The organism is Kitasatospora sp. NPDC127121 (genome assembly GCF_042677305.1).
Taxonomy (GTDB): Bacteria; Actinomycetota; Actinomycetes; order Streptomycetales; family Streptomycetaceae; genus Kitasatospora.
The window spans coordinates 1-54800 of sequence record NZ_JBHXTQ010000046.1 but is presented as its reverse complement, the minus strand read 5'-3'; the positions used below and the strand labels follow the sequence as shown (position 1 = coordinate 54800).

The following is a 54800-nucleotide window of genomic DNA, read 5'->3' as shown; positions in this document are numbered from 1 at the left end:
ACAGACCGCCCAGAGGGCACGTACACGTGTGTTCACCGCAGTTACCGCCTTCGTACGCCGCTTGATCCTAGTTGCTTGAAGAGCGCTGGTTCTGAGCAGATTCGAAAGAGCGTGGCGTCGGGCAGTATTCACGAGGCGGACCGGCGGGGTCGAGGTGTCGCCCGGATGTCGTTATCGGACCGTTGCATGACAACTGGCGGTGCAGCAGAGAGCCCGGCCGGTTCTCCCCGGCCGGGCACCCCGTGTGAACAGGTCAGACGCGTGCGACCCGGACCCCGCAGGCGGCGATCGCCTTCTCCTGCGCGGCGGTGGCCTCGTCGTCGGTGACGAGGTCGTGCACCTCGGCGAGCGGGCAGATCTTGGCGAAGGTCACCCGGCCGATCTTGGTGCTGTCCGCCAGGACCACCGAGCGCGCGCTGGCGTGCAGGAACGCGCGGTCGGTCTGGGCCTCCATCTCGTCGTGCGTGGTGCAGCCCTCCTGCGCCGTCAGGCCGTCCACCCCGATGAACGCGAGGTCCAGGTGGTACTGGGCGAGCATCCGGTCGGCGGCCGGCCCCACCAGCTCGTAACTCGTGGTCCGGGCCAGGCCGCCGACCACCACCAGGCGGACGTCCGGCCGGACGATGAGGTCCGCCGCGATGTTGACCGCGTTGGTCACGATGGTGATCCCGCCGCGCTCGGCCAGCACCCGGGCCAGCTCGCTCGTCGTCGTGCCGCCCGTCAGGCCCACCACGGAGCCGTCCGGCACCAGCCGGTCGGCCGCCAGCGCTATCCGCCGCTTCTCGGCCTGCCGCGTCCCGTGCTTGTGGCGCAGCGGCAGTTCGAGGTTGACGGCACCGGTGACCGCCCCGCCACGGGTGCGGTGCAGCAGGCCCTGCTCGTGCAGTTCCTGGAGGTCCCGGCGGACGGTGGCCGGTGACACCTGGAGGAGACCGGCCAGCTCGTGCACATCGGCGCTGCCCGCCTCGGTGATGTGGGCGAGGATCCGGGCGGTACGGTCGGCTTTGAGCATGGCCGAAGTCTAGGGCGTGTCCGTTGGATCACGCCGGGCCCGTGGGGCGGCGGACTGTGCGCAGAACCGCGCAAGCCGGCCGGGCGGCCCGGAGCGGGGGCGTCACCGGGTGGCGAAGACCCAGCGGTCGGCGGCGAAGGCGTCGTGGGGTTCGGGCCGGGGGCCGCGGCCGTAGTGGCGGGTGAAGTCGAACGGGGTGTGGACGGTGGTGGACCAGCCGCGCGCGGTGAGATCGGCGGTGGTGTCGGGGCGCGGCCCGGCGTCGAACAGGGCGAGCAGGTCGACGCCGAGCCGCTCGCGGGCGGTCGTGTAGACGGGGCTGTCGCGGACCGCCGCGGACTCCGGTCCGAGCCTGGCCTCGTACGCCAAGGTGCTGCCGGCGGCGCCGAGTCGGTCGACGGCGGCCGCGAGCCGCTGTTCGGCGGCGGCGGGCAGATAGGGCAGCAGGCCCTCGGCGAGCCAGGCGGTCGGCTCGGCGGGCTGGAAGCCGGCCGCGGTGAGGGCGTCGGCCCAGTCGCCGCGCAGGTCGGCGGCCACCGGCACGCGGCGCGCCGCCGGCCGGGCGTCGAGCCGGTCGAGGACGCGCTGCTTGAACGCGAGGACCTCGGGCCGGTCGACCTCGAAGACGGCGAGGTCGGCGGGCCAGTCGAGTCGGAAGGCCCGGGTGTCCAGGCCGGCGCCGAGCAGGACCACCTGGCGGACGCCCAGGTGGGCGGACCACAGCAGCTGGTCGTCCAACGCCCTGGTCCGCAGGGCGAAGTAGCGGCCGAGCCGACCCCAGAGCGGATCGGCCTCGCCGTCCGGGACGTCCCGGGGGTGGACCGGCCAGTGCGCGGAGGACCGGGCGGCGCGGACGAAGTGCTCGGCGTGGGCGTCCCGGGCGAGGGCGTCGGGGCGGTGGGTCTCGATCGCGCGGGCGGCGGCGACCATCAGGGCGGTCGGTCCGACGCCCTCGTCGACGCCGGCACGGGGGCGGGCGGCGGTGGCCATGGTCCCTCCTGGTGTTCGGACTTCGGGAAGCCGCGACCAGGTCCTGTCCGGCAGGATCGGCCGGACAGGCTGGACGGCGGACCGGTCGTGGGTGGTGGCGCGGGCGCCGTGGGCCCGGTGCGTGAAGCGTGGGACGGCGCCGCCGGGCAGGCGCGGGGCGGCGCCGTCGTCGCTCAGCCGATCCGGGGCGGGCGCGCCCCGGGGAGATCAGGCGGCCGGTTGGCCCACCAGCAGGTCGCCGGGGATGCCGGCCTTGTCCGGGGCGTAGTAGTCGCGGATCCCGGCGGCCCAGACGGCCACCGTGATGCGGTCCTCGGGGGTGGGGCCGAAGGCGTCGAAGAGGGCGTGGATGTTGGCGTGCTCGAAGCCGATCGCGGTCATCAGCGCCACGAACAGCGGGCGCTCGATCAGGCCGTCGCCGTCCGGGTCGCCGAGCGCGGACAGGGCGTCGGCGAACTCGCCGGCGGCGGGGCCGAAGCGCTCGGGCGAGAGGACGAAGCCGCCGAACTCCTCGCGGCTGATCACGCCGTCGCCGTTGGTGTCCAACTCGTCGGCCAGGGTGGTCCAGTAGCGCCGGAAGGCGGCGCGGATCGCGGCCTTCGCGGCCTCGTCCGAATCGGCGGCGGCCGCGACCACGCGGGCCGTCATCAGGTTGAAGTCGTCGACCTCGACGACGCCGTTGCGGTTGGCGTCGAACAGGGAGAAGACGAGGTCGATCCGCCGGGTGGCCTCGGTGGGCATGTGTCGCTACCTCTTTCCGTGGGTTCACGCGTGTCCGTGGGTCCACGCGTTCCGGTGGGACCGGATGGTGTGCGTCCGATCGGTCTCCCCACTATCGGCCACCCGGGTCGGAGCGGATGAGTCATGATCGAGTTCTTCACCTGATGGAGTGAACTATCAGCGTTCGAACGCCAGTTGGCGCGCAAACGGCCCTGCTCAGGCCGCCGGGGCGGCCGGCCGCCAGTCGGCGGGGCCGGTGGGCGGGAGGTGCCGGGGCAGGCCGGGCGTCCAGCGCTTGGTCCCGTCGGGCAGGACGGCGAGGGCCTCGACGCCGGGCTGCCGGGCGGCCCAGGCGAGCGCGCGGTCGGGGCCCATCGCGAAGGCGGCGGTGGCCCAGGCGTCGGTGCGGGCGATCCCGGTGCCGGGGGCGCCGACCAGGGTCAGCGAGGCGAGGCCGGACGCCGGCCGGCCGGTGTGCGGATCGAGGATGTGCGCGCCGCGCTCGGCGGTGCCGGAGGTGGCCACCGCGAGGTCGTCGCCGCCCAGCACGGCGGCCAGCGCGCCCGGCCGCAGCGGGTGGGCGACCCCGATCCGCCACGGGCCGCCGGCGGTCTGCACGTCCCCGCCGCCGCTGACGCAGTACTGCCGGGCCCCGGCGGCGGCCAGCAGCCCGGCCGCCTCCTCGACCGCCCACCCCTTGACCCAGCCGCTCGGGTCGAGCCGGCCGCCGGGCCGCTCGGTGAAGAAGCCGTCGGTCTGCGCGGCGACCTCGCGGCAGGCCGCCAGGACGACGCGGACCTGTGGATCGCAGTCGGCGAGGGCGAGTTCGCCCCGGTCGAGGCGGCTGATGTCGCTGTCCGGCCGGTAGGGCGAGAACACCGCGTCGATCCGGTGCAGCCGGTCGGCGATCCGGCGGAGCGCGGCGGGCGTGTCCGGGCCGGGATCGCGGACGGCGATCGAGAAGACGGTGCCCATGACGGGTTCGGCGTGGCGGAGCACCGCGCCTCACCGCCCGGCGCGGTCGAGCGCGCTCTGCAGGGAGCGGACGTAGCCGTCGCTGGTGAAGGTCGCGCCGCTGACCACGTCGATCCCGGCGCTCTGTGCGGCGATCGCCTCCTGGTTGAGCAGGGGCAGCGCGGAGCTGTTGATCTCGCGGTCCCGGCGGTCCTCGGTGGGGTACTTGACGACGTCGACGGCGGTGATCCGGCTGCCGGCGAGGGTGACCTCGACCTGGACGGGGCCGTAGCGGGTGTTCACGGCGTCGCCGGTGACCTTCCGGGTGCCGCCGGCGCCGGCCGCGGCACCGGCGGCCGGTGCGCTGGGAGAGCCCGACGGCCCGGCGGTGGCGTCGGAGGCCCCGGCGGCGGTACCGGACGAGCCCGCGCCGCCGGACGAGCCTGCGGTACCGGACGAGCCCGTGCCGCCGGAGCTGATCACCGGCGCGGGCCCGGCGGCCCCGTGCGGTTTGAGGGAGAGCAGCAGGACGACTCCGGCCGCGGTGGCGGCACCGGTGACGACGGCTCGGCGCATGGGCGGGGCTCCTCGGGGGTGTGGCGGAGGTGGCGTTGTGACGGGTCTCGGCAGGTCCGGCAGGCTCGGCGAGCGGGCTCAGAAGTCGAAGGACTCCCGGTGGATGCGCCCCGCCCGCACCCCGGCGGCCCGCAGCGAACGGACGGCCTCCTCGGCCAGCGCGTCCGGCCCGCACAGGTAGACCTCGTGCTCGGCGAGGTCGGGGACGAGCCGGGCGAGCGCGCGGCCGAGGTCGCCGATCCGCGCCCGCGGGCCGACCAGTTCGTGCACCGCGGCGCCCCGCCGCCGGGCCACCTCCGCCAGCTCGGCCCGGAACAGCACGTCCTCCGGGCGCCCGGCCCGCTGGACCAGGGTCAGCTCGCCCGGCAGCGTCTCGAACAGCGCCCGCAGCGGGGTGATCCCCACCCCCGCCCCGAGCAGCAGCACCCGGCGCCGCCGTTGCAGCCGCCCGGTGAACGCCCCGTACGGGCCCTCGGCGCGCACCGGGGTGCCCGGGCGCAGCGCGGCCACCGCGGCGCTGTGCCCGCCGAGGTCCTTGACGGTGAAGCGCAGGAAGTCCGGGCGCGGCGGCGCGGACAGCGAGTACGGGTTGGCGGCCCACCGCAGGCCGGGCGCCTGGAACTGGAGACGGAAGAACTGGCCCGGCTCGGCCCGGAGTTCGTCCAGCCGCCGACCGGTCAGGAACAGCGACACCACGCCCGGCCCCTCCCGCCGCACCTCCGCCACCCGCAGCCGGTGCCGGCGGTCGAGCAGCCAGGGCCGGGCCAGCCGGTACCAGCCCAGCAGGGCGGCGGTGCCGAGGTAGAGCGCGTACCAGGCGGCGCGGGCCGGGCCGTCGCCGAGGTCGGCGCCGGTGGCCAGCTGGTGGCCGAAGGCGAGCGCCACCGCGAGGTAGGTGGCCAGGTGCAGGTAGTACCAGGCCTCGTACGGGAGGCGGCGCCGGGCGGCCCGGGCGGAGACGGCGCCGGTGCCCAGCATCAGCAGGGTGCCCAGCGCGGCCTTGAGCATCTCGGGGTAGTGGAAGACGATCTCCACGCCCTCGCCGAACAGGCCGCGCCCGTCCGTCAGCGCGTACCCCCAGACGACCGACAGCACGTGCACCGTCACCACGGCGACCAGCCAGCGCCCGCCGAACGCGTGCCAGCGGGCCAGCCGGTCGGCGCCTACCCCGCGCTCCACCGGCGGCAGCCGGGCCATCAGCAGGAGCAGCACCGGCGCCGCGTACCCGGCGAGCAGGCCGGTGATCCGGCCCGCCCCGGTCAGCCAGCCGGCCGCCCCGGCGACCGCCGGGGTGTCGGACCACCACAGCGCGAGGACGCCGAGCGCCCCGGCGGCGATCAGGCCCAGCACCGCGTCCGGCCGGGCGGCGGCCGGGCGGCGCGGGGCCGCCCGGCGGGTGCGGGCGGCGGGTCTCGGCGGGGCGGCGGTGGCCATCGGGGATCCTCCTTCGGGCCCGGCGGGCGAGCACCGCCGGGGCGCACCACGATCGCACCGGAACCTCTGAGCCGGCTCTGAACCGGTGCCGCCGCCCCCGTCGCCCCCGGCGGTGTCGCCGCAGGTCAGGGCGGGTGGAGCGGGTTCTGCGGGCGACTGCCGGTCTCAGGGCTTTCTCATCGCGGTGGGCCAGGATGACGGCGGCCGACCGCCTGCACCCAGGGAGCACCATGGACGACACCGCCGAGCGGGGCGCCGACCGGCAGGACTGGCGGGTCCTGGTCGTCGACGACGAACCGGACCTGGTGGAGGTGGTCTGCGGCGCGGTCCGCTACGAGGGCTGGCAGGCACGGGGCGAGACCACCGGTCTGGCCGCCGTCAGGGCGGCGGCGCACTGGCGCCCGGACGCCGTGGTGCTCGACATGATGCTCCCCGACCTCGACGGCATGGAGGTGCTGCGCCGCATCCACGCCGAGCGGCCCGAGGTGCGGGTGCTCTTCCTCACCGCCCGGGACGCCGTCGAGGACCGGATCGCGGGCATCGCGGCGGGCGGCGACGACTACGTGACCAAGCCGTTCAGCCTGGCCGAGGTGGTGGTCCGGCTGCGCGGGCTGCTGCGCCGGGCCGCCCCACCGGGGGCCGCGGGGCAGCCGCCCGCACACGCCCTGGTGCTCGGCGACCTCGTCCTCGACGAGCGGGCCCGCGAGGTCACCCGGGCCGGTGAGGTGGTCGACCTCAGCCCGACCGAGTACGCGCTGCTCGCCCACCTGATGCACCACCCGCGGCAGGTGCTCAGCAAGGCGCAGATCCTGGACGCCGTCTGGTCGTACGACTTCGGCGGGCAGGCGCACGTCGTCGAGCTGTACATCAGCTATCTGCGCAAGAAGCTGGACGCGGGCCGGACGCCGATGATCCACACGGTGCGCGGCGCCGGGTACCTGATCAAGGCGGCCCCGTGACCGGCCGACCCACGACGGACGGCCTGGTCACGGGCGCCGCCAGGGCGCGCCGCCGGGCCGCCCGGCTGGTGCCGCGGACGCTGCGGGCCCGGCTGATCGCCGGCCTGCTGGTGCTGCTGGTGGTGACCTGCGCCGCGGTCGGCCTCGCCACCACGGCGGCGCTGCGCCACTTCCTGGTGGACCGCCTGGACCAGCAGCTCGCCGACGCCGGCGGGCGCTACGCCGCCAGCCTGGAGCACGCCGGCCAGGGCGGCGGCACCGACACCCGGGCGCAGACCCCCGGCACCCTGGGCGCCCGGCTGCTGGACGGCCGGGTCACCGCGGCGGGCGTGGTCGACGGGGACGCCGACGACGCCAACGGCCCCAGCGCCGACGACCGGCTGGTGTTCTCGCCGGCCGAGCAGCGGGCCCTCGCCGCCCTGCCGGTCGGCGGGCCGGCCCGCACTGTCGACCTGGGCCGCGCGCAGGGCCACTACCGGGTGCGTGCGGTGGCCGGCCGGGACGGCGACGTGCTGGTCAGCGGACTGCCGCTGCGCCCGGCCGAGGACACCGTGGACCGGCTGGCGACCCTGGAACTGACCGTCTTCGCGATCGCCGTCGCCGGGGCGGGGGCGGCCGGGGCGGTCTGGGTCGGCTGGTCGCTGCGTCCGCTGCGGCGGGTGGTGGGCACGGCCGAGCGGGTGGCCGCGCTGCCGCTCGCCAGCGGCGCCGTCACGCTGGCCGAACGCGTCCCGGACGACGATCCGCGGACGGAGGTCGGCCGGGTCGGCGCGGCGCTCAACCGGATGCTCGGGCACGTGGGCGACGCGCTGGCCCGCCGGCACGCGGTGGAGGAGCGGCTGCGGGCGTTCGCGGCCGACGCCAGCCACGAGCTGCGCACCCCCGTGGCGGCGGTCCGCGGCCACGCCGAACTCGCGCTGCGCCACCCGGGCGCGGTGCCCGGTCCGGTCCGGCACTCGCTGGAGCGGATCGACGCGGAGGCGGTGCGGATGGGCGCGATCGTCGAGGACCTGCTGCTGCTCGCCCGGCTGGACGCCGGCCGGCCGCTGGCCGACGCCGAGGTCGACCTGACCCGGATCGCGCTGAACGCGGTGGCCGACGCCCGGGCGGCCGGGCCCGGGCACCGCTGGCGCCTGGCGCTGCCCGAGGAACCGGTGCTGGTGCGCGGGGACGCGGACCGGCTCAGCCAGGTGGTGGTCAACCTGCTGGCGAACGCACGGACCCACACCCCGCCCGGCACCGAGGTCGAGCTGAGCCTGGAGCCGGCCGGGGCGAAGGTGCGGCTGGCCGTCGCCGACGACGGCCCGGGGATCGCGCCGGAGCTGGCGGACCGGATGTTCGAGCGGTTCGTCCGGGGGGACCGCGCCCGCTCGCGCTCGACCGGGTCGACGGGGCTCGGCCTGTCGATCGTGCGGGCGGTGGTCCGGGCGCACGGCGGCACGGTGGACGCGGCGAGCCGGCCGGGCCGCACCGTGTTCACCGTCCGGCTGCCGCTCTGACCGGGGGCGCGGGACTGGTGGTGCGGAAGCGGTGGCGGTACTCGGTCGGGGTGGTGTCGAGCCGGCGGCGGAAGGCCCGGACCAGGGTGTCGGTGGTGCCGAACCCGCAGTCGGCGGCGACGCGTTCGAGCGTGGCATCGGTGGATTCGAGCTGGTGGCGGGCGAGTTCGACCCGGGCCGACTCGATGTAGGCGCTGGGCGTGGTGCCCAGTTCGGTCTTGAAGATCCGGGTCAACTGCCGTTCGCTGACGTGGGCGTGGGCGGCGAGGTCGGGGACGGTGAGCCGGCCGGTGAGGTTGCGCAGGACGTGGTGGCGCAGCTCCTCGACCCGCCGGGTGGTGGAGACGGGTTCCAGCGGGACGCTGAACTGGCTCTGGCCGCTGGGGCGTTTGAGGTACATCACGAGCTGGCGGGCGACCCTCAGCGCGAGCTCCTCGCCGAAGTCCTCGGCGACCAGGGCGAGGGAGAGGTCGAGGCAGGCGCTGATGCCCGCGCCGGTCCAGACGTCGCCCTCGCGGATGAAGATCGGGTCGGCGTCCACCTCGATCTCCGGGTACTCGGCGGCCAGTTGCGCGGCGGTCGACCAGTGGGTGGTGGCGCGCTTGCCGTCGAGGAGCCCGGCGGCGGCGAGCAGGTGCGCGCCGACGCAGACCGAGGCGATGCGGCGCGAGCGCCCGGCGAGGGCGCGCACCCAGTCGACCACGGCCGGGTCGGTGCGCGGGCGGACCAGGCGCGGGCCGTCCACCTCGACGGCGCCGGGCACCAGCAGGGTGTCGATGGCGCTCGCGGCGGCCTCGTCGAAGGTGAGGTCGGGCAGGATCCGCACGCCGGCGGCGGTGGTGACCGGGTCCGTGGTCGCGGCGGCGAGGACGACGCGGTAGCCGGTCGCGTCGCCGGTCTCCCGCCGGACGAGGGAGAACACCTCGGGCGGTCCGGTGACGTCGAGCAGGTCGACGCCCTCGAACAGGACGATGACGATCAGTCGTTGTACGGCGCCCACGGCCCCACCTGCGCTCTCTTCGTGCTCTCTCGATGTCGGAATCTGCAGGTTAGACGGCATTGCCGACATTCGGTGACCGGTCGTAGCGTTCCAGGGGCCGGGCCGCCGCGGCCGTCGCAGCCGCCGCCCGCCCTTACCCGTGCACCGAACCGAAGGTGGTCCCCCCCATGCCCACGACGACCCTGCGCGCCCTGAACGGCCTCGACGAGACGCCCGCCACGCTCGCCGCGTCCACGCTGATCCTGATCGACTACCAGAACACCTACGTGCGCGGCGTGATGGAGCTGGAGGGCTGGCGGGAGGCGCTCGACGCGGCCGCTGCCCTGCTCGCCCGGGCGCGCGCGGCGGGCGCCACGGTCATCCACGTGATCAACGACGGCGGCGCGGGCACCCCGTACGACGTCCGTGCCGAGATCGGGCAGATCCACCCCGCCGTGGCACCGGCCGAGGGCGAGGCCGTGGTCGTCAAGCAGGCCCCGGACGCCTTCGTCGGCACCGGCCTGGGCGCCCTGCTCGACGAGGCCGGCCACCAGGACGTGGTGGTCGCGGGCTTCATGACCCACATGTGCGTGGCCTTCACCACCGCGGGCGCCTTCCTGCGCGGCAACCGGCCGACCGTCGTCGCCGACGCCTGCGCGACCCGCCCGCTCGCCTCGGCGGGCACCCGGGTGACCGCTGCCCAGCTGCACCGCAGCGCCCTGGCGACGATCGGCGACCTGTACGGCGTGGTCGTGGAGTCCCAGGCCGCGCTGAGCTGAACCGTTCCCGCCGGGGCCCGGCCCGTCGGCCGGGCCCCGGCAGCGGCGGTGTCAGGCCAGTGGACGGCAGAGCAGCGCGTCCGGGACGCCGGCGTGCAGCCAGCGCCAGGTGAAGGCGACCCCCGCGACGTACTCGTTCGAGGCGCACTGCCCCTTGTAGGCCCCGGGCGCCCAGTCGCTCGCCGCCGAGTCGGCGCCGGTGGCGGCCGGGGGCCGGTTGTCGCCGTGGTCGAACCAGAGCACCCGGTCGGCCGCGGCGGGCGGCGCGGCCGCGGCCGGGGCGCAGAGCAGGGCGGCCATCGCGTCGGCGCGGACGCTGTAGCCGACCGCGAACCGGCCGTCCGGGCACTGGAGTTTGTTGTAGCCGGGTGCCCAGTCGCCGCCGGTGACGTAGCGCTCGTCCGTGACGGTCGTCCAGGCGTCCGCCCCGGTGGCGGGCTGCCCGGCGTCGGTGCACAGGCCGCGGCCGTCACCGCGGCCGAGGCCGATCAGGCGCTGGCCGTCCGGGCAGTTCCCCTTGCGGTTGCCGCTGCTCCAGTCGGGCAGGGCCAGCATCCGCCGGGAGGCGTTCTGGTCGGTGTGGTCGAGGTCGAGCAGGTTCCAGCGGGCGGCGGCCGGCACCGGGCCGGTGTACCCGGGGGCGGCGACCAGCCGGTTCCAGTCCGCGGCGCGCCAGTCGCCCGGGTCTTCGACGCTCAGCCGCCGGCCGGCCCGGTCGTAGTGGAGGAGCGCCCAACTGTCCTGCGGCACGCCGTCGTTGTGCCATCCGACCAGCGGCCAGACGGCGAAGTCGGTGTCGTGTTCGGCCAGGATCGCGGTGAAGCGGTCGAACCAGGCCTGCTCCTTGGCGTCGGTCGGGCCCCGCCCGCCCGCGCCGAACTCGCTGATCCAGACCGGGGCGGTGAAGTGCTGCCCGGCGCGGGTGACGAAGAGCGCCTCCTCGTCGACCACGGCGGCGAGCTGACTGGGCGTCAAGTCCTGGTAGCGGGGATCGCCGGTGGCGCCCGGACCGCTGCCCGCGCCGGTGTTGGCCGAGCCGGTGTACCCGTAGAAGTGCGCCGAGTAGACCAGTTTGCCCGAGTCGATCAGGGTGTGGGAGAGCGTGGCCACCGGCTTGAGCATCGGACGGCCGTGCGGCAGGCCCGCCAGCGGGACGCCCTGCCAGTTGATGCCCTCCATGATGATCAGCAGGTCGGGGGCGGCCCGGAGGATCCGGTTGCCCGCCTCCTCGAAGGCGGCGTACGCGTCGTGGCCGTCCCCCAGGCCCCAGTTGGGGTCGTCCCAGGTGTCGCGGCGGACCTCGTTGCGCAGGTCGGCGCCGACCACGCGCTTGTTGGCCCGGTACCGGTTCACCATGAACAGCCAGTCCTGCTCCCACGTCTCGGTGGACTGGCCGCTGTTCCACCGCTCGTTGCCGTCCAGGCCGCAGCAGAACCGGTACCCGGTGGTGTGGTTGTTGAGGATCACCGCGAACCCGTCGGCGGTGAGCGCCGCCACCACCGCGTCGTACACCTGCAGTGGGGTGCTGCCGCGCAGCCCGGGGTTGGCGGCGACGGCGGCGTCCGGGACGGCGGCGGTGTCCCGGATCATCGCGTCCGCGAACGGCAGTCGGACGCTGTTGAGCCCGAGGCTGTGGAAGCCCGCCATGATCTCGGACAGCGGCGCCCGGTCGAGGCCGAGCGGCAGGTTGTACGAGACCTGGCCGGCCTGGTTGTTCGCCGGATCGGTGGTCGAGCCGCTGCCCTGCCACGTGCCCTGCGCGCCGGACCAGTTGCCGGACTTCAACTTGAACCGGTCGCCCGACGCGTCGACGACGTACCGCCCCCGGGTGCTGAGCGGTCCCGCCCAGGAGGCCGCCAACTGCGCGCCGCTGAGCGGCGCCGGGGCGGCGGTGGTGGCGCTTTCGGTGGCGATGTCCGGGGCGGCGGTAGCGGCAGTGGCCGCCGGCACAACGAGCAACGCGGACAGCGCCGTTGCCGCGGACAGCACGCGGAGCGCGAGTCTTCTCATGAGGGTTCCCAGCGGTGAGGGTGGGTGGGTGTCCGTACACGGTCACCCGGGATCCTGGCACAGCCGCGCCCCGCCCGGCAGTCCTCCGGTCCACCCCGTCCGCCCTCTGGACGAATACCTCTCACTGAGAGCTAAAATCGGAGGTATGAGTGCGACACCGGAGACGCTCACCCCCGCACCGGCCGTCGACCTTCCGACGACCCCCGATCCCGACGTGGCCGACGAACTCTCCGCCCTGCTGGTCGGCATCCAGCGCCTGGTCCGCCGCCGACTGCGGCAGGGACTCACCGAGCCGAGGCTGCGCGGGGCGCAGATCGAACTGCTGCGCCTGGTGATGGACACCCCCGGGCTGCGGGTGTCCGACGCGGCCGAGGAGCTGTGCCTCGCTGGCAACTCGGTCTCCACCCTGGTCAACCAGCTGGTCGCGCTGCGGCTGCTGCGCCGCGAGGTGGACCCGGCCGACCGCCGGGCGGCCCTGCTGTACGCCACCGACGAGGCCGTCGAACGCCTCGCGGTCTGGCGGGCCCGGCGCGCCGCGCTGGTGGGGGAGGTGGTGGCCGGGCTGCCCGCCGACTCCCGGGCGGCCCTGGCCGCCGCGGTGCCCGCGCTGCGCGAGGTGGCGACGGGCCTGCGCACCCGACCGGGCGAGCCGGGGGAGGAGGAGCGATGACGTTCCCGGAGAACGGCGGTGACGAGGCGGTGGTCTGCCGCGGCCTGGAGTACACCTTCCACCACGGGCGCGGGAAGGGCAGCAGCACCAAGGCCGTCGACGGTGTCGACCTGACCGTGCGCACCGGCGAGGTGTTCGGCCTGCTCGGCCCCAACGGCGCGGGCAAGACCACCACGATCCGGGCGATCACCACCCTGCTGCCGGTCCGCGCCGGCATGGTGCGGGTCTTCGGCCACGACCCCGCCCGGCAGCGGATGGAGGTCCGCCGACTGCTCGGCTACGTGCCGCAGCAGCTCTCCGCGGACGGTGGGCTGACCGGTCGGGAGAACGTCGCGCTGTTCGCCCGCGTCTTCGACGTGCCGCACGGCGAGCGCCGCGAGCGGGTCGCCCAGGCGCTGGCCGCCGTCGGCCTCGCCGAGGCGGCCGACCGGATGGCCGGCACCTACTCCGGCGGCATGGTCCGCCGGCTGGAGCTCGCCCAGGCCCTGGTCAGCGCCCCGCGCCTGCTGGTGATGGACGAGCCCACTATCGGCCTGGACCCGATCGCCCGCACCGGCGTCTGGGAGTGCGTCGAGGCGGTCCGCCGGGCCACCGGGATGACGGTGCTGGTCACCACCCACTACATGGACGAGGCCGACCGCTACTGCGACCGGATCGCCCTGATGGACCGCGGCCGGATCCGCGCGCTCGGCACCACCGAGGAGCTGAAGACCGTGGTCCGCGCGCAGGATCCGCAGCTCGCCGACCCCAGTCTGGACGACGTGTTCCGCCACTTCGCGGGCCGCGAGCTGGCCCCCGGCGAGGCCCCGGAAGGAGAGTTCAGCGATGTCCGCCGTACCCGCCGCACCGCCTCCCGCGTCGGCTGAGCCCCCGGGCCCCGCCACTGCCGCCGCGACCGCGACCGCCGCCCGTTCCGACCTCGGGCTGCTGCTGGTCCCCCCGCGCGCCCGCACCGGCTGGCGGCTGGTGCCCGCCCGGACGCTGGCGATGTGCACCGTCGAGCTGCAGAAGCTGCGCCACGACCGCACCGAGCTCTACACCCGGGCCGTGCAGCCCGCGCTGTGGCTGCTGATCTTCGGGGAGACCTTCACCCGGCTGAAGGCCATCCCCACCGGCGGCATCCCCTACCTGGACTTCCTGGCCCCCGGGATCATCGCCCAGTCCGCCATGTTCATCGCGATCTTCTACGGCATCATGATCATCTGGGAGCGGGACTCCGGGGTGCTCACCAAGCTGCTGGTCACCCCCACCCCGCGCGCGGCGCTGGTGACCGGCAAGGCCTTCGCCGCCGGGGTGAAGGCGGTGATCCAGGCCGTCGTCGTGGTGGTGATCGCCGCCCTGCTCGGAGTCGCGATGACCTGGAACCCGCTGCGGCTGCTCGGGGTCGTGGTCGCCGTGCTGCTCGGCTCGGCGTTCTTCTCCTGCCTCTCGATGACCATCGCCGGCATCGTGCTCACCCGTGACCGACTGATGGGCATCGGCCAGGCGATCACCATGCCGCTCTTCTTCGGCTCCAACGCCCTCTACCCGGTGGACCTGATGCCGGGCTGGCTCCAGGTGGTCAGCCGGGCCAACCCGCTCAGCTACCAGGTCGACGCCCTGCGCGGCCTGCTGATCGGCACCCGCGCCCACCTCCCGCTCGACTTCGCCGTCCTGACCGTGGCCACCGTGCTCGGCATCACCGCGGCCTCCGCGCTCCTCGGCCGCCTGGCCCGCTGACGCCCGCGCCGCTGCGCCGCTGCGCGGCCGCCGGCCCGTGCGGGGTCAGCCGCGCGGCTGGCGGGGCAGGGCGAGGGTGAGGGCCTCGGGGGAGGCGGGCGGGAGGGCGAGGGCGGAGACGGTCTCGGCGGGGAGCGGGCGCAGGCCGAGCAGGGCGGTGGCCAGGCGGGTGGTGGCCCGGTGCCAGTCGGGGATGCGCTGGAGCATGGCGTGGCCGCTGCCGGTGACGGTGTAGCCGCAGACGCGGGCGCCGGCGGCCCGGCTGCGGGCGGCGAAGGCCCGGGTCTCGGCGGGCGGGGTGACCTTGTCGCGGTCGCCGTGCAGCAGCAGCACGTCCCGTCCGGCCAGTTGCTCGCACGGGTCCTCGGCTGGGCACCAGGGGGCGAGGGCGACCAGGCCGGTGACGGCCGGGTGGCCGCCGGCCCGCAGGGCCGCGCGCCCGCCCATCGAGTGCCCGATCAGGACGGTCGGCACCTCGCCCAGCTCCCGGGCCAGCTCGTCGAGGGCGGCGAGGGCGTCCAGCGCGGCGTCGGCGCGCTGCCCGTTCCAGCCCCGGTGGCGGTAGCGGACGGTGCCGACGGCCACGTCGGCGCCGGCGGTGTCCTTGGCGAGGGAGCGCAGGAAGCCGTGCATCCGCAGCAGCGGCAGGTTGACCGGGCCGGGTCGGGCGAGGTTGTGCTCCTCGCCGCCGTGCAGCACCAGGACGGCGGCGCGCGGCGCCTCGGGCCGCACCCGCCAGCGCAGTGCCGGGTGCCCGGCGGTGCTGCCGGCCGTGCTGCCGGTCGTCGTGCCGCCGTCCACCGTGTCGCTGCTCACACCCGCACCGTCCTGTCCCGTCCCGCCCCCGTCCCGTGCCCTTGAACATCACTTTACGCGGGGCGTCTACGGGCCCGTTTCACCCGGGGGGAGCAGCCCGGGGACCAGGCGCGCGCGGGCCGGGCGGGGTGCTGCTATCCACGAAGGGTGGGGGGCCGCACGCGCCGCTCGTGGCGCCGTGTCACCGAGTGGAGGACTCCGTGGCTCAGCAGCTCGCACTCTCCGTGGACTTCGGATCGGGTTTCACCGACGCCTGGTCCAAGATCGCCAAATTCGTCCCGCAGTTCATCGCCTTCCTGGCGATCCTGGTCATCGGCTGGATCGTGGCGAAGGCGATCGCCAAGGTCCTGGACCGCGTGCTGCGCAAGGTCGGCTCGGAGCGGGTCGCCGAGCGGGCCGGGATGGCCCGCCACCTGAGCGGGTCGAACTACGACATGACCGGCATCATCTGCAAGATCGTCTACTACGCGATCCTGCTGATGGTGCTGCAGCTGGCGTTCGGCGTCTTCGGCCCGAACCCGATCAGCGTGATGATCCACAGCATCGTCGCCTGGCTGCCCCGGGGCATCGTGGCGGTCGCGATCGTGGTGGTCGCGATGGCCATCGCCAACGGCGTCCGCGACATCGTGCGCAACGCGCTCGCCGGCGCCTCGTACGGCCGTACGGTCGCCACGATCGCCTGGGCGTTCATCGTCGCGCTGGGCGTGATCGCGGCGCTCGGCCAGGCCGGGATCGCCACCGCGATCACCGGACCGGTGCTGATCGCGGTGCTCGCCACGATCGCCGGTGTGCTGGTGGTGGGTGTCGGCGGCGGCCTGATCCTGCCGATGCGCCAGCGCTGGGAGCGCTGGCTGGACCACGCCGAGCAGGAGAGCGCCAAACTGCGCGGCAGCGCCTACCAGGCGGGCCGGGCGGACGTGCTGGCCAACCAGCCGGCCCGGCCGACCACCCAGGCCGCCCCGGGCACCACCCCGCCGCCGCCCGGCATCGACCCGGGCCGCCCGGGCGACCAACCGAGCTAGGCAGCGACCCGCAGCGGGTTCAGGCCCGCAGCAGGCCCTGCTCGCGCACCAGCCAGCAGATCGCGGTCAGCCGGTGCACCGCGTAGTCGTACCCCACCGGTTCCCGCCAGCCGATCTCGGTGAGCGCGTCCAGGAAGCCGAGCGCGTAGTCCGACAGTTCCTCACGGTCCAGGGGCCGGGGCGCCAGCTCCGGCCCCTGCGCGTACAGCAGCTCGCGCAGCATCGCGACGTGCTGGTCGACCATCGCGACGAAGCCGGGCTCGAAGGCGAACTCGGACAGCCGGGGCGTGAACGCGGCGACGATGCCGGGCAGCGGGCAGCCGGCCGGATCGTCGGGGGAGCGCCGGAAGGATTCGTCGGGGGTGGCGAACATCCGTCCACCGTAGGCGAGCGGGTCGGCCGGACCGGCGGCTCGTGACGGTTCCGTGCTGAGACCTTGGCCACCTTCGGGAGTTTCGGCGGCTTGGCCGGTTCTCTGCACCGATCCACGGGTGGTCTGTACCAGAATGGTCCGCATGGATCTCCGCATCTTCACCGAACCGCAGCAGGGCGCGAGCTACGACACCCTCCTGACGGTCGCCCGGGCCGCCGAGGACCTGGGCGTCTTCAGTGCCTTCTTCCGCTCCGACCACTACCTGAAGATGGGCGACGTCGACGGCCTGCCCGGGCCGACCGACGCCTGGATCACCCTGGCCGGCCTCGCCCGCGACACCCGCACCATCCGCCTCGGCACCCTGATGACGGCCGCGACCTTCCGCCTGCCCGGCGTCACCGCGATCCAGGTCGCCCAGGTGGACGCGATGAGCGGCGGCCGGGTCGAGTTCGGCCTCGGCGCCGGCTGGTACGAGGCCGAGCACGCCGCCTACGGCATCCCCTTCCCGAAGGAGAAGTTCGGGCGGCTGGAGGAGCAGCTGGCGATCATCACCGGCCTGTGGAACACCAAGCTCGGCGACACCTTCGACTTCGCCGGCGAGTACTACACGCTGACCGGCTCGCCGGCCCTGCCCAAGCCGGCCCAGGACCGGATCCCGGTGCTGGTCGGCGGCCTCGGCCCGAAGCGGACCCCGGCGCTGGCCGCCCGCTTCGCTGACGAGTTCAACCTGCCGTTCGCCTCGGTGGAGGACAGCGCCGCCCAGTTCGGCCGGGTCAAGGCCGCCGTCGAGCAGGCCGGGCGCTCGGTCGGCGACCTGGTGTACTCCAACGCCTTGGTCGCCTGCGTCGGCCGCGACGACGCCGAGGTGGCCCGCCGGGCGGCCGTGATCGGCCGGGACGTGGACGAGCTGAAGGCCAACGGCCTGGCCGGCACCCCGGACGAGGTCGCCGAGAGGATCGGCCGGTACGCGGCCGTCGGCAGCGAGCGGGTCTACCTGCAGATCCTGGACCTGGACGACCTCGACCACCTGGAGCTCATCGCCTCCCGGGTCGCCCCCCAGCTCGGCTGACCCGCCCGCACGGCACGCCCTGATCCGGTACCGGCCGGCCGGGCCCGGCGATCACCGCTCTTTACTCGCTCTTGGGAATGCGTAATGCTCCAAGGGAGGGAACGGCGCGGGGAGGACCGGTGACCAGGACGAGAACGGCGGAGGCGGCGGCACCCCGGGTGCCGTCGCCTCCTGGACAGGGCCCAGCCGGCGCCCCGCAGGCCTTACGGGTGCAGCCCGGCCTGCACGACCTGCGGACCGGCCCCGCCCCGGTGGCGCTGCACTACCCCGCCGGCGACCTGCTGGTCGTCTCCGGTCTGCCCGGCAGCGGCAAGAGCACCCTGATGCGCCGCTGCGTGCGCGCCCCACTGGTCGACTCCCAGCTGGTCCGCGAGGAGTACGCGGCCAGGCTGCCCGGCCGCCTCCCGTACGCCCTCTACCGCCCGCTGGCGCGGATCGCGCACTACCGGCGGCTGCGGCGCGCGGTGCTGGCCGGCGGGCCGCTCGCCGTCCACGACTGCGGATCGCTGTCCTGGGTGCGGCTCTGGCTGACCCGCACCGCCGCCCGGCAGGGCCGCCGGGTGCACCTGCTGCTGCTGGACGCCGAACCGGCCGAGGCGCGGGAGGGCCAGCAGAGCCGGGGGCAGAGCGTCTCCCGCTACGCCTTCCTCCGGCACCGGGCCGCCGTCGACAGGCTGCGGCGCCGGCTCACCGGGGCCGGACGGGCGCCGGAGGGCTGTGCGTCGGCCGTGGTACTCGACCGGGCCGCCGCGCGCGCCCTGCGGGAGATCGTCTTCGCCGCGTCGTAGTCTCGGCGGGTCCGCGCCGAGCCGGGCGGGCCCGGGGCGCGGCCGACAATCCGCCAACTCCCTTGTCAGGAGCGCAGATGCGCCGTACTGCCCGGGTGCGCTCGCGTACCCCCCGTCTGTTCCCCTGGGCCGCCGTGCTGGTCGCGGCCGCCGGTCTCAGCCAGCTCGCCGCCCCGGCCCCGCACTCCGCCGCCGTGACCGCCGCGGCCGCCGTGACCGCGGCCTGTGCGGGGTCCGACGCCGACGCCGACGCCGACGCCGCCGCTGTCGATGCCGTCGCCGTCGCTGCCGCCGCCCGCAAGCCGGCCGGCAGTCAGGCCGGGCAGGACCCGAACGCCGTCACCGCCGCCGAGGCCCGGGCGATGCAGGCGGACCTCGACGACCGGCTCGCCCAGCTCTCCTCCGCGCACGCCCGGGTCGGCGCCCCGACGACGGTGCCGGTCTTCGTCCACGTGATCCACGCTGGTGACGCCGGCCGGCTCGACGGGGGCGTCGTCGCCGCCCAGATCGACCACCTCAACGCGACCTACGGCGGCCAGGGCGACGGCAACACCCCCAGCCCGTTCCACTTCGAGCTGGCCGGCACCGACTACACCGACAACGCCTCCTGGTACGACGGCATGACCCCCGGCTCCGGGACCGAGACGGGAATGAAGAACGCGCTGCGCAAGGGCGACGCGGGCACCCTCAACCTCTACACCGCCAAGCTCGGCCAGTCCCTGCTCGGCTGGTCGACCTTCCCGGGCGCCTACCGCTCGAACCCCGCCGACGACGGCGTGGTCGTCCTCGACGCCTCCCTGCCGGGCGGCGCCGCCGCCCACTACAACGAGGGCAGCAGCGCCACCCACGAGATCGGCCACTGGCTCGGCCTCTTCCACACCTTCCAGGGCGGCTGCCTGCCCCCGGGCGACTACGTGGACGACACCCCGCCCGAGCGCACCCCCGCCTACGGCTGCCCCGAGGGCCGCCGCACCTGCACCGGGCCCGGCCTGGACCCGATCCACAACTTCATGGACTACAGCTACGACTCCTGCATGAGCCAGTTCACCCCCGGCCAGGTCCAGCGGATGGCCGACTCCTGGGCCGCTTACCGGAGTTGAGTCGTCGGGGCTGGTCCGATACCCGGGCACTCTCGCAGAACCGCAGAACCGCAGAACCGCAGAACCGCCGAACCGCAGATCGGCCAGGCCATGTGCCATCGATCTGAATGTAAAACGCCGATCACGGCGTGGCAAATGCCGACCACACACCCGATTTGATCTATGTTCGGGGTGTCGGGACCGAGCAGGAACTGAGCGCCAAGGAGTAACGCCATGAGTGCCAACCCCCGGATCGTCGTCGGCGTGGACGGCTCGCCCGCCTCGGAGCAGGCGCTGCGCTGGGCGGTCGACTACGCGCGAGCCGTCGGCGGGACCATCACCGCGATCGCCGCCTGGGAGTACCCGGCGTTCTACGGCTGGGCCGCGCCGAGCGTGCCGTCCGCCGAGGTCTTCAACCCCGAGGAACTGGCCGGCAAGACCCTCTCCGACACCGTTGTCAGGGTCGTCGGCGACGACCCGGGCGTGCGGATCAGTGAGAGCGTGATGCCCGGCAACGCCGCCCAGGCCCTGCTGGAGGCCGCCAAGGGCGCCGCGCTGCTCGTCGTCGGCAGCCGCGGCCTCGGCGGCTTCTCCGGCGTGCTGCTCGGCTCGGTCAGCCGCCACCTCACCGAGCACGCGCCCTGCCCGGTCGTCGTCGTCCGAGAGGGCCAGGTGGCCGAGGGCGAGTAGCGCGCCGCCCCGCCGGGCCGCCGCGCGGTGGAGGATGGAGACATGCCAGAAGGTGACTCCGTCTACCGCGCGGCGGCCCGGCTGCACGAGGCCCTCGCCGGGCAGGTGCTGACCAGCGCCGACCTGCGGGTGCCCGCGCACGCCACCGCCGTCCTCGCCGGCCGCCGGGTGCTGGAGGTCGCCCCGCGCGGCAAGCACCTGCTCACCCGCCTCGAAGGCGGCCTCACCCTGCACACCCATTTGCGGATGGACGGCCGCTGGGAGGTCTACCGGCCCGGCGAGCGCTGGTCCGGCGGCCCCGCCTGGCAGATCCGCGCCGTCCTCGGCACCGAGCGGGGCACCGCCGTCGGCTACCGGCTGCCCGTCGTCGACCTGCTGCGCACCGCCGACGAGCAACGCGCCGTCGGCCACCTCGGCCCCGACCTGCTCGGCCCCGACTGGGACCCGGTGGAGGCCGTCCGCCGGCTGCTCGCCCACCCCGGCCGCCCGCTCGCCGAGGCGCTGCTCGACCAGCGCAACCTCGCCGGCATCGGCAACGTCTACGCCGCCGAGCTCTGCTACCTGGCCGGCGTCACCCCGTGGACCGAGGTGCGCCAACTCCCGCGCCCCGACCGGCTGGTGGAGCGGGCCCGGGAGCTCCTCGACGCCAACCGGCTGCGCCCCGGACACGTCACCACCGGCGACACCCGGCGCGGCCACCAGCACTGGGTCTACGGCCGGGCCGGCCGCCCCTGCCCGCGCTGCGGCACCCTCGTCCGGACCGCCCGCCAGGGCGCGCCCCCGCAGGACCGGGTGGCGTACTGGTGCCCCTACTGCCAGCGCGGCCCGGCCCCGGCCGGTACGGGCGTCAGCTCCGCTCGACCAGGGCCGGGTGACGCGGGTCGTCCACCCGGACGGTGACGTCGGCGGCCTCGGTCGGGCCGGTCTCCGCCTCGTAGCGGGCGAAGGCGGGCAGCGTCCACTGCTGGTCGGCGGGCGTGCGGCGGGCCAGGGCAGTCGGGGTGAGCGCGAGGTGGACGGCCAGCTCCAGCGGCAGCCAGCGGCCGAGCAGCAGCGCGCCGTCCAGCAACAGCACGCCGCCGGGCGGCAGTTCGGCGTACGGGGCGCGGGTCGAGCGGTCCGTCGCCGGGTCGCGCAGCGAGGGCAGGACGCGGCCGCTGGCACCGGGCTCCAGCGGGTCCAGCACCTCGCGCAGCAGGGCGCCGTCGTCCAGCCAGAGGTCGTGGAAGGCGTCCGCGTCCTGGTGGCCGTACTCCAGCCGGATCGAGGCCGGGCGCAGGAAGCCCGCCGCCGACACCCGCAGCGCGGGGCGGCCGCGCAGCCGCAGCGGCTCCACCAGGGCGTCGGCGAGCAGGTCGGGGCGGGCGGCGGGCGCGCCGTCCACCGCGACCCGCAGCCACCGGCCGCCGGGGTCGGACAGCGCGGCGATGCGGTCGGCGAGCATTTCGGCCAGCCGGTCGGGGGAGATCGGGTGTACCTGCATCGGGCCATCCTGTCGTGCCGTCGTGTCGCCGTGCCGTCGTGGCTGTGGTGCCGGGCGGTCAGGTGAGCGGGAGGGCGTGCAGGACGTCGTCGTGGCCGGCGTAGAGGTGGTTCGCGTCGACGGCGAGCGACCAGACGTCCTTGCCGGGGCCCGAGTCGAGGAACGTCCAGCGCGGTGTGCCGCTCGCGGTGTCGATCGCGCACACCCCGGCGGTCGCCGGTCCGGGGACGAACAGCGTGCCGCCGGCCACCAGCGGATGGCTGCGGCGGTCCAGCAGGAACGGCAGCCGGTAGGACCACTGCAGTGCGCCGGTGACCGCGTCGTGCCCGGTGACCAGGCCGTTGTCGCGGGCCAGGTAGACCCGCGGGCCGTCGGAGACCGCGGGCATCGCCCGCCACGACTCGCCCCGGCCGGGGGAGACCGTCCAGGCCGGCTCGCCGCCGGGGCGCAGCGCGCGGACGCCGCCGGCCCCGTCGGGGACGTAGACGTGCACCGGGCCGCCGACGCACCAGCCCAGGTCCCCGGCGCCGGGGGCCGTCCACAGCTCCCGGCCGTCGGCGGTGTCCCGGACCACCAGCTCGCTGCCGTTGCCCAGGTTGCGCAGGCACGGGAGGCGGCCGCCGGGCGCGGTGACCGGGGTGAACGGCTGCTCGTTGCGGTCGGTGGGGAGGTGCCACAGCATCGAGTGGTCCGCGACCCGGACGGCGAAGAGCCGGCCGTCCGGCGTCGAGCTCTCCCGCGACCAGTCCCAGACGTAGCCGTACAGGGTGCCGTCGTCGAAGCCGGACAGCTGGACGGAGCCTTGCAGGTCGTCGGGCAGCGGCAGGCTCCAGTCGGCGGCGGGGTCGCCGAGGTGGCGGGCGTCCAGGTGGCCAGGGGAGGTGGTGAAGAGCCGGTCCGGCCCGAGCACCACCTTGCCCAGCACCTCCAGGTCGCTCGGCCAGTTCCCGCGCGGCGGGTCGATGGTGAGCAGCCGCGCCGCCTCGCCGGTGGCCGGGTCCAGGACCTGGAGCCCGGCCCGGGACAGGAACACCGGCCGGGTCGGCGGGCCGGTCAGCCGCTCCGGGGTCATCGCCTCCGGCCCCCGGTACGTCCACAGCGGGGTCGGCCCGGACAGCGCGGTCGGCTTCGGCTGCGGCGGCGGAGCCGGCTGGTCCGCACCCGAACGGCCGAACGCCCACACCGCCGCGCCCGCCGCCAGCGCCCCGGCCCCCGCCAGCAGCCCGCGCCGGCTCAGCCGCGGCCCGTCCCCGCCCCCGCCGACCACGTCCGCGGGCTCCCCCGCGGCGCCGTCCGCCTCCCCGTCCCACTGCCACGACGTCTCGCGCACGGGCCCCTCGGACGACGGCGACTGCATACCGGCTCCCACCTCCCCCGCGGCGCCCCACGCGCCACCACTCGCCCGGAGGATATCGAACAGCCCCCGAACCACCCGAAACCCCGACCGGCGGCGTACTAGGCTGAGGCACAGCACAGGCCCGCCCAGCAGCCCCGGGGGAGGTACGGCGTGACGGCCGAGATGATCGCACCCGAGTGGATGCACCGGCAGATCAGCAGCGAGCAGTACGACTCCTGGACCGTGGAGCAGTGCGCGGGCATCGAGATCGTCGACGGGATGGTGGTCGTGAGCCCGAGCGCCTCCAAACGGCACAACCGGCTCGCACGGTTCCTGGCGAACGCCCTGGACGCGGCCGGCGGCGCCGAGTGGAACGCCGACACGGACTTCGACGTCAGGCTCCAGGACGTGCCGCTGAACAACCGCCGCCCGGACGTGGTGGTCTACCGGGCGGACACGATCGACGAGTCGCCCACCAGACCCGCGGACGTGCTGCTGCTCGTCGAGGTCGTCTCACCGGGTTCGGAGACCACCGACCGGGTGGTCAAGCTGGACCAGTACGCCAAGGCGGGCATCCCGTTCTACTGGCGGGTCGAGCAGGTCGCCGACGGCGTCCCGATCGTCCACACCTACGTGCTGGACGCGGCGAGCCGTTCGTACCGGGCGGGCGAGTTGTTCACCGGCCGGGTCAAGGCCGTGGTGCCGTACGCGGTGGAGGCCGACCTCTCCGGGCTGTGAGGCGCCCGCCCGTCAGTGCTGCGGGGGGTGGTCGGCGAGGTCGGCGAGGACGTCGGCGTGGCAGGGGAGCGGGGCGCACCAGCAGCCGAGGCGGTGGCCGCGCAGGGGCGGGACGAGGGCGAGCAGGTCGGGGCGGGCGAGGAGGTAGGCGCGGTAGTCGGCGACCATCTGCTCGCGGGTGAGGTCGGGGCCGGGGCGGTAGGGGCAGTGCAGCGGGGACTCGGACAGGTGCCAGCCGCCGCGGTGCATGGCGCGGCCGACGTAGACGACGTCGGCGCAGGAGGGGTCGTCGCGGTGGCCTTTGAGGTTGACCACGGTGGTGCGGCCGGAGGTGGTCGGCATGCCGTCCATGCTGGCGCAACCGGGGCCGACGGGCATCCGGGGCCGCGGGGGGCTCGCCTTGACACGCCCCGGGGCCCGGCGTAGCAAAAGAGCATGCGCCATCCGCACGCGGGCGGCCGTGACCGGGCGGCGCCGCCCGGCCCGCACCGGCCGCAGGAGCTTGACGCCGCCCCGGCGGCGGTCGAGCGGGACGACCTGCTGGCGGGCGCCGTCCGCCGGGCGCTCGGCGGCACCGGGGCGTACGGGGCGATGGTGTACCTGCGATCGCGGGACGGCCGCTCGCTGGTGCTCTGCACGATCGCGGGCGTACCGCTGTCGATCATGAGCCCGTTCCGGCGGATCGCCGCCGCCGGCCCGCTGCCCGTCGCCGTCAGCTTCCGCACCGGGCGGACCATCACCCTCGCCGACACCGAGGACACCATGCGGCGCTTCCCGCAGCTCGCGGTCGGCATGCCGTACGACTTCGCCTCCGCCTGCGTGCCGGTGGCGGGCGGCGGGGAGCGGTTCGGGGTGCTCAGCGTGTTCTGGCCGGCCTCCGACGACGGCGTCCCGGAGGACGCCCCGCCGCGGCTGGCGGAGGTGGCCGGGCGGCTGGCCGCCGGGCTGGCGGGCCTGGCGGCGGCCGGGCACCCCGTGGAGCCGGGCGGCGACGCTGCCGTGGTCGAGCTGCCGCCGCCGTCCGCGCCGACCTGCCGGGTCGGGATGTTCGACTGGAACGTCGCCACCGGGGCGCTGGCCGCCGACGAGCAGTTCCTCGCGATCTTCGGCCTCGCACCCGACGAGTTCGACGGCACGGCGGCCGCCCTCGGCAGCCGGATCGCCCCCGGCGACCTGCCCGAGTTCCGGGCCGCCGCCCGGACCGCCCTGGCCCTGGGCGAGGTGCTGGCGGCCAGGGTCCGGGTGCTCGGGCCGGACGGCCACCCGTACCCGGTGGAGCTCTGGGCGCGGGTGCCCTCGGCGATCTCGGCGGACGGCCGCACCCATCTGGTCGGCGCCGTGCTGGACGCCCGCACCCTCACCGCGGCCGCGGCCGCCGTCGAGCGACTGCGCGAGGGCGTCTTCTCACTCGACCCGGACGGCCGGGTCGGCTACGCCAACCGCGCCACCGAGCCACTGCTCCAGGCGCGCCGCGAGGACCTGGTCGGCCACCACCTGTGGGACGTGCTGCCCTGGCTCGCCGACCCCTTCTTCGAGAACCGCTACCGGGCCGCCCTGCTCTCCCAGCAGCCCACCGCCTTCCTGGCCGCCCGCCCGCCGGACGGCTGGCTCGCCTTCTCGCTCTACCCCGACACGCACGGCGTCACCGGCCGGGTGGTGGCCGCCGAAGCCCCGCCGGGCGCTGCCGAACCGCGGGCCGCGCCCCCGCCGCCCGCGGCCCGCGGCGCCACCCGGACCGACGCCCCCGCCGGCATCGGCGGCACCTACCACCTGCTCCAGCTCGCCAGCGCGCTCACCGAGGCCGTCAGCGTGCGCGAGGTCTGCCGGGCCGTGGCCGAGGAGATCCTGCCGGCCTTCGGCGGCCAGGAGCTCGCCATCTACGGGGTGCGCGACAAGCACCTGCACCTGATCTCGCAGACCGGCTACCCGGACGGCTTCCTGGACGGCTTCGAGGGCACCCCCGTCGCCGCCCGCATCCCCGGCGCGGAGACGCTCAGCACCGGCACCCCGATCTTCTTCGAATCGGTCCGCGAACTCGCCGCCGCCTACCCCGGCATCGCGCTCGACGAGATGGGCGCCTGGGCCTTCCTGCCGCTGATCGCCTCCGGCCACCCCGTCGGCAGCTGCATCCTCGGTTTCGACCGGCCGCGCCCGTTCACCGCCGAGGACCGCGGCCTGCTCACCGCCCTCGGCGGCTTCATCGCCCAGGCCCTGGAACGGGCCCGGCTGTACGACGCCGAGTTCACCCTGGCCCGCGGCCTCCAGCAGGCGCTGCTGCCGCACCGCCTCCCGGACGTGCCCGGCATCCGGATCGCCGCCCGCTACCTGCCCGGTACCCAGGGCATGGAGATCGGCGGCGACTGGTACGACGCGATCGTCACCGGCGGGGACGTCACCCTGGTGATCGGCGACGTCGAGGGCCACAGCGTCGGCGCGGCCGCCACCATGGGCCAGCTGCGCAGCGCCGTCCGCGCCTTCGCCACCGGCGGCGATCCGCCCGACCAAGTGCTCGCCCGCACCAACCGGCTCCTCCTCGACCTCGACCCCGGACTGCTCGCCAGCTGCTGCCTCGTCCGCCTCACCCCCGCCGACGGCCGCGCCCGGATCGCCCGGGCCGGGCACCTGCCGCCGGTGCTGCGCTTCCCGGACGGGTGGGCCGAGGCGCTGTACGTGCCGGGCGGGCCGCTGCTGGGCGTGGAGGACCTGGCCGAGTACCCGGTCAGCGAGCTGCGCCTGGCGCCCGGCACGGTGGTCGCGCTGTACACGGACGGGCTGGTGGAGGATCCGGCGGTGGCGATCGACCAGGGGGTGGACCTGCTGCGGGCCGCGCTCGGGCGCGGCGAGGAGCAGGGGCCGGACGGCCTGGAGCTGCTGGCGGAACGGATCCTGCGTGAGGTCGGCTCCTCGCACCGGGTGGACGACGTGGCGCTGCTGCTCACGGCCTTCGACGAGGACGTGCCCACGGACCTGTCCACGGGAGTGCCCACGGAGGTGCCCCGAACGCCGTGAGCGGCGACTTTCGTCGGGGGCGGGGGCGACGAACGGTGGCGGCGGACGGGTGGCGCGGCCCGATAGCCTCGACGGGTGGATGCGATGGCGCGGGCCTGGAAGAAGGCGGTACGGACGGCGTTTCCCGGGCCCTGGCCGCCCCGGCGGGTGGTGGGCCAGGGCGCGCTGGCCCTGCTGATGGGCGGGGTCGCGGTCCTGCTGGAGGTGGCCTCCGGTGTCGGCCACCCGGTCCTGGTGGGGCTGGGGGTCGCGCTGCTGTGGGTGCTGCGGCCGGCCTTCCCGGCGACCGTGCTGGTGCTCACCTCGGCCGCGGCCGGCTGGGCCGTCGGCCCGATGCCGCTGCTGGTCTGCGCGGGCTGGTCGGCCGGGGCGAGGCTGCGCCGGGTCACCGCGCTGGTCGGCACCTTCGTGCTGAGCTGGGTGCTGTTCATGGTGACCGGGGTGCTGAAGGACGCCGGCTCGGCCTCGCCCAAGCTGATCGTCGGGCTCTCACTCGGCGGCTTCCTGCTGGTCGCCGTGCTGCCCGCGCTGTGGGGCCGCTACCGGGCGCAGCGCCGTGCCCTGCTGGACGCGCTGCGCGAGCGCAACGACCAGCTGGTGCGCGAGCGGGTCATGGTGGTGCACCAGGCCCGGCTGCGCGAGCGGCACCGGATCGCCCAGGACATGCACGACAGCCTGGGCCACCAGCTCGCGCTGATCTCCGTGCACTCCGGCGCGCTGGAGGTGGACCGTACGCTCAACGACCGGCAGCGCGAGGCGGTCGGGGTGCTGCGGCAGGCGGCGGTCGCGGCGATGCGCGAGCTGCGCGAGGTGGTCGGCGTCCTGCACGACGAGTCGACGGTGGTGCGGCCGGCGACGGCCGCGGCACCGGCCCGGGGCGGGGTGGACGGGATCGAGGGGCTGGTCGACTCCTCTCGGGCGGCCGGGGCGCTGGTCTCCTTCTCCCGGGAGGGCGAGCCGCGCCCGCTGGCCGCCGCGGTGGCCCACGCGGCGTACCGGATGGTGCAGGAGGCGCTCACCAACGCGCACAAGCACGCCCCCGGCGCGCCGATCACCGTCGCGCTCCGGTACGAGCCGGACGCGCTGGTGGTGGAGGTGGTCAATCCGTGCACGCCGGAGCCGGTGGGCGTGCGCGCCGGCGCGGGCCCGGCGGTCAGCGGCGGCCAGGGGCTGACCGGCCTGCGCGAGCGGGCCCGGCTGGTCGGCGGCATGGTGCACGCCGGGCCGACGCCGGATCAGGGGTTCCGGCTGGCCGGCGTGCTGCCGTACGAGGGGGCGGAGGGCGCGGGCGACGGGGCCGCGGCGATCGCCGGAGTCGACGACTGGGTGCTGGACGGCCTGCCGCCGGTCGTCGGGGCGGAGGACGGGCGGCGCAGTCCGGCGATCGGCTGCGCGGTCGGGGTGGGGGCGGTCGGCCTGACCGTGCTGGGGCTGCTGATCTGGGGCGTGGTGGCCTTCGTCCAGGGCACCGGCGACGCGACGGTGCCGAAGTCGGTGTACGACGGGCTGGAGGTCGGCACGCCGGAGGCCGACGTGCTGCACCGGCTGCCGCCGGGGAACACCTTCTTCACCGACGACTACCAGGGCAGCGGGCCCAAGCCCCCGGAGGGCGCGCACTGCCGCTGGTACCTGTCCGGTGACCTCAGCGACGCCTGGGGCCAGGACAACGTGATGCGGTTCTGCTTCAAGGACGGGCTGCTGGTGGAGAAGGAGCACTACCTCACGAAGTCCTGACCGCCGTGACCGCTCTGACCGCTCTGACCGCTCTGACTGCCCTGACCGGGCTGACTGCTCTGACCGTCCTGACCGGGTGGGACGCGGGGTTCGGCCGGATGTGAGGATGGTGTTCCTGCCGCAGCACCGTTCGAGGGGAATGACCAGCCGTGATCCGAGTCCTCGTCGCCGACGACGAGCCGCTCATCCGCGCCGGGATCAGGATGATCCTGGGCTCTGCCGCCGACATCGAGGTGGTCGCCGAGGCCGCCGACGGGCGGGAGGCGCTGGAGCTGGCCCGGGCGCACCGGGTGGACGTGGTGCTGCTGGACATCCAGATGCCGGTGATGGACGGGCTGACGGCGCTCGGGGAGCTGCCGAGGGTCGCGCCCGGCGCGCGGGCGCTGATCCTCACCACCTTCGGGGAGCGCGAGAACGTCCTGCGCGCCGTGACCGAGGGCGGCGCCGGATTCCTGCTCAAGGACACGGCGCCGCACGAGCTGATCCAGGCGGTGCGCGCGGCGGCCGGCGGCTACGCCTTCCTGTCCCCGGCCGCCACCCGGCACATCGTCGACTCGCTGGCCTCCGGGCGCAGCGGTTCGGCGGCCGCCCGCAGCGCGGAGGCCCGGCGCCGGCTGGAGGTGCTGACGCCGCGCGAGCTGGAGGTGCTGGCCCTGCTCGGCGAGGGTCTGTCCAACGCGGACGCGGGGGCGCGGATCCACATGAGCGAGGCGACGGTGAAGACGTACGTCAGCCGGATCCTGGCCAAGTTGGGCTGTGAGAACCGGGTGCAGGCGGCGCTGTTGGCGCGGGACGCGGAGCTCGGCGCCCGGGACTGAGCGCGTCCGACCGGTCGCGGAGCGTGTCGGGTGTGGCGGATGCCACCTGATGGCCCGTCGGAACGGGGAACTCCGGCTTCGCCGGTGACGGTGCGTCAACTCGTAGTCGCGGTGGGTGGATGGTGTGCTCGGGCTCACAGGTGGACAGAGGTGAAGGGGGGCGTGAAAGTTGATCAGTTGATCTTGAAAATGCGGTCAAACCCGGTCGAACTGGGCACGGCACCTTGATCAATACCGCCGGTAACAGTCAACTGACCTGCGGAGACCAAGAATTGCTTGCTGCACCCCGAGGTGGCCCGTAGCTTCATTGGCGGTGCAACGAGCACCACCCGGGTTCACCCCGACGCACGGCCCGCCGACCTGACCCCCGGCGCGAGGGCCGTGCCCGCCGACGCGACCAGCTCGAACAGGTCGTCGGCGAGTGGAGGTGGCCGGGGCGGCACGGCACGTCCCAGACGTGTCCGGCCGCCCGTCGAGCGAGGTGAGCGTGACTATCGGCCCGTCATGGGTCTGGTTCCGCCTGCCCGCCCGGGGCTTGCCGAGAGGACTTATATGACTTCCCGTCACGAGACCGCCGCTGCCACCGACACCACCGCCACCAAGCGCAACCGCGTGCGGATGGCGGTCGTCGCGGGCGCCGCTGTCGCGGCCCTGCCGGTGGCCGGCCTCGTCACGGCCACCTCGGCCTCCGCCGCGCCCACCTCCAGCTGGGACTCCGTCGCCCAGTGCGAGAGCGGCGGCAACTGGAGCATCAGCAACGGAAACGGCTTCTCCGGCGGACTGCAGTTCACCCCCAGCACCTGGAGGGCGTACGGCGGCACCGCCTACGCCCCCCAGGCCCACCAGGCGAGCAAGGCGCAGCAGATCACGGTCGCCGAGAAGGTCCTCGCCTCGCAGGGGCCCGGCGCGTGGCCGGTCTGCTCGGCCAAGGCGGGCCTGAGCAAGGGCGGCGCCCCGGCCGCCGTCGACACCACCGACACCGCACCCTCGAAGCCGGCCGCCAAGCCGGCGCCCAAGGCCCAGACGCCCAAGGCTCAGACGCCCAAGACCCAGGCGCCGCAGGCCCAGCAGGCGCCGAAGAGCAAGCCGGCGCCGAAGCAGCAGGAGACGTCGAAGCCGCAGCAGTCGGCCAAGCCGGCGCAGTCGGCGCCGTCCTCGGAGAAGAACACCTCCGGTGGCGGCTACACCGTCAGGAGCGGTGACACGCTGAGCGGGATCGCGGCCAAGTTCGGCACCGACACCGGCAACCTGTACGACAAGAACGCCCGCACCATCGGCGGCGACCCGGATCTCATCTTCCCGGGCCAGACCCTGACCGTCTGACACCTCCTCGCACCCGCGCCGAGCGGCCGCCCCACCCCGGGCCCGGCCGCTCGGTCCGGCGCGTTTCCGGGGCCGGGCGTGTTTCCGGGATCGGGCGCGTTTCCGGGATCGGGTGCGAGGGATGGAGCGTGCGAGCGGGCGTGAGGGTGTGCACGCAGGCGCTTCGGGAGATAGTTGAAGGTTGAACGCGACGTCTGAATACCGCCGGAGGTTTCCGGCGCCGAGGCCCAGGATCGAGTCATGTCCGAGATCGGAACCGGGGGTTCTGATCGGAACGAGTCGGATCACATCCGAATGAGGAGTTCTGGAGATATGACGATGAACGGTGCGGCGAAGCTCGACGGCAAGGTGGCCCTGGTGACCGGCGGCAGCCGGGGGATCGGGGCGGCGGTCGCGCTGCGGCTGGCCGAGGACGGTGCCGACGTCGCCCTGACCTACCAGGGCGGGGCCGAGCGGGCCGAGGAGGTCGCGGCGAAGATCACCGCGATGGGGCGCCGCGGCTGGGCGGTCCGCGCGGACAGCGCCGACCCGCAGGCGGTGCAGGCCGTGGTCGCGGCGGTCGCGGAGCGGTTCGGGCGGCTGGACATCCTGGTGAACAACGCGGGCGTCGGTGTCCTCGGCCCGATCGGTGACCTGGCGCTCGACGACGTGGACCGGGTCCTGGAGGTGAACGTCCGGGCGCCGTTCCTGTTCGCCCAGGCCGCCTCCGCGCACCTGGCCGACGGCGGGCGGATCGTCACCATCGGCAGCTGCATCGCCAAGCGGGTCGCCTTCCCCGGCGCCACCATCTACTCGCTCAGCAAGGCGGCGATGATCGGCCTGACCAAGGCGCTGGCCAGGGAGCTCGGCCCGCGCGGGATCACCGCCAACGTGGTCCACCCCGGCCCGATCGACACCGACATGAACCCGGCGGACGGTGAGGCCGCCGAGTTCCAGAGCAGCCTGACCGCACTCGGCCGCTTCGGCGCGGGCGCGGACATCGCCGCCGCCGTCGCCTACCTGGCGGGCGAGGAGGGGCGGTACGTCACGGGCGCGGAGCTCGCGGTGGACGGCGGGTTCGCGGCCTGACGGTTCGGGCCTGACGGTTCGGAGCCTGACGGCTCGCAGCACGTCGTTGTGCGGAGACCGGCCCGGTGGTGCGACCACCGGGCCGGTGTCGTGGCGGGCGGTCGTCGACGGACGCGTTTACGATCGCCCGGTCCGAGTGGTGCCCCCGACCGGACCCGGCCACGCCGGCGACGCGCTCCCGACCGAGAGGTGTGCCATGACCGCAGCGGAAGACCCGATCGACCTGCTCGCCCGGGCCCTCGCGCAGACCGCCGGGCTGATCGACGGCGTCGGCGTCGAGCTGGCCGGGCACCCGACGGCCTGCCGCTCCTGGGACGTCGGCGACCTGGTCAGCCATCTGCTGTTCGACCTGCGGCAGTTCACCGTCCGGGCCGGGGGCGGGCAGCCGGACTGGTCGCAGCCCTTCGAGCGGGTGGAGGAGAACTGGCTGCACGCCTTCGAGGCCGGCGCCGAGGAGCTGGTCGACGCCTGGCGGGAGGCGGGCGACCTCACCGGCACGCTGGAGGTCCCCGGCGTCGGCGCCCTGCCGGCCCGCTTCCCGGTGGACCAGCAGATCGCCGAATTCGCCGTCCACGACTGGGACTTGGCCCATGCCACCGACCAGTCCACCGAGGGGCTGGACCATGAGGTGGCCCTCGCCGCCCTGGCCTGGGCCCGCGGCGCCCTCACGCCCGGGTACCGCGGCGCCGAGGAGGATCAGCACGCCTTCGGCCCCGAGGTCGCTGTGCCGGAGGACGCCCCGCCGTACGACCGGCTCGCCGGCTTCTTCGGTCGCGACCCGGAGGCCGTGCGGCCCTGAGCTCCACTGAGCCGGCGGGCTCCACGGGCTGCACGGGCTCCACTGGCTCCACCTCACCCGCCTAGCGGACCGCATCCGGGCAGGTCAGAGGCCCGGTCGGCGCGGCCGGACCGGGGTTGACGACGGTGTGCCCTTCCACCACCCTTCCACTAATCGAATAGTGAAAGGGTACTTTGCCGATGCGCCTGTTCCGCCCGCCGCGTCGACCCGCCGTCCTGGCCTGGGGCCTGGCCGCGGGGTTCGCCGCGCTCTACACCTGCGTCGCCGTCAACCGCTACCGGCGCGGCCTGAGCAAGGCCTACGACCTGGGCATCTTCGAGCAGGCCATCCGCGCGTACGCGCACGGGCAGGCGCCGATCGTGCCGCTCAAGGGGCCCGGTTACCACCTGCTCGGGGACCACTTCCACCCGCTGATCGCCGTGCTCGCCCCGGTCTACCGGTTGTTCCCGGGGGCCGTCGCCCTGCTGGTCGCCCAGGCGCTGCTGATGGCGCTGGCGGTCGTGCCGCTCACCCGGTGGGCGTACGAGGCGGGCGGGCCGCGGGTCGCGCTGGTGATCGGATGCGCGACCGGGGCGTCCTGGGGGATCGTCCGGGCCGTCAGTGACGATTTCCACGAAATCGCCTTTGCCGTACCGCTGTTGGCCTTCGCGGCCACCGCGCTCGGCCGGCGCCGCCACCTGGCCGCGGCGCTGTGGTCGCTGCCGCTGCTGCTGGTCAAGGAGGACCTCGGCCTGACCGTGGCCGCCTTCGGCCTGCTGATCGCCTGGCAGGCCCGCCGGGGCCGGCGCGGCCCGCTGCCGGGGCTCGTGCTCGCGGGCGTCGGGGTCGCGGCCACCGTGCTCACCGTGACGGTGGTGCTGCCCTCGTTCAACCCGCACGGCGGGTTCGACTACTGGCAGCAGCTGGACGGCGGCGGGCAGCCCTCGCCCTGGTCGCTGGCGGCCCGGATCGGCTGGCCCCCGATCAAGTGGCTGCTGCTCTTCCTGCTCGCCGCGACCGCGGGCTTCCTCGGGCTGCGCTCGCCGCTGGTCCTGCTCTGCGTGCCCACCCTGGGCTGGCGGCTGCTCTCGGCCAACCCGCACTACTGGGGCGTCAGTTACCACTACAGCGCGGTGCTGATGCCGCTGGTGCTCGCCGCCCTGGTGGACGCCCTCACCCGCACCGACCCGCGCCGGGCGCGGCGCGCGCTCGCCGTCAGCGCCCTGGTGGCGGCCGTGACGGTGCCGGTCTATCCGCTGCACGAGGTGGTGATGCCCGAGGCGTGGCGCACCCCGCCCCGGCTCGCGTACACCCGGGCGCTGCTCGGCTCGATACCCGACGGCGCGACCGTCGCCGCCTCCAACCGCCTCGCCGCGCAGCTGACCGGCCGGGCCGCCGTCACCCTGGTCTGCCAGGCGCCGGCCGGGCCGGGGCCCGAGTGGGTGGTCGTGGACCGGACGGACCCGAGCGTGCAGGCCCCGTGCGCGACCGCCGACACCGCCCGGATGCTGGTCGAGTACGAGCGGCGCGGCTACCGGCGGGTCGCCGACCAGGACTCCCTCCTGTTGCTGCAGCGGCCCTGATCGTCCGTATCGCCCGGCACCCCCAGGCCTGGCTTGACCCGGGCGCCGCAGTGGGTCACTATTCCACTATTGGACTAGTGAAAGGTCGAATCGCGTGTGATCGAGTACCGCATCGAGCGGCGCAGCGGCGTCTCCACCTACCAGCAGATCGTTCAGCAGACCAAGCAGGCCTTGCGGCTCGGGCTGCTCCAGCCCGGGGACAAGCTGCCGACCGCGCGGGAGGTCGTCGAGCTGACCGCGATCAACCCCAACACCGTGCTGAAGGCCTACCGCGAACTGGAACGCGAGGGCCTGGTCGAGCCCCGGCCGGGGCTCGGCACCTTCGTCCGGCGCTCGCTCGCCCGGCCGGAGGCGGCCGCCGACGGGCCGCTGCGCGCGGACCTGGTCGGCTGGGTGGACCGGGCCCGCGAGGTCGGACTGGAGCGTGAGGACATCGCCGCGCTGATGGCCTCCGTCCTGGAGCAGCGATTCGACACCGGGGTCTCCCCGGAAACACCGAGTTAGAGGACAGTGGGGGGACCGGGTGAACGACCCGATGAACACACCGCCGGCATCGGCGGTACCGGCGGCGCTCGCGGCCGACGGCCTGGGCAAGCGCTACCGGGGCGAGTGGGCGCTGCGCGACTGCACGTTCGCCGTCCCGGCCGGGCGGATCTGCGGGGTGGCCGGCCCCAACGGTGCGGGCAAGAGCACCCTGCTGGGCATCGCCGCCCGGCTGCTCACCCCCACCGAGGGCGAGCTGCGGGTGTTCGGTGAGCCCGCCACCACCGAGGACCTGCGCGCCCGGGTCGCGTACGTGGCCCAGGACAAGCCGCTCTACCCCGGCTTCACGGTGGCCGAGACCCTGCGGCTCGGCCGGGAACTGAACCCGTCCTGGGACCAGGACCTCGCCCAACAGGTGATCGACCAGGGCGAGTTGAGGATGAGGGCGAAGATCGGCTCGCTCTCCGGCGGCCAGCGCACCCGGGTCGCCCTGGCGCTCGCCCTCGGCAAGCGCCCCGACCTGCTGCTGCTCGACGAGCCGATGTCCGACCTCGACCCGCTCGCCCGGCACCAGCTGATGGGCACCCTGATGGCCGAGGCCGCCGAGCGCGGCACCACCATCGTGGTCTCCTCGCACATCATCCCCGAGCTGGACGGCGTCATCGACTACCTGCTGCTGGTGCAGTCCGGGCGGATCCGGCTCTGCGGCGACGTGGAGGACCTGCTGGACGGACACCAATTGCTCACCGGCCCGGCCGGCAGCGCGCTCCCCGAGGACGTCCTGGTCGAGCAGCGCTCCACCGGCCGCCGGATCGACGCGCTGGTCAGCACCGGCGATCCGGTGGACGGCCCGTGGGAGAGCGGCCGGCCGAGCCTGGAGGAGCTGCTGCTCGGCTACCTCCGGACCCCGGCCGGCACCGCCCGGGCCGCCACCGGACCGGGCCCGCAGGCCCAGACGACCGAGAACGGGATCGCCGCATGAGCACCAACGTCCTGGCCGACCGCGCCACCACCGAGGCGCCACCGCGCGAGCCGCGGACCGCGCCCCGCCCGGGCGGCCTGCTCTGGCTGAGCTGGCGCCAGAGCCGCACCGCGCTGTGGGCGATCGCCGCCTTGGTCGTCACCGCGTCGGCCACCCTGCTCTGGCTGCACTTCTCCGTCCAGCCGCTGATGGCGGATCTGCGCCGGGCCGGGTGCTCCGACGGGGCCAGCTGGTCCAACGCCGGCTGCCAGGGCATGGTCTCGCCCATCACCCGCCGCGCCTACCTGTACACCACGTGGCTCCAGCCGGCCCTGGTCGCCGTCCCCCTGCTGATCGGCATGTTCCTCGGCGCACCGATGCTCGCCCAGGAGTACGAGCGCGGAACCGTTCGCCTCGCCTGGACCCAGTCCGTCAGCCCGCTGCGCTGGCTCACCGCGCGGATCGCCCTGCCCGGGCTGGCGGTGCTGGCCGCCGGTGGGGTGCTCGCCGTCCTGGCGACGTGGGTGTGGAACGCGGACATCGCGCACAGCCCGTTCGCCTTCGATCCGCCGTTCCAGGGCCTCACCTACCCCGTCCTCGGGGTGGTGCCGGTCGCCTGGTCGCTGTTCGCGCTGGCGCTGGGCCTGCTGGTCGGGCAGCTGCTGCGGCGCACGGTGGCCTCGGTCCTGGTCACCGGCGTCCTGGTGGCGGTCGTCCACGGCCTGCTCCGGTGGGGCCGCGCCTCCTTCTACCCGTCGGTCAAGGAGATGGTCCCGCGCGGCGTCTACTTCGGGCAGCCCACCAACGCGTGGCTGGTCGACCGCGGGGTCGTGCTCCAGGACGGCCGGTGGGCCTCGGACCAGTTCTGCTGGGACGGCGACCGGACGAGGGGCTGCGAAGGTGCCACGAGCAACTGGATCGAGTACCACCCCGTCGGGCACTTCGTGCCGATCCAGCTCGTCGAGACCGGGATCCTGGTGGCGCTCACCGTCGTGGCTCTGACGGTGCTCTTCCTCCGGGTGCGGCGGGACGGCAACTCGCTGCGGGCGACCCGGCGGGCCTGACGCCCGAGGACGCGGCCCCGGTCGGGCGTCAGTCGCGGCTCCAGCAGAGTTCGACCTCCGGGAAGCGCGGTGACGGGCCGTCGAGGAGGGGCGCGGGGCGGCCGCGGAGGAAGTGGTCGGCGAACGCCCGGGTGTAGGCGCGGGTGAGAGCGGTCGCCCGGGCCGGGGCGATGGTGCCGAGCAGCGCGGCGTAGGTGTCGGCGGGGAGGTGGCCCGGCAGATTGCCGGGGAGGGCGGCGTGCGGCAGGTCGGTGAAGCTGAGGTGGCCGGCGCCGAGGGTGCGCAACTGCCGCCCCCAGGCGTGCTGGTGGCTGCGCCAGCGCTGCCAGGTCTCGTGGTCGGCGAGCGAGGTGAGCAGGAGGAGGGGCCGGTCCAGGCCGAGGTCGGGAACGGGCGAGCCGAACAGGCCGCCGTCCAGGTTGAGGCCGATCCGGAACCGCTCGTCCTGGCGCATCGCCTCGGCGGCCGCCGAGCCGCCCATCGAGTGGCCGAGCACGCCGATCCGGCCCCCGTCGACGCGGAAACGGTCCTGGCGCTCGGTCAGTTCGGTGGTGACGAAGCGGAGGTCGGCGACCCGGGCGGCGATCTCGCGGCGCTCGGCGGCCTCCCAGTCGGCCGGCTCGTCCTCCAGCACGGTGCGCACCACCCGGCCGTCCGGGAACTCGACGGCGAGGGCGTCGTAGGTGTGGTCGACCGACGCGACGAGGTAGCCGTGGGCGGCCAACTCCTCGGCCAGCGCCGTGCAGTTGCTGCGCAATCCGGTGCGGCCGTGGCCGAGCAGCAGCAGGGGGAGCGGGCCGGGGAGCGCGGGTGCGTCGGTGCGGGCGGTGGGGCGGACGGCCGCGATGGTGCCCGGATCCAGCGGCAGGCGCTGATCGATGGCGGCGGCGACCCGAGGCGTGGTGTACGGCGCGCGGGGGCGGCCGGCGGTGGCGCGGGCCGGGTACCAGAGCTGCACCATCAGCTCGCGCGGGCCGGCGGCGGGCACGAACGGGTCCGGGCGGTCGTGGTCGACCAGGTGCAGGGTGGTCGTGCCGACCGGGCGGCCGGTGGTGGGGGCGGGCAGGTCGATGGTGCGCGGCCGGGCGGCCTGAGCTGCCTGGGCGGGCCCGGCGGGCAGCAGGGCTGCGGCGCCGCCCAGGCCCGCGAGTGCCAGCAGTGAACGGCGCCTGATCATCCAGTATCCCTCGGTGGTGGGGTGGTTGAGGTGCGGTCAGCCTAAATGGTCTGGACCGGTCGGGCCAGGGGTGGTGGAGCGGTGTGGACGCTCAGCGCAGGACGGCGAGGACGGCGCCCCACTGCGAGGTGGTCTGGCCGGTGGCGGCGCAGTGGTCCGGATCCGTCGCGATCCGGTGGGCGGTGGTGAGGCGGTAGGAGGAGAGCCGCAGAGCGGGCAGGCTGGTCCAGCTGGTGCCGAATTCGGGGGCGCTGCCGCTGTTGCTGCCGACCGTGCTCACCAGGAGGTCGCCCGGCGCGCAGGCGGCGGCGTTGGCCGCGGTGGAGAAGGTCGTCCCGCCGGCGTCACCGGAGGCGCGGCCGACGGCCCGGACGGCGGAGACGCCGCGGAACTCGTCGACGGCGACGTGGTACTTGCTCGCCCGCGGGTGGGCGACGCGGATCGAGTCCTCCGCGGTCAGCGCGGCCGCCCCGAAGGCCGCGAGGAGCAGCACCCGGTGCCGGAGGGAGTCGGTGACGTCCCCGACGATCCGGAAGCGGTCGCCCCGGCTGTCGGTGACCGTGACCGCCCCGGGACAGGTGCTGGTCAGCATCATCGTGACCACCAGGGCGTCACCCGGGGTGACGGGGGAGAGCACCGGAAGGACGACCTCGGTACTGGAGACGGCCTGCTGGTCGAAGGCGACCCGGGAGGCCCAGGACGGTGCGCTGTCGTCGGTGGCCGTGCGCGCCGCCGCCGGCCGCGGGCCCGGCGCGGGGCGGGCGGCCGCCTCGGCGGGTGCGGACTCGGTGTCCCCGGACGGGCAGCCGTGCGCGGACGGGGGTGGGGCGTCCGGCGTGCGGAAGCCGACCACGGCGAGCGTGCTGCCGACGCCGAGCGCCACGCCGAGGAGCAGGCAGAACGCGTGGGTCCAGATCGGGCGGCGGCCCCGGCCCGGTCCGGCCGGGGGCTCGGCGGCGACGGAGGCAGCCGTGCTGTCGGCCCTGGTGTCGGCCGTGGTGTTCGCGGGGACCGGCGGTCCCGAGGGCTCGACCGGTGGGGCCGGTGGGGCCGGTAGGGCTGGTGGGGCCGACCCCTCGTCGGCGGCGGCGGTCCACCGGCGGTGCCACTCGGCCTCGTCGCCGCCGCAGGCCCGGACGTAGGCCCTGGTCGTGGTCCAGGACGGGAGGCGCGAGCCGGAGGCCGCCTCGTAGAGCGTGGTGTGGGAGATGGAGCCGGCGGTCTTCGCCATCGTGCGGAACGAGGGCTGGCCCGCCTCCAGGCGCAACCGGCGCAGCTCGGCGGCGAGGGCCTCCGCCGCGCTCGGCGCCGGGTCTCTCTCCGCGGGTTGCGACTCCTGCTCCGCCATGGCGTCCCCCTGTTGTCAGATGTCAGATCCAGCGGCGACCGGTGTTGCTTGTCGCGTACGGATCATAGTGACGCGTGACCGCGGCGTTACGTGATCGACGGACTCCGGTTGGGTGGACGGGGTGTTCGGCGCGGGCGGCGGCCGGTGTCAGCTGTTGTCAGTTTCCGTCAGGCGGTACCGAACACGGTGGGATGTCGGGTCAGCTGTCCCAGTCGCCGCGGCCATCGGGGCGGCGCAACGGTCCGACCGAAAAGGGGAATTGAGATGACCAAGGGCATCCTCAAGAAGATCGGCCGCCGTGGTGCGACCGCGGCGGCCGTGGTGGCGGTGGCCGCCGGCGCGGTGGGCGTCTCGGCGGGCAGCGCGTTCGCCGACGGCTGGTACGCGCTCCGCTACCACGCGAGCGGCCACGGCGTGGGCGTCTACTCGCAGCCGTACTCCTGGGCGTCCAAGACCGCCGGCGACCTGGGGTCGTACTCGTGGTCGTCGGACGAGATCTACATCCAGTGCTGGACCCGGGGCGAGGACATCAACAGCCAGGGCAACGTCTGGTACCAGGTGGGTGGCACGAACGGCACCTTCATCCCGACGTCCTACGTCTACGGCGCGTACGCCGACGGCAACTGGTACTTCCACAACGGCCTGCGGGCGTGCTGACGACCCGCTGACCCCGTCCACCCCGCCCGTGCCCAGGGCGGGGTGGCGTGCCGTCAGCCGGAGGTCTGCCGGGCCGCCGCCTGCTTGATGGCCTCGCGGATGCGCGGGTAGCTGCCGCAGCGGCAGATGTTCTGGATCTGGTCGATGTCCGCGTCGGTCGGGTTCGGGGTGCGGCGCAGCAGGGCGACGGCGGTCATGATCTGGCCCGGCTGGCAGAAGCCGCACTGGGCGACGTCGCAGCCGAGCCAGGCCTCCTGGACGGGGTGCAGGGTGTCGCCGTCGGCCAGGCCTTCGATGGTGGTGACGCTGTGGCCCTCGCAGTCCTTGACGGAGCGGGTGCAGGGCTGGAACTCCTCGCCGTCCAGGTGGCTGGTGCAGGCGCGGCAGACGCCCACCCCGCAGCCGTACTTGGGGCCGGTGACGCCGAGCTTGTCGCGCAGCACCCAGAGCAGCGGCATGTCGTCCGGGGCCTCGACGGTGACGGGGTGCCCGTTGAGGACGAAGGTGTGGGTGGGCATGGGGTGGTGGGGTTCCTTGGCTGGGGGAGTCAGAAGTTGATCGGGAAGGAGCGCGGGCTGGTGCCGGTCGCGCGCGCGTAGGCGTTGGCGACCGCGGCGGAGGCCGCCGGGACGCCCAACTCGCCGGCGCCGCCGGGCGCTCCGCTCGGCGGCATGAGGTGGATCTCGACGGCCGGCGGGGTGTGCCGCTGCCGGGCGTACCGGAAGTCGGCGTAACTGCCCTCGCGCACGGCCCCGTTGTCGATGTGGTTGCCGGCTTGCAGGATGACCGAGATGCCGTCGATCAGGGCGCCGGTCAGTTGGGCTTCCAGGCCCCGGGGGTTGATGACCCGGCCGACGTCGGCGGCGATCACGGCCTTGGTGACCCTGGGGTCGGCCGGGTCGGTGGCGTCCAGCTCGACGAGGTAGGCGGCGCATCCGCTGTTCTCGTCGTGGTAGCCGATGCCCTGGGCGTGGCCGGGGGGCATCGGGCGGCCCCAGTCGCCGGCCTTGGCGACGGTGTCGAGGACGGCCCGGCCGGCGGCGCTGCGCAGTCGGGCGCGGCGGAACGCGACGGCGTCCTGGCCCATCCGGCGGGCGAGTTCGTCCATCATGATCTCGTCGGCGACCCGGACGGTGCCGGAGTAGACCGACCGCCAGCTGCCGGTGTGCATGTCCAGCGGCACTTCGGCGAGCAGCTGGGTGGGGATGCCGACGTTGTACGGGTTCTTCTCGCTGAGCAGGAAGAAGACCTGGGCGAGGCTGAGCCCGGCGAGCGACAGGTTGAAGCCGGCGGCGGTGAGCATCTCGCCGAGGCCGTGCCGGAAGTCGGTCTTGACGGTGGCGGCGCGGTGCTCGTAGCTGAGCACCTGGCCGAGCGCGTAGGTGGCCCGGATCCGGTGGTGGCTGGCCGGGCGCATCCGGCCGTGGCGCATGTCGTCGTTGCGCGTCCACATGAGTTTGACCGGTCGGCCCGCGGCCTTGGAGATCTGGGCGGCCTCCAGGGCGGCGTCGAAGAACAGGCGCCGGCCGAACGAGCCGCCGCCGCGCACCACGTGGACGGTCACGGCGTTCTGCGGGAGGCCGAGTTCGGCGGCGATGGCCTGCTGGGCGACGATCGGCGCCTGCGCGGCGAACCACAGCTCGGCCCGGTTCGGCCGCACGTCGGCGACGGCGGTCAGCACCTCCATCGGCGCGTGGTTGACGAAGGCGAAGTCGAATTCGCCGTCCACGTACTGGGTGAGCAGCGGGGGGATGAGGAACGGCGCGTGGGCGGCACGCAGTTGGCCGCGGATGTCGGAGGTGGACAGGTTGGCGACCGGGCCCGGGTTCCAGGAGGTGCGCAGCGCGTCGCGGGCCTTGAGCGCCTGGTCGAAGGTCTCGGCGAGGACGGCGACGCCGCTGGGGATCCGGACCACGCCGAGCACGCCGGGCATGGCGCGGGCGGCGGAGGCGTCCAGGGTCCTGAGCGTGCCGTTGATGGTGGTCGGGCGGGCGACCACGGTGGGGACGGCGCCCGGGATCGCGAGGTCCCCGGCGTACTTGGCGCGGCCGGTGACGATGTCGCGGGCGTCGATCCGGCCGGTGGGCCGGCCGACCAGGCGCAACTGGTCGGCGCTCTTGGGGGAGCTGGACACGGCGGGGAGGGCGACGGCGGCGGCCTCGGCGGCGAGGTCGACGTAGCCGGCGCGGCGGCCGTCGGGGGCGAGGACGGCGGAGTCGGCGGTGCGCAGGGTGTCTGCCGGAACGTTCCAGCGCCGCGCTGCGGCGGTCACCAGCCGGGCGCGGGCGGCGGCGGCCGCGGCGCGCACCGGGTCGTACAGCGAGCGCACCGAGTTGGAGGCGCCGGTCAGCTGGTTGAAGAGCAGTTCGGGGCGGCCGTCGGAGAGCGGCACGTCCACGTCGCCGATCCGGGCGTCGAGTTCCTCGGCGACGAGCATCGCGATGGCCGTGGTGAGGCCCTGGCCGACCTCCAGCCGGGGCAGGTGCAGTACGGCGCGCCCGGCGGCGGTGAGTTCCAGGACGAGCAGGTGCGAGGTCGGCAGGCCGGCGACGATCAGTGCGTCGCCGAGGTCGAGGATGTCAGGGATGCCGGGCAGGCCGATCAGCTGCGAGGGGGCGGCGGCGTCCTGGGCGGCCGCGGCGGCGCGGACGGCGGCCCGCGCGGTGGCGGGCGCGGCGGCGTCGAGGCCGAGCCGGGCGCCGACGGTGAGGGTCGGGGCGGCCAGCAGGTAGGTGAGGAACCGGCGGCGGCGGGTGCCGGCGTCGTCCCGTGCGGTGCCCGGGTGGCCGGTGTCGTCCGAGCGGGCGATGGAGGTGCTGATGGGAAGAGCCCTTCGAGCCGATGACGGCGGCGGATCGGGCGGGCACGGCGGCGCCGGGCCCGGTGCCGGATCGCGAATGCCGTTGAGCATAGGAGGGCGTTACTGACCGGTCAATACGGCAAAACTTGGCCCTTCGGCGGGGTCGGTGATGCCCGAAGGCCGCTGGGCGAGGCGGATTCGGAGCGGGTACGGAGGGGGCGGCGGCGGTACGGCCGGGGCCGGTTCCGGGCCCGCGGGAGGAGCGATTCGCCGCCGTCGTACGGGGGTTCAGGGCTCGCCCGCCGGTGCGGTGGGGCCCGGAAGTGGACCAAGGAGTTCCGTGATCACTGGACCTTACCGCCGGTCCGCCTCCTGCCTAGGCTGGGCCGCGAACCGTTGCGAACACCCGGCGCGCGCGCCGCCCCCAGCCAGGAGACCCGTGTCGACCAGCAGCGCCCCGGCGCCCGCCCTCATCCCGCCCGCAGGGCCCCAACGGACCCTCGCCGCGGCCCAGTTGGCCAGCGCCGTCGGCGACGGCGCCTACTACACCTGCTCCGCGCTCTACTTCACCCACATCGTCGGCATGTCGGCGACCGCCCTCGGCGCCGGCCTCGCCGTGGCCTGGGCGCTCGGCTCGCTGGCGGGCGTCCCGCTCGGCGCCCTCGCCGACCGCCGCGGCCCGCGCCGGACGGCCGTGGCGCTCGCCCTGGCCACGGCGGTGGTGGTCGCCGCCTTCCTGGTGATCCGCTCCTACGGGCCGTTCCTGGTCGCGGTCTGCCTCTACGCCACGACGCAGTCCGGGCTCACCGCCGCCCGGCAGGCGCTGGTCGCCACCCTGGTGCCGCCCGCCCAGCGCACCGGGCTGCTCGCCCACCTCCAGTCGACCCTCAACGGGGGGCTGGCCGTCGGCGCCGCCATCGGCGGCATCGCGCTCACCGTCGGCACCCGGGCCGCGTTCCTCTGCGCCTTCGTGGTGACGGCGCTCGGCTTCCTGGCCGGTGCGCTGATCCTGCTGCGGCTGCCCGAAGCCCCGCCCGCCCCGGCCCGGTCGGCCGCCGGGCCCCGGCTGGCCGTCCTGCGCGACCGCCGGTACGCCGCCGTCGCGCTGGTCAACACCGTGCTGCTGCTGCGGATGCCGCTGCTCAGCCTGGTCATCCCGCTCTGGATCGCCGACCGGGCGCCCGGGATCAGCTGGCTCGGCTCGGCCCTGTTCGTCCTCAACACCCTGGCCGTGCTGGCCTTCCAGGTCCGGGCGGCGCGCGGCGTCACCGGCCTGGGCTCGGCCGCGCGGGCCGTCCGCTCGGCCGGGGTGGTGCTGCTCGCCTCCTGCGCGGTGTTCGGCCTGTCGGCCCTGGACGTCCCGGTGTGGGCGGTCGCCGCGCTGCTGGTGGCGGCCTCCGTCCTCCAGGTGATCGGCGAGATGCGGCAGTCGGCGGGCTCCTGGCAGATCAGCTTCGACCTCGCCCCGCCCGAGCGGATCGGCCAGTACCAGGGCTTCTTCGGCACCGGCGTGGCCGTCGCCCGCACCCTCGGGCCGCTGCTGCTGACCACCCTGCTGCTGGACGGCGGGCTCGCGGGCTGGCTCGTCCTGGGCGGCCTCTTCCTGGCGGCCGGGTACGCGATGGGGCCGGTCGTCCGCTGGGCCGAGCGGGACCGCGACCGGGGCCGCCCGACGCCGGTCGCCTCCGCCGTCGCGGTCCCGTAGCGGCCGCCCGCGCCGGCCGGGTGCCCTTCTCACCGGCCTTCCCCGCCGCCCCGGCGCCCTCCTCGCCGCCCCGCCCACCAGGCCCCGCCCCAGTCGCCCGCCGCCCCCACCGCGAGCCCGCCCGAGAATGCTCCGACGGCTGACCGGAAACCGGTGGCCCGGGCCGCCGCCCGCTGGCATGCTGGCCGCGTGGACCGACCCCAGATCTGGCTCGACTTCGCCCCCGAGCTGCACCTCTTCGTCTCCGGGCCCCGGCGGGCCGGCCGCTCGGCGCTGCGCACCGACGGCACCTCGACGCTCGGCCACGTCGTCGAGTCCCTGGGTGTCCCGCTCACCGAGGTCGGCACCCTGCTGGTGGACGGCCGGCCGGTGCCCGGGTCGTACGTGCCGCTCGACGAGGAACACGTCACCGTCCGGGCCGTGGACCGGCCACAGCCCTCGCCCACCCCGCCGCGCTTCCTGCTGGACGTCCACCTCGGCACCCTCACCCGCCGGCTGCGCCTGCTCGGCGTCGACGCCGCCTACGAGAACCCGGACATCGGCGACGCCGCGCTCGCCGCCCGCTCCGCCGCCGAGCAGCGCGTCCTGCTCTCGCGCGACCGGGGGCTGCTGCGCCGCCGCGAACTGTGGGCCGGCGCTTATGTCTACAGCCACCGCCCCAACGAGCAGCTGCGCGACGTGCTCTCCCGCTTCGCGCCCCCGCTCGATCCGTGGAGCCGCTGCACCACCTGCAACGGCACGCTGCGCGAGGCCGACAAGACCTCGGTGCGCGAGCAGTTGCGGGACGGCACCGAGCGCTCCTACGACGTCTTCGCCCAGTGCGTCGACTGCGGCCAGGCCTACTGGCGCGGCGCCCACCACGCCCGACTGGACGCGATCGTCACCGACGCCCTGCGCGAGTTCGGCACACCCGCCGGGGGCTGAGACCGGCGCGAGACCGGCGCGAGGTCGGCGCGTCGAACTACGGGACATCTCAGGGTGGCGGCCGGGCGCAGAGGCGTGTTCTCATCGGCGGTGGGGGACGAGACCAAGGTACTCCGTGACGCGAGAGAGGCCGGGTCGGATGAGCAGTCAGCCAGTGCAACAACCGTTCCAGACAGCGGACGTCGATGACGTCGAGGTGGTGCGCGCACCGGACGGGGCCGCGGTGTTCCCGCTGCTGGTCCTGGACGGACAGGGGAGCCTCGCGGTGTTCGAGCTCGCCCCCGGGCAGGTGTCGCACGCGGTGTCGCACGCCACCGTGCAGGAGCTGTGGCAGGTCGTCGAGGGCGCCGGGGAGCTGTGGCGCCGCCAGGGCGGGCGGGAGGAGACCGTCCGGCTCGTGCCCGGGACGGCGGCCTCGATCCCGCTCGGCACGGCGTTCCAGTTCCGGGCCGACGAGGACGCCGACCGGCCGTTGCGGATCGCCGCCGTCACCATGCCGCCCTGGCCCGGCACCGACACCGAGGCCAGGCCCGAGGAAGGCCCCTGGAAGGCGACCTCCCGGTGAGCCGGGCAGGGGGGATCCTGCGCCGCCCGCTGGCGGCGCTCGTAGCGGCCGCGGCCGTGCTCGGAATCGCAGTGGCGCCCGCCGCGGCCGCCCCGGCCGCCGAGCCGCACCTCCAGTCGCGCTACGTCACGATGCCCGACGGCGTCCGCCTCGCCGTCGACGTCTGGCTGCCCGAGGGCACCACGGCCGGCGCGAACCTGCCCACCGTCCTGGTCACCCAGCGCTACTGGCGGGCCCGGGTCTACCCCGGCGCACCCGGCAACGGCGGCCGCAGCAGCGACGCCGACGGCTGGAACGCCCACGGCTACGCCTACGTGGTCGCCGACCTGCGCGGCACCGGCGCCTCCTTCGGCACCCTGAGCTCCGAACTCGGCGCCGACACCGTCGCCGACAGCGGCCCGCTCAGCGACTGGATCGCCGCCCAGCCCTGGTCCAACGGCCGGGTCGGCACCACCGGCGTCTCCTACGGCGGCGACACCGCGATGCTCGCCACCGCCCTCGGCAACCACCACATCACCGCCGCCGCCCCGATCTCCTACGACTTCGACCCGTACGAGGACCTGGTACGCCCCGGCGGCCTGCTCATCGAGCCCCGGATCGCCCCGTACGCGCTGCTGCTGCGCATCCTCGACCAGGCCGGCGGCACCACCTGCGACACCGACGAGCAGACCCGGCAGGTCTGCGCGGCCACCGGTCTGACCGGCGCCGTGCCCCGGCCGGTCGACGGCCCGGACGGACCGGCCCTGCTGGCCGCCGCGCGCGCCGAGCACGCGGGCAACGCCAACCTGGTCGACATGGCCGAGGCCGGCGTCTACCGCGACTACCAGGACGGCCCGAAGAGCTGGACGGTCGGCAGCGTCGGCGAGAAGGCCGACGCCGTCGAGGCCGGCGGCGTCCCCGTGCTCACCGACGCCGGCTGGCTCGACGCGGGCACCGCCAACGGCGTGCTCTCCCAGTTCACCGGCCTCTCCAACACCCAGGACGCCTGGATCGGCCCGTGGAGCCACGGCCAGGGCTACCTCGCCGACCCCTTCCAGCCCGCCCGCCACCTCACCGACCAGGAACGCGCCCAGATCGCCCAGCGGACGTTCGACTTCTTCGACCGCTACGTACGGGCCGACGGCCGCCCCGACGGCACCCGGCAGCTGCACTACTACACCTTCAACGAGGGCGTCTGGCGCACCACCACCCGCTGGCCGCTGCCCGGCACCCGCCCGCAGCGGCTCTACCTCGGCGAGGACACCACGCTCAGCCGCCGGCGGCCCGAGCCGGACGACCGCCCCGGCGCCGACCTGCTGCGCCTCGACCCCACCGCCGGCACCGGCCCACTGGACCGCTGGAACACCAACCTCACCGGCAACCAGGTCAGTTACCCCGACCGGGCCGCCGTGGACGCCAAACTCCTCAGCTACACCACCCCGCCGCTGACCGGAGACACCCGGGTGACCGGCAACGGCCGCGTCACGCTCGACGTCACCGGCCTCGACGGCACCGCCCAGGGCGCCCTGCACGTCTACCTGGAGGACGTCGCCCCCGACGGCCGGGTCACCTACCTGACCGAGGGTCAACTCGCCCTCGCCGACCGGGCCGTGGCCGACCGGGACGACAACCCCGACTGGCGCCGGCTGCGCACGCCCCGTAGCTACGCGGCCACCGACGCGGCGCCCTTCCCGCAGGGCCGGGCCCGGCAGGTCACCATCGACCTGCAACCCGTCGCGGTGCTCTTCCGGGCCGGCGAGCGGATCCGGCTCACCGTCGCCGCCGCCAACCCGGACTCCTTCCAGCTGCTCCCGGCCGACGGCCGGGCGAGCTACCGGATCGGGCACGGCGGAGCCGACCCGTCCTTCCTGGAGCTGCCGGTGGTGCGCAGCACCCCGTAGGCCCTGTCCGGCCGTCGCCGAACGCGCCCGGGCCCGGGAGGCCGACGCCGCCTCCCGGGCCCGGGCTGCTCAGTCCCTGACCCCGGAGAGCGCGAGCGGCAGGTGCCGGGGCCCGCGCAGGACGGGGCTGCGCCGGTACTCGGGCGGGTCCTGGAGCAGCCGGGGGCCGTCCAGGCGGTGGATGAGCGCGGTGAGCGCGAGCTGCGCCTCGACCCTGGCGAGCGGTGCGCCGAAGCAGCTGTGCACGCCGCTGCCGAAGCCGAGGTGCTGGTTGTCCGGGCGGGTCGGGTCGAAGCGGTCGGGCTCGTGGAACCGGAGAGGGTCCCGGTTGGCGGCGGCGAGCACCAGGATCAGCGGCGCGCCCTTGGGGACGGTGACCCCGGCGACCTCGATGTCGGTGAGCGCGGTGCGCTGCGGCAACAGCTGGACCGGGGGTTCGTAGCGCAGCAGCTCCTCCACCGCGCGCGGCATCAACTCCGGCTTGTCGCGCAGCAGTTCCAGGCTCTCGGGGTGGCGCAGCAGGGTGAGCGCGCCGTTGGTGATCAGGTTGACGGTCGTCTCGTGCCCGGCGATGAGCAGCAGGACCGCGGTGGCCATCAGTTCCGTCTGGGTGAAGCCGCCCGACGGGCCGGGGTCGTTGACGAAGGCGGAGAGCAGGTCGTCGGACGGCTTGCCCCGGCGGCTCTCGGCGAGCTCGCCGAGGTACAGCCCCATCTCCATCCGGGCCTGCGTGGCCGCCTGCTGGCGCTCGGACGGATCGCTGTCGGGAGTGGGGTCGAAGCCCGCGATCAGCGTCTCGGACCAGGCGTGGAACCGCGGCTCGTCCTCGCGCGGCACGCCGAGCAGCCGGCAGATGACGGTGACCGGCAGCGGGTAGGCGAAGTCCTCGACCAGGTCGATCCGGTCGCGGCCCCGGAGGCCGTCGACCAGTTCCCCGGTGATCCGCGCGATCTCGTCGTGCATGGCGTCGACCCGGTCGGGCGCGTGGGGCGGGCCGAAGGGCCGCATGGCGATGGTGCGCAGCCGTTCGTGCTCGGGGTCGTCCCGGCCGATGAAGGCGACCGGGACGCTGCCCTGCAGCTCGTCCGGGACGGTGCGGTTGCGGCGGTCCGAGCTGATCCTCGGGTCGTGCAGCAGCGCGGCGACCTCGTGGTAGGTGCCGACCAGGTAGCTGCCGTCGTCCTGGCGGGCCACGCCGTGGTCGCGGAGCTCGGCGTACAGGGGGTAGGGGTCGGCGCGGTTGGCGTAGTCGGTGATCCGGCGGAACAGGGTGTCGGCGGCGGCCATGCGCGGTGGCTCCTCGGGGGTGGCGGCGGTGGTGGTCCTCGACGGGTGGCGGGGCCCGGTGGGCGTGCGCCCGTCGAGCGGTGGCGGGTGGGCTCAGCCGCCCCAGCGCCGCAGGGTCAGCCGCCGGTCGGGCAGGTGGCCGGTGAGGGCGACGGTCGGGCCGTGCGAGAGCACCTTCGGGTCGGGCACGTCGGACGGGACCGGGATGCGGGAGGCGGGCGGCTCCACGCCGTCCCAGTCGGGCGGGAACGGCGCGGCGGCCTCGATCAGCCGCTGGTAGTGCTCCAGCCACTTGGCCCGGTTCACGCTGACGGCGGCCGTGATCCGGCCCCGGTACCCGTAGACCGCGACGAGCCGCCGCTCCTCGACCGAGCCCTGGGCGAGGACCACGTGGTCGGAGAAGGTGGGCACGCCGACGGACTTGATGTTGAGCCCGAACTGGCTGGACCAGAAGGACGGCACGCTCAGGTGCGGCCGCCGTTGCGGCCCCGGGCTGACCATGTTGTGCGCCGCCACCTCGGCCTGCGCGACCGCGTTGCCCCAGTGTTCGAGGGAGAGCAGCTGGTACTCGAAGAGGGGGTGCGGGAAGCGGGCGACGTCGCCCGCGACGAAGACGTCGTCGGTGACGATCCCGTACATGTTGAAGGCGCGGCAGCCCGCGTCGCAGGCCACCCCGCGCGGACCGGCGGCGAGACCCGAGTCGGCCAGCCATTCGGTGTTGCGGACGGCGCCCAGGGCGACCACGGCGACGTCCGCCTCGATCCGGGTGCCGTCGGAGAGCTCGGCGCCGGTGAGCCGGCCTGCTTGGCCGGTCAGCGCGGAGACGGTCACCCCGCAGCGCAGGTCGACCCCGTGGGCGAGCTGGACCTTGGCCGCGAGGGCGCCGAAGGCCCCGCCGAGGGCCCCGACCAGCGGGGCGGGGCCACGCTCGGCGACGGTCACCGCCAGGCCGCGCTCCCGGCAGGCGGAGGCGATCTCGGAGCCGGTGAACCCGGCGCCGATCACCAGCACCCGCTTCGGGCCGGCGTCCAGCCGCTCGGCCAGGCCGGCCGCGTCCTCGGCGGTGCGCAGGGTGAACACCCCGTCGAGTGCGGCCTGCTCGGCCTTCGGCCAGGGCCTGGCCCGGGTGCCGGTGGCGATCAGCAGCCGGTCGTAGGGCAGCTGCTCGCCGTTCGCGAGCAGGACCTGCTTGCCGTCCCCGTCCACACCGGTGGCGCGGACGCCGAGCTTCCACTGCGCGTCCACCTTGCGGCGCCGGGGAAGCGCGGTCTCCTCGGCGCGCACCCGCCCGAGCAGCACCTGCTTGGACAGGGGCGGCCGGTCGTACGGGGGAAGGCGTTCCTCGCCGACCACGGTCAGCTCTCCGGTGAAGCCCTCGTCCCGTAGCGTCTCGGCGGCGCGCAGACCGGCCAGCGAGGCGCCGACGATGACGATCCGGCCGTTCTTGAGGTCATCGGACATCGGACCGGTCCTCCTCCTCGACCAGGATGGCCTGCACCGGGCAGGCCGCGACGGCCCGCCGGACGCGGTCACGCTGGTCCTCGGGGGCCTGCGGGGTGTAGAGCAGGGCCTCCTCCCCGTGCAGCTCGAACACTCGGGGAGCGAGGAACGCGCACTGCGCGTAGCCCTGGCAGCGGTTGAGGTCGACGACGATCTTCACGGTCTCTCCTCCCGGGCACGTCTGTGTCCGTCCTACCGCCGCCGGAGCGGCCGCGCGCCCGGTGCTGCTCCGTGGGAGCGGTCGCGGAGAGTGGCCGCCGAGGAACGCCGGGGGCCCGGGGACCAGCCCGGCGCGCTAGTTCGGCGACTCCAGCCCGAGGGTCCAGCGGTGGGTGGTGTAGCCGCCCATCCGGGTCGGGTGGCGCTCCACGAGCGTCACGGCCAGGCCGTCGGCCGTGCGGCGCAGCGTGCCGGTGAACCGGTGCAGGTCGTCGCCGGACAGCGGGAGCAGTTCGGCGAGCACGGTGGCGTCGAGGTCGCGCCCGACGGCGCGCAGCACCCCCGCGTCCAGCACCAGGACGGTGCCGTCGGCCAGCACCACCGGCGCGGGGGCCTGTGGGTCGGCGAGCAGCGGGCCGCTCTCGATGCCCCCGCCGGGCAGCAGCCGCACCACCCGGCTCCCGGTCGGGCGGCGGCGGTCGGTCTCGACGACGCGCAGGCCGTCGCCGACCACGTAGTGGCCGTAGCTGCGCCAGGAGTCGACCAGGGTGGCGTCCCGGTCGTAGGCCCAGGTGTCGAAGGTGCCGTAGCCCTCCAGGCCGAGCACGAAGCGGCCGTCGCCCAGGGCCGTGCCGCGCTCGCCGCGCAGTTCGGCGACCAGGGCGCCGTCGTCGAGGTCCAGCAGCAGGGCCGGGCCGAGGTGGCCCCAGGCGGTGTACTCGAAGGAGTCGGTGGTGACCAGCGCCCGGCCGCCGGAGAGGTGGGCCGCGTTCGGGCGCCCCGCGCAGGGGCGGCGCCAGCGGACCAGGCCTTCGGCGTCGACACAGCTGATCTCGCCGTTCCGGCCGTACAGCGCCAGGTCGCCGCGGCGGGCCAGCGGCCCCTCCGGGCGCCCCTGGGGCCGCCCGCCGCTGCGCCGGTGGTGGTTCTGGACGGTGACACGCCAACTCCCCATGATCCGGATGCTAACGGACCCCGCCGGGCCGCGGAGGGAGTTTGCGGAGGGTGCCCGGACGGCCGGGACGGCGGACAATCTCCCCAGACGCAGAGGAGGAGGCCGCGGTGGAGTTCGAGGTGTTGATCGAGACCCCGCAGGGGTCGCGGAACAAGTACGTGATGGACTTCGCGGCGGGCCGGATCCGCCTCGACCGCACCCTGTTCACCGCCACCCGCTACCCCGTGGACTACGGCTACGTCGAGGGCACCCTCGGCGGCGACGCGGAGCCGCTGGACGCGCTGGTTCTCGGCGGCGAGCCGGCCGTGCCGGGGTGCGTGATCACCTGCCGGGCGGTCGGCATGTGGGTGATGCGGGACGAACGCGGGCCGGACCAGAAGGTGCTGTGCGTCCCCGCCCACGACCCGCGCTACGGCGACCTGCGGGACATCGGCGACCTGCGCGAGTTCGACCTGCTGGAGATCACCCACTTCTTCCAGGTCTACAAGGACCTGGAGCGCGGCAAGTCGGTCGAGGGCTCGCACTGGGCGGACCGGGAGGCCGCGTACGCGCAGATCGCCGAGTCCCGGGCGCGCGCGGCGGGGACGCGCTTCGCCCGGCCGGTGTAGCCGGCCCGCCGCGCGGGCCCGGGGCTCGGAACCGGGTGTGGCGCCGGGGCTCAGAACCGGGCGTGGCGCAGGATCTCGCGGACCTGGTCGGCGATGGCGGCCTCGTTCTGCTCGAACTCCCGGGCGGTGAGGCGGTCCTGCTGGGCGGGCAGGCCGGTGAGGACGGGGGTGTGCAGGTGGCCGCCGGGGAGGTCGGGGGCGAGGTCGAGGCGCAGGCGGTTGGAGCGGTAGGCGACCTCGTTGGAGAGGTATCCGCCGCCGCCACCGGCGACCGCTCGGGATCCGGGGGTGGGGCCGTCCGCGCGGTCGACGGGGTCGACGCCGCCCTCGGGGATCTCGGTGACGGTGGTGTTGAGGCGGACGGGGTAGGGCTGCTGGACGGCCGTCATGGCGTCGGTGGGCAGGGTGGTGCGGATGAACTCCGGGCCGTCGTCCAGGCCCGGGGCGGTGACCGGGTGCTGCCGGGTGCCGCCGGAGAGCGTGCCGGTGTTGTCGGTGGCGGGATCGGCGGAGCGGGCCCGCCCGGCCCAGGCCTCCAGGGTGAACAGGCCCGGGTAGCCCTGGCTGATGCTGGTGATCAGGTCGGCGGCCTGCGGGCCGGGGGAGAGGTGCGGGCCGAAGGCGCGCTCGACGACGCCGTCGTCGAAGTCGCCGTAGCGGACCGGCAGCAGGACGGCCCGGACTTCGGCCGGGCTGCCGTCGGCGAGGGTGATCCGCCGCCCGTGCAGTTCCAGGACGGCGGCGCCGGAGGGGTTGGCGCGGCGCGGCTCGGTGTCGAGGCCGTACGGGTCGAAGCCGCTGACGAAGATCCGCCGGACGCCGGGGGCGGCGGTGAAGCCGTCGTCGAGGCCTCGGGAGGCGTCCTCGAAGCGGGCCCGCAGGTCGGCCGGGTCGACATCGAACCCGGGTTGCCAGCGGGCCAGTTGGACGGTCATGGCGAGCCTGGTCCAGTACAGCGGGCGGTCGTCGCGGGCGGGGAGTTCGCCGCTGGGCCGCCGGCCCTGGGCCCGGTCCACCCCGGCCTGCCAGAGTGCCCGGCCCCAGGCGCCCGCCACCCGCTCCGCCTGCCGGGCGTTGCGGGCGGCGCACAGGGCGGCGGGGAAGCCCCGGAGCAGGTCGCGCAGGCCGGAGCGTTCGGTGAAGGCGGTCGTCCGCTGGTCCTGGAGCCGGGCCTGTTCGGTGTCCACCGGGGCGGTGGCGACGACCGGGCAGGCCGCCGGGGCGGCCTGGGCGGCGGCCGGGGTGAGCAGGGCGGTGAGGGTGCCGGTGAGGGCGGCGGCCAGGGTGGCGGCGCGACGAAGGCGTGTCATGTCACCTGACAATAGGTCGGGAGCAGACACCCCGCCAGGGCGCCCCGCCCGAGCGCCCCGGCCGGCAAGACCGCGCCGCGGGCCCGTGGCCTGCTGGAACGTCCCGTCCAGCACTGACGGGAAGTCGGGAACCGGCGCGAGCTCTACAGCGTTGTCGTGGTCGAACAGTGGAAACAGCGGTCATTCGAATGGTGGCGGAGGAAGTGTCATGAGTGTGGCCCTGACGAAGGGCGGCAACGTCTCCCTGGGCAAGCAGGCCCCCGGGCTGCGGGTCGTACGGGTCGGCCTCGGCTGGACGGCCGGCGCCGGGTACGACCTGGACGCCAGCGCCCTGCTCTGCGACGCCTCCGGGAAGGTCGTCTCGGACCAGCACTTCGTCTTCTTCAACAACCTGCAGAGTCCGGACGGTTCGGTCCGCCACCAGGGCGGCGCCGGTGGCGGCGACGACCAGGAGCAGATCGACGTCCGGCTCGCGGACGTCCCGGCCGGGGTGGAGAAGATCGTCTTCGCGGTCGCGGTCTACGACGCGGTGCAGCGGCGCCAGAGCTTCGGCCTGGTCCGCGGCGCGTACATCCGGCTCACCGACCCGGACGGCGGCGCCGAGGCGGCCCGCTACGACGTGGCGGCCGAGGCGGGCAGCGAGACGGCGATGGTGTTCGGCGAGCTCTACCGGCACGGTGCGGACTGGAAGTTCCGGGCCGTCGGTCAGGGGTACGCGTCGGGGCTCGCGGGTATCGCCGCCGACTTCGGGGTGGACGTCCTGCAACCGGCGCCCGCCGCCCCCGTGCCCGCCGCGCCGGCTCCGGTCGTGCCCGCCGCGCCGGCCATGGCGCCCGCCGTGCCCGCTGTGGCGCCCGCCGCCACGATGACCCAGCCAGGACCAGGGAGTTCCCCCGTGACGTGTTTCTTCGACCCCTCGCACGGCCTCGGCTCGACGCCGGTGCTGTGGTCGCCGCAGTGGGGCGTGCCGCGCCAGATCGAGACCTGCGCCGCCTGCGCCCAGCGGGTGCAGACCACCGTGCCGCCGTTCTACACCCCGCAGCAGGGCTACCCGCAGCCGGTCCAGCAGGGCTATCCGCAGCCGGTCCAGGGCCAGCCCGCTCAGGGCCAGCCGGGCCAGGGCGGGCGCCGCTTCGGCACCGGCGCGCTGATCGGCGCGGGCGCGGCCGGCCTGGTCGGCGGCGCGCTGCTCAACGAGGCGTTCAGCGACGACACGCCCGAGGTGGTCGTGAACAACTACTACGAGGGCGACGACGACAGCTTCTTCTAAGCCGTTTTCTTCTAGGGCGTTCCCCAGGGTGCCCCTGGACCGCCAGCCCTCCCGCCGGGGGGGCGGGGCGGCGCACAGACCGGGCGCCGCGGGGCGCCCCGCGGCGCGAATTGCACCCCCCCCCGGCGGCCCCCCCCCC

The 54800-nt window shown here is 75.0% G+C and carries 53 protein-coding genes (1 of these 53 running past the window's edge); 30 read left to right on the top strand and 23 right to left on the bottom strand.

All coding sequences use genetic code 11. The annotated features are described in order from the left end of the window. From ACFVHI_RS22615 to ACFVHI_RS22585, 7 genes are all read right to left on the bottom strand, one after another. Positions 1–36, bottom strand: partial view of an extracellular solute-binding protein gene (locus ACFVHI_RS22615; protein WP_380342042.1) — the 5' end (the start) only. It extends 1233 nt beyond the left edge of the window; only the first 36 of its 1269 coding nucleotides appear in the window; the start codon lies at positions 34–36; the stop codon falls past the left edge of the window. 217 nt (positions 37–253) lie between these two features. After that, positions 254–1012, bottom strand: coding sequence for a DeoR/GlpR family DNA-binding transcription regulator (locus ACFVHI_RS22610; protein WP_380342039.1), 759 nt, complete (start codon positions 1010–1012; stop codon positions 254–256). Positions 1013–1114: 102 nt separating this feature from the next. After that, positions 1115–2002: an SAM-dependent methyltransferase gene (locus ACFVHI_RS22605; RefSeq protein WP_380342036.1), complete on the bottom strand. Its 888-nt coding sequence runs from the start codon at positions 2000–2002 to the stop codon at positions 1115–1117. 207 nt (positions 2003–2209) lie between these two features. Continuing rightward, positions 2210–2743 (bottom strand): EF-hand domain-containing protein, encoded by a 534-nt coding sequence (locus ACFVHI_RS22600; RefSeq protein ID WP_063350461.1) that lies wholly within the window; start codon positions 2741–2743, stop codon positions 2210–2212. A gap of 195 nt (positions 2744–2938) precedes the next feature. Further along, positions 2939–3697, bottom strand: coding sequence for an FAD:protein FMN transferase (locus tag ACFVHI_RS22595; RefSeq protein ID WP_380342060.1), 759 nt, complete (start codon positions 3695–3697; stop codon positions 2939–2941). 30 nt (positions 3698–3727) lie between these two features. Further along, a complete protein-coding gene (locus ACFVHI_RS22590) occupies positions 3728–4252 on the bottom strand; it encodes an FMN-binding protein (RefSeq protein ID WP_380342032.1) in 525 nt (174 codons plus the stop codon). 78 nt (positions 4253–4330) lie between these two features. Then, the gene (locus ACFVHI_RS22585) at positions 4331–5686 is read right to left on the bottom strand and encodes a ferric reductase-like transmembrane domain-containing protein (RefSeq protein ID WP_380342029.1); all 1356 of its coding nucleotides are present in this window, start codon (positions 5684–5686) and stop codon (positions 4331–4333) included. Between the two features lie 230 nt (positions 5687–5916). On the opposite strand from ACFVHI_RS22585, the gene ACFVHI_RS22580 reads away from it, so the two are divergent. Together ACFVHI_RS22580 and ACFVHI_RS22575 are read left to right on the top strand one after the other, a co-directional pair. Continuing rightward, positions 5917–6645 (top strand): response regulator transcription factor, encoded by a 729-nt coding sequence (locus ACFVHI_RS22580; RefSeq protein WP_063350464.1) that lies wholly within the window; start codon positions 5917–5919, stop codon positions 6643–6645. After that, on the top strand, positions 6642–8144 hold the full coding sequence (locus ACFVHI_RS22575; protein ID WP_380342026.1) for a sensor histidine kinase: 1503 nt from the start codon (positions 6642–6644) through the stop codon (positions 8142–8144). Before ACFVHI_RS22580 ends, ACFVHI_RS22575 begins: the two co-directional genes overlap by 4 nt. Here the strand turns inward: ACFVHI_RS22575 and ACFVHI_RS22570 are convergent. Next, entirely contained in the window at positions 8122–9144 is a 1023-nt protein-coding gene (locus ACFVHI_RS22570; RefSeq protein ID WP_380342023.1) for a GlxA family transcriptional regulator, read from the bottom strand. The genes ACFVHI_RS22575 and ACFVHI_RS22570 overlap by 23 nt on opposite strands. A 167-nt stretch (positions 9145–9311) precedes the next feature. Here ACFVHI_RS22570 and ACFVHI_RS22565 point away from each other — a divergent pair, with 167 nt between their 5' ends. Further along, a complete protein-coding gene (locus ACFVHI_RS22565; protein ID WP_063350466.1) occupies positions 9312–9902 on the top strand; it encodes an isochorismatase family protein in 591 nt (196 codons plus the stop codon). 51 nt (positions 9903–9953) lie between these two features. Here ACFVHI_RS22565 and ACFVHI_RS22560 read toward each other — a convergent pair whose 3' ends face one another. Then, positions 9954–11912: a glycoside hydrolase family 5 protein gene (locus tag ACFVHI_RS22560; protein WP_380342019.1), complete on the bottom strand. Its 1959-nt coding sequence runs from the start codon at positions 11910–11912 to the stop codon at positions 9954–9956. Between the two features lie 145 nt (positions 11913–12057). On the opposite strand from ACFVHI_RS22560, the gene ACFVHI_RS22555 reads away from it, so the two are divergent. The 3 genes from ACFVHI_RS22555 to ACFVHI_RS22545 are packed head-to-tail and all read left to right on the top strand — an operon-like array spanning position 12058 to position 14301. Beyond that, positions 12058–12582, top strand: coding sequence for a MarR family winged helix-turn-helix transcriptional regulator (locus ACFVHI_RS22555; protein WP_079136105.1), 525 nt, complete (start codon positions 12058–12060; stop codon positions 12580–12582). Further along, the gene (locus tag ACFVHI_RS22550) at positions 12579–13448 is read left to right on the top strand and encodes an ABC transporter ATP-binding protein (protein WP_079136106.1); all 870 of its coding nucleotides are present in this window, start codon (positions 12579–12581) and stop codon (positions 13446–13448) included. The genes ACFVHI_RS22555 and ACFVHI_RS22550 overlap by 4 nt, the downstream gene beginning before the upstream one ends. After that, the gene (locus ACFVHI_RS22545) at positions 13408–14301 is read left to right on the top strand and encodes an ABC transporter permease (RefSeq protein WP_063350468.1); all 894 of its coding nucleotides are present in this window, start codon (positions 13408–13410) and stop codon (positions 14299–14301) included. Before ACFVHI_RS22550 ends, ACFVHI_RS22545 begins: the two co-directional genes overlap by 41 nt. 45 nt (positions 14302–14346) lie before the next feature. On the opposite strand, the gene ACFVHI_RS22540 is transcribed toward ACFVHI_RS22545, so the two are convergent. Then, a complete protein-coding gene (locus tag ACFVHI_RS22540) occupies positions 14347–15117 on the bottom strand; it encodes an alpha/beta hydrolase (RefSeq protein WP_244293538.1) in 771 nt (256 codons plus the stop codon). Between the two features lie 200 nt (positions 15118–15317). Here ACFVHI_RS22540 and ACFVHI_RS22535 point away from each other — a divergent pair, with 200 nt between their 5' ends. Next, complete coding sequence (locus ACFVHI_RS22535) at positions 15318–16139, top strand: hypothetical protein (protein ID WP_063350469.1); 822 nt, start codon at positions 15318–15320, stop codon at positions 16137–16139. 19 nt (positions 16140–16158) lie between these two features. Here the strand turns inward: ACFVHI_RS22535 and ACFVHI_RS22530 are convergent, their stop codons facing one another. After that, the gene (locus ACFVHI_RS22530; RefSeq protein ID WP_063350470.1) at positions 16159–16512 is read right to left on the bottom strand and encodes a DUF6401 family natural product biosynthesis protein; all 354 of its coding nucleotides are present in this window, start codon (positions 16510–16512) and stop codon (positions 16159–16161) included. Between the two features lie 142 nt (positions 16513–16654). Between ACFVHI_RS22530 and ACFVHI_RS22525 the strand changes: the two genes are divergently transcribed. The 5 genes from ACFVHI_RS22525 to ACFVHI_RS22505 all read left to right on the top strand — a co-directional run bounded on the left by ACFVHI_RS22525 (position 16655) and on the right by ACFVHI_RS22505 (position 21038). After that, positions 16655–17581, top strand: a complete 927-nt coding sequence (locus ACFVHI_RS22525) for an LLM class F420-dependent oxidoreductase (protein WP_063350471.1) — start codon at positions 16655–16657, stop codon at positions 17579–17581. Between the two features lie 77 nt (positions 17582–17658). Continuing rightward, entirely contained in the window at positions 17659–18369 is a 711-nt protein-coding gene (locus ACFVHI_RS22520) for an AAA family ATPase (protein WP_063350472.1), read from the top strand. A gap of 77 nt (positions 18370–18446) precedes the next feature. Next, positions 18447–19469 (top strand): zinc metalloprotease, encoded by a 1023-nt coding sequence (locus ACFVHI_RS22515; protein ID WP_063350473.1) that lies wholly within the window; start codon positions 18447–18449, stop codon positions 19467–19469. A gap of 213 nt (positions 19470–19682) precedes the next feature. After that, the gene (locus tag ACFVHI_RS22510; RefSeq protein WP_063350474.1) at positions 19683–20138 is read left to right on the top strand and encodes a universal stress protein; all 456 of its coding nucleotides are present in this window, start codon (positions 19683–19685) and stop codon (positions 20136–20138) included. Between the two features lie 42 nt (positions 20139–20180). Next, positions 20181–21038: a DNA-formamidopyrimidine glycosylase family protein gene (locus ACFVHI_RS22505; protein ID WP_063350475.1), complete on the top strand. Its 858-nt coding sequence runs from the start codon at positions 20181–20183 to the stop codon at positions 21036–21038. Here the strand turns inward: ACFVHI_RS22505 and ACFVHI_RS22500 are convergent. Then, complete coding sequence (locus ACFVHI_RS22500) at positions 20986–21621, bottom strand: hypothetical protein (protein WP_063350476.1); 636 nt, start codon at positions 21619–21621, stop codon at positions 20986–20988. The genes ACFVHI_RS22505 and ACFVHI_RS22500 overlap by 53 nt on opposite strands. A gap of 58 nt (positions 21622–21679) precedes the next feature. Next, entirely contained in the window at positions 21680–22978 is a 1299-nt protein-coding gene (locus ACFVHI_RS22495; protein ID WP_380342010.1) for a PQQ-binding-like beta-propeller repeat protein, read from the bottom strand. A gap of 150 nt (positions 22979–23128) precedes the next feature. Here ACFVHI_RS22495 and ACFVHI_RS22490 point away from each other — a divergent pair, with 150 nt between their 5' ends. Continuing rightward, positions 23129–23695: a Uma2 family endonuclease gene (locus ACFVHI_RS22490; protein ID WP_063350478.1), complete on the top strand. Its 567-nt coding sequence runs from the start codon at positions 23129–23131 to the stop codon at positions 23693–23695. A 12-nt stretch (positions 23696–23707) separates the two neighbouring features. On the opposite strand, the gene ACFVHI_RS22485 is transcribed toward ACFVHI_RS22490, so the two are convergent. After that, positions 23708–24037: a DUF4326 domain-containing protein gene (locus tag ACFVHI_RS22485; protein WP_063351637.1), complete on the bottom strand. Its 330-nt coding sequence runs from the start codon at positions 24035–24037 to the stop codon at positions 23708–23710. Positions 24038–24130: 93 nt separating this feature from the next. On the opposite strand from ACFVHI_RS22485, the gene ACFVHI_RS22480 reads away from it, so the two are divergent. The 10 genes from ACFVHI_RS22480 to ACFVHI_RS22435 all read left to right on the top strand — a co-directional run bounded on the left by ACFVHI_RS22480 (position 24131) and on the right by ACFVHI_RS22435 (position 36516). Continuing rightward, positions 24131–26704, top strand: coding sequence for a SpoIIE family protein phosphatase (locus ACFVHI_RS22480; RefSeq protein WP_380342006.1), 2574 nt, complete (start codon positions 24131–24133; stop codon positions 26702–26704). 84 nt (positions 26705–26788) lie between these two features. Continuing rightward, positions 26789–28438 carry a sensor histidine kinase gene (locus tag ACFVHI_RS22475; protein WP_380342057.1) on the top strand — a complete coding sequence of 550 codons (1650 nt, stop codon included), beginning with the start codon at positions 26789–26791 and terminating at the stop codon, positions 28436–28438. Positions 28439–28587: 149 nt separating this feature from the next. Further along, entirely contained in the window at positions 28588–29256 is a 669-nt protein-coding gene (locus ACFVHI_RS22470) for a response regulator transcription factor (protein WP_063350480.1), read from the top strand. A 552-nt stretch (positions 29257–29808) separates the two neighbouring features. Next, positions 29809–30579 carry a transglycosylase family protein gene (locus tag ACFVHI_RS22465; RefSeq protein ID WP_063350481.1) on the top strand — a complete coding sequence of 257 codons (771 nt, stop codon included), beginning with the start codon at positions 29809–29811 and terminating at the stop codon, positions 30577–30579. A gap of 312 nt (positions 30580–30891) precedes the next feature. Next, positions 30892–31647, top strand: a complete 756-nt coding sequence (locus tag ACFVHI_RS22460) for an SDR family oxidoreductase (RefSeq protein WP_063350482.1) — start codon at positions 30892–30894, stop codon at positions 31645–31647. Between the two features lie 196 nt (positions 31648–31843). Then, positions 31844–32446, top strand: a complete 603-nt coding sequence (locus tag ACFVHI_RS22455; protein WP_380342002.1) for a TIGR03086 family metal-binding protein — start codon at positions 31844–31846, stop codon at positions 32444–32446. A 179-nt stretch (positions 32447–32625) separates the two neighbouring features. Then, positions 32626–34008, top strand: coding sequence for a DUF2079 domain-containing protein (locus ACFVHI_RS22450; protein ID WP_380341999.1), 1383 nt, complete (start codon positions 32626–32628; stop codon positions 34006–34008). A 96-nt stretch (positions 34009–34104) separates the two neighbouring features. Beyond that, positions 34105–34512, top strand: a complete 408-nt coding sequence (locus ACFVHI_RS22445) for a GntR family transcriptional regulator (RefSeq protein WP_063350485.1) — start codon at positions 34105–34107, stop codon at positions 34510–34512. A 31-nt stretch (positions 34513–34543) separates the two neighbouring features. Beyond that, a complete protein-coding gene (locus tag ACFVHI_RS22440) occupies positions 34544–35473 on the top strand; it encodes an ABC transporter ATP-binding protein (protein ID WP_380341996.1) in 930 nt (309 codons plus the stop codon). Then, positions 35470–36516, top strand: coding sequence for a hypothetical protein (locus tag ACFVHI_RS22435; RefSeq protein ID WP_380341994.1), 1047 nt, complete (start codon positions 35470–35472; stop codon positions 36514–36516). The genes ACFVHI_RS22440 and ACFVHI_RS22435 overlap by 4 nt, the downstream gene beginning before the upstream one ends. A 28-nt stretch (positions 36517–36544) precedes the next feature. Here ACFVHI_RS22435 and ACFVHI_RS22430 read toward each other — a convergent pair whose 3' ends face one another. Continuing rightward, on the bottom strand, positions 36545–37693 hold the full coding sequence (locus ACFVHI_RS22430; RefSeq protein ID WP_380341991.1) for an alpha/beta hydrolase: 1149 nt from the start codon (positions 37691–37693) through the stop codon (positions 36545–36547). A gap of 91 nt (positions 37694–37784) precedes the next feature. Beyond that, positions 37785–39041: a helix-turn-helix domain-containing protein gene (locus tag ACFVHI_RS22425; RefSeq protein WP_380341988.1), complete on the bottom strand. Its 1257-nt coding sequence runs from the start codon at positions 39039–39041 to the stop codon at positions 37785–37787. A gap of 264 nt (positions 39042–39305) precedes the next feature. On the opposite strand from ACFVHI_RS22425, the gene ACFVHI_RS22420 reads away from it, so the two are divergent. Beyond that, the gene (locus tag ACFVHI_RS22420) at positions 39306–39698 is read left to right on the top strand and encodes a hypothetical protein (RefSeq protein WP_380341985.1); all 393 of its coding nucleotides are present in this window, start codon (positions 39306–39308) and stop codon (positions 39696–39698) included. A 53-nt stretch (positions 39699–39751) separates the two neighbouring features. Here the strand turns inward: ACFVHI_RS22420 and ACFVHI_RS22415 are convergent, their stop codons facing one another. After that, the gene (locus ACFVHI_RS22415) at positions 39752–40216 is read right to left on the bottom strand and encodes a (2Fe-2S)-binding protein (RefSeq protein WP_380341982.1); all 465 of its coding nucleotides are present in this window, start codon (positions 40214–40216) and stop codon (positions 39752–39754) included. A gap of 29 nt (positions 40217–40245) precedes the next feature. Continuing rightward, positions 40246–42609 carry a molybdopterin cofactor-binding domain-containing protein gene (locus ACFVHI_RS22410; protein WP_380341979.1) on the bottom strand — a complete coding sequence of 788 codons (2364 nt, stop codon included), beginning with the start codon at positions 42607–42609 and terminating at the stop codon, positions 40246–40248. A gap of 328 nt (positions 42610–42937) precedes the next feature. On the opposite strand from ACFVHI_RS22410, the gene ACFVHI_RS22405 reads away from it, so the two are divergent. The 4 genes from ACFVHI_RS22405 to ACFVHI_RS22390 all read left to right on the top strand — a co-directional run bounded on the left by ACFVHI_RS22405 (position 42938) and on the right by ACFVHI_RS22390 (position 47572). After that, a complete protein-coding gene (locus ACFVHI_RS22405; protein WP_380341976.1) occupies positions 42938–44203 on the top strand; it encodes an MFS transporter in 1266 nt (421 codons plus the stop codon). A 189-nt stretch (positions 44204–44392) separates the two neighbouring features. Next, positions 44393–45127 carry a Mut7-C RNAse domain-containing protein gene (locus ACFVHI_RS22400; RefSeq protein ID WP_063351639.1) on the top strand — a complete coding sequence of 245 codons (735 nt, stop codon included), beginning with the start codon at positions 44393–44395 and terminating at the stop codon, positions 45125–45127. Positions 45128–45266: 139 nt separating this feature from the next. Further along, entirely contained in the window at positions 45267–45692 is a 426-nt protein-coding gene (locus ACFVHI_RS22395) for a cupin domain-containing protein (RefSeq protein WP_079136110.1), read from the top strand. Beyond that, the gene (locus ACFVHI_RS22390) at positions 45689–47572 is read left to right on the top strand and encodes a CocE/NonD family hydrolase (protein ID WP_380341972.1); all 1884 of its coding nucleotides are present in this window, start codon (positions 45689–45691) and stop codon (positions 47570–47572) included. Before ACFVHI_RS22395 ends, ACFVHI_RS22390 begins: the two co-directional genes overlap by 4 nt. 69 nt (positions 47573–47641) lie before the next feature. Here ACFVHI_RS22390 and ACFVHI_RS22385 read toward each other — a convergent pair whose 3' ends face one another. The 4 genes from ACFVHI_RS22385 to ACFVHI_RS22370 all read right to left on the bottom strand — a co-directional run bounded on the left by ACFVHI_RS22385 (position 47642) and on the right by ACFVHI_RS22370 (position 51473). Next, a complete protein-coding gene (locus ACFVHI_RS22385) occupies positions 47642–48859 on the bottom strand; it encodes a cytochrome P450 (protein WP_380341969.1) in 1218 nt (405 codons plus the stop codon). Positions 48860–48952: 93 nt separating this feature from the next. Continuing rightward, on the bottom strand, positions 48953–50320 hold the full coding sequence (locus tag ACFVHI_RS22380) for an NAD(P)/FAD-dependent oxidoreductase (protein ID WP_380341966.1): 1368 nt from the start codon (positions 50318–50320) through the stop codon (positions 48953–48955). After that, positions 50310–50519 (bottom strand): ferredoxin, encoded by a 210-nt coding sequence (locus tag ACFVHI_RS22375; protein WP_063350495.1) that lies wholly within the window; start codon positions 50517–50519, stop codon positions 50310–50312. Before ACFVHI_RS22375 ends, ACFVHI_RS22380 begins: the two co-directional genes overlap by 11 nt. Before the next feature lie 135 nt (positions 50520–50654). Further along, positions 50655–51473, bottom strand: coding sequence for a hypothetical protein (locus tag ACFVHI_RS22370; RefSeq protein WP_063350496.1), 819 nt, complete (start codon positions 51471–51473; stop codon positions 50655–50657). 107 nt (positions 51474–51580) lie between these two features. Between ACFVHI_RS22370 and ACFVHI_RS22365 the strand changes: the two genes are divergently transcribed. Beyond that, positions 51581–52081, top strand: coding sequence for an inorganic diphosphatase (locus ACFVHI_RS22365; protein ID WP_363374548.1), 501 nt, complete (start codon positions 51581–51583; stop codon positions 52079–52081). 50 nt (positions 52082–52131) lie between these two features. Here the strand turns inward: ACFVHI_RS22365 and ACFVHI_RS22360 are convergent, their stop codons facing one another. Next, positions 52132–53391: a pyroglutamyl peptidase gene (locus ACFVHI_RS22360; RefSeq protein ID WP_380341961.1), complete on the bottom strand. Its 1260-nt coding sequence runs from the start codon at positions 53389–53391 to the stop codon at positions 52132–52134. A gap of 208 nt (positions 53392–53599) precedes the next feature. Between ACFVHI_RS22360 and ACFVHI_RS22355 the strand changes: the two genes are divergently transcribed. Then, positions 53600–54661, top strand: a complete 1062-nt coding sequence (locus ACFVHI_RS22355; protein ID WP_380341958.1) for a TerD family protein — start codon at positions 53600–53602, stop codon at positions 54659–54661. Positions 54662–54800 lie beyond the last annotated feature (139 nt).

What these genes read in the sequence shown, in the direction of transcription:
- ACFVHI_RS22610 (WP_380342039.1), bottom strand. Translation starts at nt 1,012, where the DNA reads ATGCTCAAAGCCGACCGTACCGCCCGGATCCTCGCCCACATCACCGAG.
- ACFVHI_RS22605 (WP_380342036.1), bottom strand. Translation starts at nt 2,002, where the DNA reads ATGGCCACCGCCGCCCGCCCCCGTGCCGGCGTCGACGAGGGCGTCGGA.
- ACFVHI_RS22600 (WP_063350461.1), bottom strand. Translation starts at nt 2,743, where the DNA reads ATGCCCACCGAGGCCACCCGGCGGATCGACCTCGTCTTCTCCCTGTTC.
- ACFVHI_RS22595 (WP_380342060.1), bottom strand. Translation starts at nt 3,697, where the DNA reads ATGGGCACCGTCTTCTCGATCGCCGTCCGCGATCCCGGCCCGGACACG.
- ACFVHI_RS22590 (WP_380342032.1), bottom strand. Translation starts at nt 4,252, where the DNA reads ATGCGCCGAGCCGTCGTCACCGGTGCCGCCACCGCGGCCGGAGTCGTC.
- ACFVHI_RS22585 (WP_380342029.1), bottom strand. Translation starts at nt 5,686, where the DNA reads ATGGCCACCGCCGCCCCGCCGAGACCCGCCGCCCGCACCCGCCGGGCG.
- ACFVHI_RS22580 (WP_063350464.1), top strand. Translation starts at nt 5,917, where the DNA reads ATGGACGACACCGCCGAGCGGGGCGCCGACCGGCAGGACTGGCGGGTC.
- ACFVHI_RS22565 (WP_063350466.1), top strand. Translation starts at nt 9,312, where the DNA reads ATGCCCACGACGACCCTGCGCGCCCTGAACGGCCTCGACGAGACGCCC.
- ACFVHI_RS22560 (WP_380342019.1), bottom strand. Translation starts at nt 11,912, where the DNA reads ATGAGAAGACTCGCGCTCCGCGTGCTGTCCGCGGCAACGGCGCTGTCC.
- ACFVHI_RS22555 (WP_079136105.1), top strand. Translation starts at nt 12,058, where the DNA reads ATGAGTGCGACACCGGAGACGCTCACCCCCGCACCGGCCGTCGACCTT.
- ACFVHI_RS22550 (WP_079136106.1), top strand. Translation starts at nt 12,579, where the DNA reads ATGACGTTCCCGGAGAACGGCGGTGACGAGGCGGTGGTCTGCCGCGGC.
- ACFVHI_RS22545 (WP_063350468.1), top strand. Translation starts at nt 13,408, where the DNA reads ATGTCCGCCGTACCCGCCGCACCGCCTCCCGCGTCGGCTGAGCCCCCG.
- ACFVHI_RS22530 (WP_063350470.1), bottom strand. Translation starts at nt 16,512, where the DNA reads ATGTTCGCCACCCCCGACGAATCCTTCCGGCGCTCCCCCGACGATCCG.
- ACFVHI_RS22525 (WP_063350471.1), top strand. Translation starts at nt 16,655, where the DNA reads ATGGATCTCCGCATCTTCACCGAACCGCAGCAGGGCGCGAGCTACGAC.
- ACFVHI_RS22520 (WP_063350472.1), top strand. Translation starts at nt 17,659, where the DNA reads ATGCGTAATGCTCCAAGGGAGGGAACGGCGCGGGGAGGACCGGTGACC.
- ACFVHI_RS22515 (WP_063350473.1), top strand. Translation starts at nt 18,447, where the DNA reads ATGCGCCGTACTGCCCGGGTGCGCTCGCGTACCCCCCGTCTGTTCCCC.
- ACFVHI_RS22510 (WP_063350474.1), top strand. Translation starts at nt 19,683, where the DNA reads ATGAGTGCCAACCCCCGGATCGTCGTCGGCGTGGACGGCTCGCCCGCC.
- ACFVHI_RS22505 (WP_063350475.1), top strand. Translation starts at nt 20,181, where the DNA reads ATGCCAGAAGGTGACTCCGTCTACCGCGCGGCGGCCCGGCTGCACGAG.
- ACFVHI_RS22500 (WP_063350476.1), bottom strand. Translation starts at nt 21,621, where the DNA reads ATGCAGGTACACCCGATCTCCCCCGACCGGCTGGCCGAAATGCTCGCC.
- ACFVHI_RS22495 (WP_380342010.1), bottom strand. Translation starts at nt 22,978, where the DNA reads ATGCAGTCGCCGTCGTCCGAGGGGCCCGTGCGCGAGACGTCGTGGCAG.
- ACFVHI_RS22485 (WP_063351637.1), bottom strand. Translation starts at nt 24,037, where the DNA reads ATGCCGACCACCTCCGGCCGCACCACCGTGGTCAACCTCAAAGGCCAC.
- ACFVHI_RS22480 (WP_380342006.1), top strand. Translation starts at nt 24,131, where the DNA reads ATGCGCCATCCGCACGCGGGCGGCCGTGACCGGGCGGCGCCGCCCGGC.
- ACFVHI_RS22475 (WP_380342057.1), top strand. Translation starts at nt 26,789, where the DNA reads ATGGCGCGGGCCTGGAAGAAGGCGGTACGGACGGCGTTTCCCGGGCCC.
- ACFVHI_RS22465 (WP_063350481.1), top strand. Translation starts at nt 29,809, where the DNA reads ATGACTTCCCGTCACGAGACCGCCGCTGCCACCGACACCACCGCCACC.
- ACFVHI_RS22460 (WP_063350482.1), top strand. Translation starts at nt 30,892, where the DNA reads ATGACGATGAACGGTGCGGCGAAGCTCGACGGCAAGGTGGCCCTGGTG.
- ACFVHI_RS22455 (WP_380342002.1), top strand. Translation starts at nt 31,844, where the DNA reads ATGACCGCAGCGGAAGACCCGATCGACCTGCTCGCCCGGGCCCTCGCG.
- ACFVHI_RS22450 (WP_380341999.1), top strand. Translation starts at nt 32,626, where the DNA reads ATGCGCCTGTTCCGCCCGCCGCGTCGACCCGCCGTCCTGGCCTGGGGC.
- ACFVHI_RS22440 (WP_380341996.1), top strand. Translation starts at nt 34,544, where the DNA reads ATGAACACACCGCCGGCATCGGCGGTACCGGCGGCGCTCGCGGCCGAC.
- ACFVHI_RS22435 (WP_380341994.1), top strand. Translation starts at nt 35,470, where the DNA reads ATGAGCACCAACGTCCTGGCCGACCGCGCCACCACCGAGGCGCCACCG.
- ACFVHI_RS22430 (WP_380341991.1), bottom strand. Translation starts at nt 37,693, where the DNA reads ATGATCAGGCGCCGTTCACTGCTGGCACTCGCGGGCCTGGGCGGCGCC.
- ACFVHI_RS22425 (WP_380341988.1), bottom strand. Translation starts at nt 39,041, where the DNA reads ATGGCGGAGCAGGAGTCGCAACCCGCGGAGAGAGACCCGGCGCCGAGC.
- ACFVHI_RS22420 (WP_380341985.1), top strand. Translation starts at nt 39,306, where the DNA reads ATGACCAAGGGCATCCTCAAGAAGATCGGCCGCCGTGGTGCGACCGCG.
- ACFVHI_RS22415 (WP_380341982.1), bottom strand. Translation starts at nt 40,216, where the DNA reads ATGCCCACCCACACCTTCGTCCTCAACGGGCACCCCGTCACCGTCGAG.
- ACFVHI_RS22410 (WP_380341979.1), bottom strand. Translation starts at nt 42,609, where the DNA reads ATGCTCAACGGCATTCGCGATCCGGCACCGGGCCCGGCGCCGCCGTGC.
- ACFVHI_RS22395 (WP_079136110.1), top strand. Translation starts at nt 45,267, where the DNA reads ATGAGCAGTCAGCCAGTGCAACAACCGTTCCAGACAGCGGACGTCGAT.
- ACFVHI_RS22385 (WP_380341969.1), bottom strand. Translation starts at nt 48,859, where the DNA reads ATGGCCGCCGCCGACACCCTGTTCCGCCGGATCACCGACTACGCCAAC.
- ACFVHI_RS22380 (WP_380341966.1), bottom strand. Translation starts at nt 50,320, where the DNA reads ATGTCCGATGACCTCAAGAACGGCCGGATCGTCATCGTCGGCGCCTCG.
- ACFVHI_RS22370 (WP_063350496.1), bottom strand. Translation starts at nt 51,473, where the DNA reads ATGGGGAGTTGGCGTGTCACCGTCCAGAACCACCACCGGCGCAGCGGC.
- ACFVHI_RS22360 (WP_380341961.1), bottom strand. Translation starts at nt 53,391, where the DNA reads ATGACACGCCTTCGTCGCGCCGCCACCCTGGCCGCCGCCCTCACCGGC.
- ACFVHI_RS22355 (WP_380341958.1), top strand. Translation starts at nt 53,600, where the DNA reads ATGAGTGTGGCCCTGACGAAGGGCGGCAACGTCTCCCTGGGCAAGCAG.